Source organism: Arthrobacter rhizosphaerae (genome assembly GCF_023062595.1).
GTDB classification, from domain to species: Bacteria; Actinomycetota; Actinomycetes; order Actinomycetales; family Micrococcaceae; genus Arthrobacter; species Arthrobacter rhizosphaerae.
In genome coordinates, this window is sequence record NZ_JALLAN010000006.1 from 223,735 (window position 1) to 281,405 (window position 57,671).

The 57,671-nt window shown below is 62.3% G+C and carries 46 protein-coding genes (2 of these 46 only partly in view); 21 read left to right on the forward strand and 25 right to left on the reverse strand.

Going from position 1 to position 57,671, the window contains the following annotated elements; genetic code table 11:
• Together MU551_RS10730 and MU551_RS10735 are read right to left on the reverse strand one after the other, a co-directional pair.
• Nucleotides 1-805, reverse strand: the beginning of a protein-coding gene (locus MU551_RS10730; RefSeq protein WP_247043864.1) for an RICIN domain-containing protein. 1,097 nt of this gene lie to the left of the window's left edge; only the first 805 of its 1,902 coding nucleotides appear in the window; its start codon is at nucleotides 803-805; its stop codon lies off the left edge, out of view.
• 327 nt (nucleotides 806-1,132) lie between these two features.
• A complete protein-coding gene (locus tag MU551_RS10735; RefSeq protein ID WP_247043872.1) occupies nucleotides 1,133-1,990 on the reverse strand; it encodes an SDR family oxidoreductase in 858 nt (285 codons plus the stop codon).
• 125 nt (nucleotides 1,991-2,115) lie between these two features.
• Between MU551_RS10735 and MU551_RS10740 the strand changes: the two genes are divergently transcribed.
• The 3 genes from MU551_RS10740 (at nucleotide 2,116) to MU551_RS10750 (ending at nucleotide 4,590) form a co-directional block, all read left to right on the forward strand.
• Entirely contained in the window at nucleotides 2,116-2,520 is a 405-nt protein-coding gene (locus tag MU551_RS10740; protein WP_247043874.1) for a winged helix-turn-helix transcriptional regulator, read from the forward strand.
• Nucleotides 2,521-2,649: 129 nt separating this feature from the next.
• Nucleotides 2,650-3,267: a DUF6919 domain-containing protein gene (locus MU551_RS10745; RefSeq protein WP_247043876.1), complete on the forward strand. Its 618-nt coding sequence runs from the start codon at nucleotides 2,650-2,652 to the stop codon at nucleotides 3,265-3,267.
• Nucleotides 3,268-3,432: 165 nt separating this feature from the next.
• Entirely contained in the window at nucleotides 3,433-4,590 is a 1,158-nt protein-coding gene (locus MU551_RS10750) for an ABC transporter substrate-binding protein (protein ID WP_247043878.1), read from the forward strand.
• Nucleotides 4,591-4,731: 141 nt separating this feature from the next.
• Here MU551_RS10750 and MU551_RS10755 read toward each other — a convergent pair whose 3' ends face one another.
• Entirely contained in the window at nucleotides 4,732-5,169 is a 438-nt protein-coding gene (locus MU551_RS10755) for a hypothetical protein (protein WP_247043880.1), read from the reverse strand.
• Between the two features lie 222 nt (nucleotides 5,170-5,391).
• Between MU551_RS10755 and MU551_RS10760 the strand changes: the two genes are divergently transcribed.
• From MU551_RS10760 to MU551_RS10770, 3 genes are read left to right on the forward strand one after another with little or no spacing between them, the layout of a single operon-like run.
• Nucleotides 5,392-6,822: a TrkH family potassium uptake protein gene (locus MU551_RS10760; RefSeq protein ID WP_247043882.1), complete on the forward strand. Its 1,431-nt coding sequence runs from the start codon at nucleotides 5,392-5,394 to the stop codon at nucleotides 6,820-6,822.
• A complete protein-coding gene (locus MU551_RS10765) occupies nucleotides 6,815-7,507 on the forward strand; it encodes a potassium channel family protein (protein WP_247043884.1) in 693 nt (230 codons plus the stop codon). The genes MU551_RS10760 and MU551_RS10765 overlap by 8 nt, the downstream gene beginning before the upstream one ends.
• Nucleotides 7,508-7,561: 54 nt before the next feature.
• Nucleotides 7,562-7,975, forward strand: coding sequence for a response regulator transcription factor (locus MU551_RS10770; RefSeq protein ID WP_247043891.1), 414 nt, complete (start codon nucleotides 7,562-7,564; stop codon nucleotides 7,973-7,975).
• A gap of 32 nt (nucleotides 7,976-8,007) precedes the next feature.
• Here MU551_RS10770 and MU551_RS10775 read toward each other — a convergent pair whose 3' ends face one another.
• Nucleotides 8,008-8,430 carry a DUF3592 domain-containing protein gene (locus tag MU551_RS10775; protein WP_247043893.1) on the reverse strand — a complete coding sequence of 141 codons (423 nt, stop codon included), beginning with the start codon at nucleotides 8,428-8,430 and terminating at the stop codon, nucleotides 8,008-8,010.
• Nucleotides 8,431-8,441: 11 nt separating this feature from the next.
• Nucleotides 8,442-8,771 (reverse strand): DUF3592 domain-containing protein, encoded by a 330-nt coding sequence (locus tag MU551_RS10780; RefSeq protein ID WP_443629440.1) that lies wholly within the window; start codon nucleotides 8,769-8,771, stop codon nucleotides 8,442-8,444.
• 314 nt (nucleotides 8,772-9,085) lie between these two features.
• Here MU551_RS10780 and MU551_RS10785 point away from each other — a divergent pair, with 314 nt between their 5' ends.
• Nucleotides 9,086-9,289, forward strand: a complete 204-nt coding sequence (locus MU551_RS10785) for a cold-shock protein (protein WP_247043898.1) — start codon at nucleotides 9,086-9,088, stop codon at nucleotides 9,287-9,289.
• A gap of 63 nt (nucleotides 9,290-9,352) precedes the next feature.
• On the opposite strand, the gene MU551_RS10790 is transcribed toward MU551_RS10785, so the two are convergent.
• A complete protein-coding gene (locus MU551_RS10790; RefSeq protein WP_247043900.1) occupies nucleotides 9,353-10,969 on the reverse strand; it encodes a CocE/NonD family hydrolase in 1,617 nt (538 codons plus the stop codon).
• Nucleotides 10,966-11,598, reverse strand: a complete 633-nt coding sequence (locus tag MU551_RS10795) for a TetR/AcrR family transcriptional regulator (protein ID WP_247043902.1) — start codon at nucleotides 11,596-11,598, stop codon at nucleotides 10,966-10,968. Before MU551_RS10795 ends, MU551_RS10790 begins: the two co-directional genes overlap by 4 nt.
• A gap of 157 nt (nucleotides 11,599-11,755) precedes the next feature.
• On the opposite strand from MU551_RS10795, the gene MU551_RS10800 reads away from it, so the two are divergent.
• A complete protein-coding gene (locus MU551_RS10800) occupies nucleotides 11,756-12,460 on the forward strand; it encodes a GntR family transcriptional regulator (protein WP_247043905.1) in 705 nt (234 codons plus the stop codon).
• 51 nt (nucleotides 12,461-12,511) lie between these two features.
• On the forward strand, nucleotides 12,512-14,002 hold the full coding sequence (locus MU551_RS10805; RefSeq protein WP_247043912.1) for an NAD-dependent succinate-semialdehyde dehydrogenase: 1,491 nt from the start codon (nucleotides 12,512-12,514) through the stop codon (nucleotides 14,000-14,002).
• Nucleotides 14,003-14,082: 80 nt separating this feature from the next.
• Here the strand turns inward: MU551_RS10805 and MU551_RS10810 are convergent, their stop codons facing one another.
• From MU551_RS10810 to MU551_RS10825, 4 genes are all read right to left on the reverse strand, one after another.
• A complete protein-coding gene (locus tag MU551_RS10810; RefSeq protein WP_247043914.1) occupies nucleotides 14,083-14,634 on the reverse strand; it encodes a YdeI/OmpD-associated family protein in 552 nt (183 codons plus the stop codon).
• A 1-nt stretch (nucleotide 14,635) separates the two neighbouring features.
• The gene (locus tag MU551_RS10815; RefSeq protein WP_247043916.1) at nucleotides 14,636-15,058 is read right to left on the reverse strand and encodes a VOC family protein; all 423 of its coding nucleotides are present in this window, start codon (nucleotides 15,056-15,058) and stop codon (nucleotides 14,636-14,638) included.
• A gap of 112 nt (nucleotides 15,059-15,170) precedes the next feature.
• Complete coding sequence (locus MU551_RS10820; RefSeq protein ID WP_247043918.1) at nucleotides 15,171-16,097, reverse strand: AEC family transporter; 927 nt, start codon at nucleotides 16,095-16,097, stop codon at nucleotides 15,171-15,173.
• Complete coding sequence (locus tag MU551_RS10825; RefSeq protein ID WP_247043920.1) at nucleotides 16,094-16,246, reverse strand: hypothetical protein; 153 nt, start codon at nucleotides 16,244-16,246, stop codon at nucleotides 16,094-16,096. The genes MU551_RS10820 and MU551_RS10825 overlap by 4 nt, the downstream gene beginning before the upstream one ends.
• 53 nt (nucleotides 16,247-16,299) lie before the next feature.
• Between MU551_RS10825 and MU551_RS10830 the strand changes: the two genes are divergently transcribed.
• The 4 genes from MU551_RS10830 (at nucleotide 16,300) to radA (ending at nucleotide 21,500) form a co-directional block, all read left to right on the forward strand.
• The gene (locus tag MU551_RS10830; RefSeq protein WP_247043928.1) at nucleotides 16,300-16,842 is read left to right on the forward strand and encodes a CGNR zinc finger domain-containing protein; all 543 of its coding nucleotides are present in this window, start codon (nucleotides 16,300-16,302) and stop codon (nucleotides 16,840-16,842) included.
• A 226-nt stretch (nucleotides 16,843-17,068) separates the two neighbouring features.
• Nucleotides 17,069-18,718, forward strand: a complete 1,650-nt coding sequence (locus tag MU551_RS10835) for an FAD-binding dehydrogenase (RefSeq protein ID WP_247043930.1) — start codon at nucleotides 17,069-17,071, stop codon at nucleotides 18,716-18,718.
• A gap of 180 nt (nucleotides 18,719-18,898) precedes the next feature.
• On the forward strand, nucleotides 18,899-20,035 hold the full coding sequence (locus tag MU551_RS10840) for an FUSC family protein (protein WP_247043932.1): 1,137 nt from the start codon (nucleotides 18,899-18,901) through the stop codon (nucleotides 20,033-20,035).
• Between the two features lie 91 nt (nucleotides 20,036-20,126).
• Nucleotides 20,127-21,500 (forward strand): DNA repair protein RadA, encoded by a 1,374-nt coding sequence (radA, locus tag MU551_RS10845; RefSeq protein WP_247043947.1) that lies wholly within the window; start codon nucleotides 20,127-20,129, stop codon nucleotides 21,498-21,500.
• On the opposite strand, the gene MU551_RS10850 is transcribed toward radA, so the two are convergent.
• From MU551_RS10850 to MU551_RS10860, 3 genes are all read right to left on the reverse strand, one after another.
• Nucleotides 21,493-22,914 (reverse strand): GH1 family beta-glucosidase, encoded by a 1,422-nt coding sequence (locus MU551_RS10850; protein ID WP_247043955.1) that lies wholly within the window; start codon nucleotides 22,912-22,914, stop codon nucleotides 21,493-21,495. The genes radA and MU551_RS10850 overlap by 8 nt on opposite strands.
• Before the next feature lie 131 nt (nucleotides 22,915-23,045).
• Nucleotides 23,046-24,230: a fatty acid desaturase family protein gene (locus MU551_RS10855; RefSeq protein WP_247043957.1), complete on the reverse strand. Its 1,185-nt coding sequence runs from the start codon at nucleotides 24,228-24,230 to the stop codon at nucleotides 23,046-23,048.
• A 13-nt stretch (nucleotides 24,231-24,243) separates the two neighbouring features.
• Entirely contained in the window at nucleotides 24,244-25,350 is a 1,107-nt protein-coding gene (locus tag MU551_RS10860; protein WP_247043959.1) for a ferredoxin reductase, read from the reverse strand.
• 99 nt (nucleotides 25,351-25,449) lie between these two features.
• On the opposite strand from MU551_RS10860, the gene MU551_RS10865 reads away from it, so the two are divergent.
• The gene (locus MU551_RS10865; protein WP_247043961.1) at nucleotides 25,450-26,652 is read left to right on the forward strand and encodes a PucR family transcriptional regulator; all 1,203 of its coding nucleotides are present in this window, start codon (nucleotides 25,450-25,452) and stop codon (nucleotides 26,650-26,652) included.
• Nucleotides 26,653-26,686: 34 nt separating this feature from the next.
• Here MU551_RS10865 and MU551_RS10870 read toward each other — a convergent pair whose 3' ends face one another.
• Nucleotides 26,687-27,082, reverse strand: coding sequence for an Hpt domain-containing protein (locus MU551_RS10870; protein WP_247043963.1), 396 nt, complete (start codon nucleotides 27,080-27,082; stop codon nucleotides 26,687-26,689).
• A 254-nt stretch (nucleotides 27,083-27,336) separates the two neighbouring features.
• Between MU551_RS10870 and MU551_RS23490 the strand changes: the two genes are divergently transcribed.
• Nucleotides 27,337-27,666 (forward strand): LapA family protein, encoded by a 330-nt coding sequence (locus MU551_RS23490; RefSeq protein WP_247043965.1) that lies wholly within the window; start codon nucleotides 27,337-27,339, stop codon nucleotides 27,664-27,666.
• A gap of 1 nt (nucleotide 27,667) precedes the next feature.
• On the opposite strand, the gene MU551_RS10880 is transcribed toward MU551_RS23490, so the two are convergent.
• The 7 genes from MU551_RS10880 to MU551_RS10910 form a co-directional block, all read right to left on the reverse strand.
• Entirely contained in the window at nucleotides 27,668-29,287 is a 1,620-nt protein-coding gene (locus MU551_RS10880) for a glycoside hydrolase family 32 protein (protein WP_247043967.1), read from the reverse strand.
• On the reverse strand, nucleotides 29,284-30,354 hold the full coding sequence (locus tag MU551_RS10885) for an ATP-binding cassette domain-containing protein (RefSeq protein ID WP_247043969.1): 1,071 nt from the start codon (nucleotides 30,352-30,354) through the stop codon (nucleotides 29,284-29,286). Before MU551_RS10885 ends, MU551_RS10880 begins: the two co-directional genes overlap by 4 nt.
• Nucleotides 30,351-31,313: an ABC transporter ATP-binding protein gene (locus MU551_RS10890; RefSeq protein ID WP_247043971.1), complete on the reverse strand. Its 963-nt coding sequence runs from the start codon at nucleotides 31,311-31,313 to the stop codon at nucleotides 30,351-30,353. Before MU551_RS10890 ends, MU551_RS10885 begins: the two co-directional genes overlap by 4 nt.
• The gene (locus MU551_RS10895) at nucleotides 31,310-32,236 is read right to left on the reverse strand and encodes an ABC transporter permease (protein WP_247043973.1); all 927 of its coding nucleotides are present in this window, start codon (nucleotides 32,234-32,236) and stop codon (nucleotides 31,310-31,312) included. Before MU551_RS10895 ends, MU551_RS10890 begins: the two co-directional genes overlap by 4 nt.
• Before the next feature lie 10 nt (nucleotides 32,237-32,246).
• Entirely contained in the window at nucleotides 32,247-33,224 is a 978-nt protein-coding gene (locus MU551_RS10900) for an ABC transporter permease (RefSeq protein ID WP_247043975.1), read from the reverse strand.
• 105 nt (nucleotides 33,225-33,329) lie between these two features.
• Nucleotides 33,330-35,006: an ABC transporter substrate-binding protein gene (locus MU551_RS10905; RefSeq protein ID WP_247043978.1), complete on the reverse strand. Its 1,677-nt coding sequence runs from the start codon at nucleotides 35,004-35,006 to the stop codon at nucleotides 33,330-33,332.
• Nucleotides 35,007-35,084: 78 nt separating this feature from the next.
• Nucleotides 35,085-36,155: a LacI family DNA-binding transcriptional regulator gene (locus MU551_RS10910; protein ID WP_247043986.1), complete on the reverse strand. Its 1,071-nt coding sequence runs from the start codon at nucleotides 36,153-36,155 to the stop codon at nucleotides 35,085-35,087.
• Nucleotides 36,156-36,455: 300 nt separating this feature from the next.
• Between MU551_RS10910 and MU551_RS10915 the strand changes: the two genes are divergently transcribed.
• Nucleotides 36,456-39,050, forward strand: coding sequence for a GH32 C-terminal domain-containing protein (locus MU551_RS10915; protein ID WP_247043988.1), 2,595 nt, complete (start codon nucleotides 36,456-36,458; stop codon nucleotides 39,048-39,050).
• 137 nt (nucleotides 39,051-39,187) lie between these two features.
• On the opposite strand, the gene MU551_RS10920 is transcribed toward MU551_RS10915, so the two are convergent.
• Nucleotides 39,188-39,742 (reverse strand): AAA family ATPase, encoded by a 555-nt coding sequence (locus MU551_RS10920; RefSeq protein ID WP_247043990.1) that lies wholly within the window; start codon nucleotides 39,740-39,742, stop codon nucleotides 39,188-39,190.
• A 356-nt stretch (nucleotides 39,743-40,098) separates the two neighbouring features.
• Between MU551_RS10920 and MU551_RS10925 the strand changes: the two genes are divergently transcribed.
• Nucleotides 40,099-42,672: a GH32 C-terminal domain-containing protein gene (locus MU551_RS10925; protein WP_308198301.1), complete on the forward strand. Its 2,574-nt coding sequence runs from the start codon at nucleotides 40,099-40,101 to the stop codon at nucleotides 42,670-42,672.
• 108 nt (nucleotides 42,673-42,780) lie between these two features.
• Here MU551_RS10925 and MU551_RS10930 read toward each other — a convergent pair whose 3' ends face one another.
• Both MU551_RS10930 and MU551_RS10935 read right to left on the reverse strand, forming a co-directional pair.
• On the reverse strand, nucleotides 42,781-43,344 hold the full coding sequence (locus MU551_RS10930) for an RNA polymerase sigma factor (RefSeq protein ID WP_247043993.1): 564 nt from the start codon (nucleotides 43,342-43,344) through the stop codon (nucleotides 42,781-42,783).
• Nucleotides 43,345-43,637: 293 nt separating this feature from the next.
• On the reverse strand, nucleotides 43,638-45,440 hold the full coding sequence (locus tag MU551_RS10935) for a collagen-binding domain-containing protein (protein WP_247043995.1): 1,803 nt from the start codon (nucleotides 45,438-45,440) through the stop codon (nucleotides 43,638-43,640).
• 1,301 nt (nucleotides 45,441-46,741) lie between these two features.
• Here MU551_RS10935 and MU551_RS10940 point away from each other — a divergent pair.
• The 4 genes from MU551_RS10940 to MU551_RS10955 form a co-directional block, all read left to right on the forward strand.
• Nucleotides 46,742-47,071, forward strand: a complete 330-nt coding sequence (locus MU551_RS10940) for a hypothetical protein (protein ID WP_247043997.1) — start codon at nucleotides 46,742-46,744, stop codon at nucleotides 47,069-47,071.
• Nucleotides 47,072-47,455: 384 nt separating this feature from the next.
• Nucleotides 47,456-52,492, forward strand: a complete 5,037-nt coding sequence (locus tag MU551_RS10945; protein ID WP_247043999.1) for a CLIPPER-2 domain-containing protein — start codon at nucleotides 47,456-47,458, stop codon at nucleotides 52,490-52,492.
• 652 nt (nucleotides 52,493-53,144) lie between these two features.
• Nucleotides 53,145-56,303 carry a DUF6923 family protein gene (locus MU551_RS10950; RefSeq protein ID WP_247044007.1) on the forward strand — a complete coding sequence of 1,053 codons (3,159 nt, stop codon included), beginning with the start codon at nucleotides 53,145-53,147 and terminating at the stop codon, nucleotides 56,301-56,303.
• A gap of 94 nt (nucleotides 56,304-56,397) precedes the next feature.
• A protein-coding gene (locus MU551_RS10955) for a SpaH/EbpB family LPXTG-anchored major pilin (RefSeq protein ID WP_247044009.1) crosses the window boundary here: on the forward strand, nucleotides 56,398-57,671 show its 5' portion. Its footprint extends 205 nt past the window's final position; only the first 1,274 of its 1,479 coding nucleotides appear in the window; the start codon lies at nucleotides 56,398-56,400; its stop codon lies off the right edge, out of view.

Consider the following 57,671-nt stretch of genomic DNA (forward strand, 5'->3'; position numbering starts at 1 on the left):
CGGCTCCCTTGGTCCAGGAGGCTGCAAGGACGGGGTCTCCGCCGTTATAGGTGAGCATGCCGAGTTTGTAGTCGGGGGTCCAGCAGCCGCTGGCTGAGTAGACCATGAAGGTCTTTCCGTCGCGCTGCAACGGGATGGGGCCCTCGTTGACTGCGCCTCCTTCGGTCTCCCAGCTCAAGGTTGGTTGGGACAGGATTTGTGCAGGCCCGGACACTGTCCAGGGGTTGGACATGCGCGCGATGTAGTTGCTTTGGCGGCCGTCCGGAGCGGGGGCAAATTGCGACCAGACTGCGAACAGCTCGCCATTCAGCTGCAGGTACGCCCCGTCGATGTTCCATGCAGTGGTAGGGACGGGCTGACCCTTATAGGAGTAGGGTCCCAGCGGGTCATCGCCTGAGCTTTCGAGCACGTGCAGGTGCTGGTTGTCCAAATTCGCGGGCGTGCCCATGGTGTACATCAGGTACCAGCGCCAGCCGTTGGGCCCCTGCAGCCTCTGCAGCTCCGGCGCCCACATGTTCGATGACCGGCCTGTGGCCGTATCGGAATAGACGACGACGGGTACGGCCGTTTTGAGGTTGGCCAGAGTAGGCGCCTTCCGCATGGTCACGACGCCGGACCAGGTGGTGGCTGCGGCGTAGTAGTTCCCGTTGTAGTACTCAACGGTGGGATCAGCCTCGGTGAAGAGCGCGTTGGTGAAGGTGGGTTCGCCCACGCTTTGCGCTGGCGGCGTGAAGGGAAGGGCCGCAAGGCCAAGGACGAGGGCAGTGGCCGCCGAGGCAGCTGCGAGCCGGAGCATTCTCTTCATGGCCATCAGGACGTGCCGCTGACTGAGACAAACGATGATGCCGGCTGAACCAGTTGTGTTCCTGGGGGAAAGTACGTTGAATAAAGCGTTGAACCGGACATCCTCGTCCTGCTTCCTCTTAGACCGTGAAATGAAATTGTGAGCGTTAACAACGCCGCGCTCCATCATCTACGGTGCCGCAGTTCCCGTCAAGGGTTGCCTGCGTTCTCGAGGGTTGCCGGGTACCAGCTGCGCAAACGGTCTGGGGACGCGCAAACGGTCCAGGGTCACCCATATTCAGGTGTCCCCGGACCGTATGCGCGTCATGCCAGTTCGGGCGCCGAGGGATCAGGCCAGGCGGGCGAGCGCCTCAGCCAGCGGAACGGTAGGACGTCCCGTCAACCGGGACAGGTCACCCGTGGTGGATGCCAATTCGCCGTCGCGGATGTTTCCGTCCAGTGCTACGAGGAAGCCAGCCGTCTGCTCATCCAGGCCAGCACCCGTGAGGATCGCCAGGTGCTCGGCGGGATCCACAGCCTCGTAGGCCACCTCACGGCCCAGAACACTGCTGAACGCTTCAGCCAGCTCTTCGAAATCCCAGGCGACATCACCGCTCAACTCGTAAACGGCATTATGGTGCCCGTCGGACGTGAGAACAGTGGCCGCGGCGGCGGCGAAATCAGAGCGCGCCGCGCTGGCCACCTTTCCCTTGCCTGCACTCGCCACAAGCTTTCCGGTATGGCGGGCCTGCTCCAAAGCAGGCGCGTAGTTTTCGGAGTACCAGCCGTTGCGAAGAATCGTGTACGGAAGTCCGGATGCGATGAGTGCTTCTTCCGTGGCCTTGTGCTCAGGCGCCAGAACCAGGGTTGTTGTGTCAGCCTTCGGTGCACTGGTGTAGACGAGCTGGTCGACGCCGGCCTTCCGAGCCGCCCTGATGACGTTCACGTGCTGCTCCACGCGCCTTCCCAGCTCGGTACCGGAGACCAGCAGGACCCTGTCGCCGTTCTTGATGGCTGCACCCAGAGATTCCGCATCATCAAAGTCGATCCGGGCTGTTCGCACTCCCTTGGCCTCATACAGGTCCGTCAGTTTTTCCTGGTTCCGGCCCGCGGCTACAAGCTCGTCGGGAGCAATCCCCAGGTCAAGCAGGCTGTCGATAACGAGTTTTCCGAGTTGTCCGGTCGCGCCGGTAATGACGATTGACATGTGTGCGTCTTCCTTTAGATGGGGGTCCTATTCAAGCGATCCAACCGCTCGATCACTCCTGATAACCGCAGCTATTTCCGGTACATTCCAAAACACCTGTACGCACTTTTTGGTAAGCTCCTTTCATGCCCCTCAACCAGTTGCGGAATTCCTTAGCTGTCCCCGCCACGGACAGTGTTCTGGAAGGCTTTGCAGACAACGTCTTTGCAGAGCAGTGCCCCTCGAGGACTTTGCTGACCCACGTCACCAACAAATGGGGAACGCTGGTCATCCTGGCGCTGTCAGAGGGCACTCTCCGGTGGAGCGAGCTTTCGCGGATGGTAGGTGGAATCAGCGAGAAAATGCTTGCGCAGACCCTCCGGACTCTCGAAGCCGACGGCGTCATCCGCCGCGACGCCCGGCCGGTGGTCCCGCCCTTCGTGGAGTACAGCCTGACGGACAGCGGCACCGAACTCAGCCGCCTTTTGATTCCGCTGGTCCAATGGGTGGCCGTACATGCATCCGAGAATGCCCAGCAGCAAGGTTCATAACGCCAGTTGCGAAGTTCCCGCCGAGGCCTGCGTGTCGCCATATGGCCAAATGCTGCAGCAGATGGAGCAGCATAACGCGGGGCGTCAAGCCCGATGCAACTCAACGCCCATTCCCTCTAGGGTCGAAGAATGAATGATTCCCGATTCACCACCGAACTGGACAGCCACGGACGGCTCCTGAAGGACCGCGAGGTATGGCGCCAAGCCACAACTCTCGCCGCTGCCGGGGAGCTCACCGCCCGATGGCTTGAGGGGAGCAGCCGCTATCAGGCCGGAACGTTTTCACCGCAAATGGATGAAGAAACCCGGTCAATAGCTGCCGAGTTGGCAGAGCTCAACCGCAGCGGATTCTTCACCAAGGAGTCCCAACCGGGCCTCCGGCTTGAAACCGGCCAGGCCCAACGGCAGTACGTGACAGGCTTCTGCTCCCCGGAAGCCGCACGGCGCCTGCTCCAGCTTTCGACACAAACGGAACTCATCGCCGTCGTGCATTCCCCCGGCGAGATGAGCCGCTCTTCCATACCCGTCACTGTCATTGACGGTGAAGTGGTCACCGTCCTGGGTACCAGTGAAAGCCCGATCGAGGCCGGACAGATCCGGGATTGGGCCGAGGAAAGCAATGACGCCCTGGCACTTCTGCTGGCTGAATCCTGGTACGTCGAATTGCTCGACCCTGTATGGGGACGGAACCATCAACTGCTCCCCGCCGTGCTGGAAACAGTGAAAGAGACAGCTAACAATTTTTGACGGAATGAGTCGTTCGATGAACCCCGGAGACCTTCAGTGAACGTCCAAGACCCCGGGTGAACGTCCAAGACCCCGGGTGAACGTCCAAGACTTTCACCTTTGTCACCGGCCTGCGGCCCTACGTAATCTCGATCCAACACCCAGCCGCATGACCGAAGGAACAGCATGTCGACCCCTCAGAATGACCCGGGATCCACCCGAATCTCCGCTGGCGAACCAGCCACGCGCAAACGCTCGCTTCGTTTCAAAATCGGCGTCACCGTCGGACTGCTTGCCCTGGTCGGTGCAGGAGCCGCCGTCGCCACAACAACATCCGGCAAGCCCCAGCCAGCCGCAAGCTCTGTGGGCTCCGGGCCAGCTGCGGAGCTACGGCTCGGCTACTTTGGCAACATCACCCACGCTCCGGCACTTGTGGGAGTCAACCAGGGCTTCATCCAGGAGAACCTTGGCACCACCAAGCTCAGCACCCAGGTGTTCAATGCCGGCCCTGCTGCCGTGGAAGCGCTCAATGCCGGCGCCATCGACGCGACGTACATCGGCCCCAACCCGGCCATCAACTCCTATGTGAAGAGCCAGGGAGAATCGATCAGTATCATTGCCGGTGCCGCCTCCGGCGGAGCGCAGTTGGTGGTCAAGCCGGATATCAAGTCGCCGGCCGATCTGAAGGGCAAGACGCTCGCGTCGCCGCAACTGGGCGGGACGCAGGATGTGGCGCTGCGTTCGTGGCTTGCCAAGCAGGGCTTCAAAACCAATCCCGACGGCGGCGGGGACGTGGCCATCAACCCCACCGAAAATGCACAGACGCTGAAGCTCTTCCTCGACGGAAAGCTCGACGGCGCGTGGCTGCCGGAACCCTGGGCGTCACGTTTGGTGCTCGACGCCGGCGCAAAAGTTCTGGTTGATGAGAAGGACCTGTGGGACGGCTCGCTGTCCGCTAAGCCAGGCGAATTTCCCACAACGATCCTGATCGTGAACAAGAAGTTTGCCGCCGAGCATCCTGAAACTGTCGAGGCGCTCCTCAAGGGCCATGTGCAGTCAGTGAAGTGGCTCAACGACACCCCCGCCGCCCAAAAGGCTGCCACGTTGAATGCAGCGCTGGAAAAGGTGGCAGGGAAGGCGCTGCCACAGAATGTTATTGACCGGTCCCTTCAGAACATCGACTTCACTGTGGACCCTCTGGCCGGGACTTACAAGAAGCTGCTCCAGGACGGTGTGGATGCAGGCACCACAAAACAGGCCGACATCAATGGAATCTTTGATCTCACCACTCTGAACGCCGTTACAGGAGAAAAGACTTCAGCCGCAGGACTCGGCAAGGAGTGACATGGACGCGTTAGTGCCTCGAAGCACTTCCCACGACAGCAAAAAGGCAGATCCGGAGGGAACCATCCCGCCGGATCTGCCTTTTTGCTGCCTGTCTTTGGTCTCCAACCGTTGACCTTCTTCAGTGGGACTCAAAGGGCTTCAGTGGGATTCAGGGGGCATCCACGAATAGTAGGGAATCTGGTCCTCGATCAAGGAATAGTGGAACACCACACCCTCGGGTGTTTCCACGGATTCAATGAATTCGGCTGCCATCCAGGAGCCACCTGCAACGGCCCCGGCCCAGGCATGGGCTTCCTCCCAGTGGTGCTGCGCGATGCTCGCTTCGCGGTGAAAGCGCAGGGCAACGGACACGCCCAAGCCGCTCGTTGCGTCGCCGGAGCTGTGTGCAACGAATCCGACGACGTCAACGGAGACATCAGCACTGGTGAGGGACCGCCGTCGCCCCATCGCAGTTGCCGCACAGTCCAGGCCACCGGTCCCGATCTCCTGCCTGGAAAGCGCATGGACTTGGTCGAGGAAGAGATCGAGCTCTTCCCCGCACTGACTCCAGATCCTGTGGGCCAAGCCTGTCATCATGGAACCTGTCTAATCGGGATGGGTGGAATTATGCCCCCAATCAACCACTCGGCTTGGTGGTTCTCAATGCAGTGCGACACTCACAGACTCGCGGCGCAACACTGCTTAACCCACCTCAGCATGAGGTAACAATTCGCGTTGCCCCGGCGTCATCCTTTCCCTCCCGGTGCAGGGATCTGCGAAGGAGCGAGGAGTCGTTCGGCGGGTGGTAGCGTTTCGGCTATGCGCCTTATTTCCGCCACTAAGCGAAGCCTTGCGGCTCTCGGCGGAGGGGCCTCCCGCGCAACGCAGAGGATCAGAAGCAGTTTCAGGGACTTCTCACGAGTGGTTGCGCCCAGACATCCGACCCAGGTGGTGGTGCTGGGATTTGCTGCCGCGATTACAGTCGGCACAGGTCTGCTGATGCTGCCGATAGCCAAGGAGGGGCCGGGCGGGGCCACCGTTCTGGAAGCTCTATTCACCTCCACGTCCTCCGTATGCGTTACAGGCCTCATCACTGTAGACACGCCTGTTTTTTGGTCTGGCTTCGGGCAGACGGTCATTCTCGTGCTGATCCAGCTCGGCGGGTTCGGCGTGATGTCATTCGGCGCCCTGCTGGGGGTACTCATGGCCCGCAGGCTGGGATTGCGGTCCAGGCTTCTGGCTGCAACCGAAACAAAAGCCGGAGGGCCCGGTGACGTACGCCGTGTGATCCTGGGGGTCCTGATCATCAGTCTCGTCACCGAAGCTGCCCTGGCGCTCATCCTGATGCTTCGGTTGATGAACGGATACGGCTATTCGCCCGGTGAGGCACTGTGGCATGGCGTCTTTCACTCGATCTCCTCATTTAATAACGCAGGCTTCGCCCTCTATTCGGATAACCTGATCGGCTTTGCCACCGATCCCTGGATCTGCCTCCCGATTGCCGCAGCAGTCATCCTTGGGGGCCTCGGATTTCCGGTGCTTTTTGAGCTGCGGCGCCAGTATCGCAAGCCGATTCATTGGAGCATGAACACCAAGCTCGTCCTGTCCGGCACAGCCATCCTTCTGGTTGCGGGGACAGCTTTCCTGACCGCCATCGAATGGGACAACCCGGCCACGCTGGGCCCGATGCAACCCGGGGAAAGGGTCCTTGCCGGCTTCTTCCAGTCCGTCATCACACGCACGGCGGGGTTCAACAGTGTCGACATCGCCCAGATGCAGCCGGTCTCCTGGATGGGTATGGACATCCTGATGTTCATCGGCGGCGGCCCGGCAGGTACTGCCGGTGGCCTGAAAATCACCACCTTCGCCGTCCTGTTCTTCATCCTCACCACCGAGCTCCGCGGCAACACTGCTGTCAACATCTTTGGCAAGCGGCTCTCGCGGGCGGTGCACCGGCAGGCAATCTCCGTGGTTCTGCTCGCTATCGCGCTGGTGGTTTGCTCCACAATGCTTCTCATGCTCATCACTGATTTCGGTATGGACCGGATTCTGTTCGAGGTAGTTTCCGCCTTCGGTACGGTCGGGCTGTCCACCGGGATCACTGCATCGATGCCTCCCGCGGCGCAGATCGTCTTGATCCTGCTCATGTTTGTGGGACGTCTCGGACCAGTAACTCTCGGAGTTGCCCTGGCAGTTCGGGAGAGGCCGGTACTGTACGAATACCCGAAGGAAAGGCCCCTCATTGGCTAAGAACATTTTCACCCGTCCCCCGGAACGGCTGGCCCAGGCGGATTCAGTAGTCGTAATCGGGTTGGGCCGTTTCGGCGGCGCGCTGGCGCTGGAACTCGAAGCACAAGGGACAGAGGTCCTGGGCATCGATGCCAACGAGGAGATCGTCCAATCCTTCAACGGACTGCTCACCCACGTGGTGCGGGCAGACTCCACGAAGGAAGAAGTGCTCCGTCAACTCTCCGTGCACGAGTTTGACCGTGCCGTAGTGGGCATCGGCACGGACATCGAGGCCAGCATTCTGACTACGTCACGTCTGCTCACGTTCAAGGGCCCCCAGATCTGGGCCAAGGCCATCAGTGAACCCCACGCCGAAATCCTCGGCCAGTTGGGGGTGGAGCACGTCATCCGGCCAGAGCATGACATGGGCAAGCGGGTTGCCCACCTGGTGCGGGGCTCCATCCTGGACTACGTCGAATTCGAAGATGACTTCGTTATGATCCGCACGAGCCCGCCCTCCGTGGCACGTGACAGGCCCCTTGGCGTACTGGGCCTCAGGGACAAGTACGGCATCACCATCGTTGCAGTGAAACGGCCGGGAGGAATCTGGGGTCACACAACAGCCCAGACAGTCCTTTACGACGACGATCAGATCATCGTGCAGGGCAGCAAGTCGCTGGCCGAGAAGTTCAGCACGCTCGCCTAAGGGGATGACCTCCTCCTGACTGGTAAACTCGTGACACACTGCAGGGGGTGGATCATGGTTTCAAGAGGAACGTGCCTGGTCATTGAAGATGATCACGATGTACGCGGACTGATCCGGTACATCCTGGCCAAGGAAGGCTTCGACGTCCGCGAGGCTATGTTTGGCGCCGACGGCATCAAGGCAGCCGCGGAACCTGACCTGGTCCTCATCACAGTGGACGTGGGCCTGCCGGACATCAACGGGCTCGACGTCGCAGCCAAAATAAGGGACATCACCTCTGTGCCGCTGGTCTTCGTCACCGCCCGCGCCGAAATGAGCGACCAGCTGGCAGGAATGGCAACTGGCGCAGCGGGATACCTCATCAAACCGTTCCGCCCCGCCCAACTTACGTCGCTCGTGAACCAGCTCTGCCCTCAGGACAAAGTACCGACGGCGGCCGTCTCCTCCGAGGTTTCCGCACCGGAATAGCCATTGGTTCGGAGCACTCTGGCCGCTGAGGCCTAAGGAGCGAGAACGATCGCGAACGTCGCAAAGGCTCCTGCGCCGAAAATGGCCAGGATGATACCTCTCACGAGTCGGGTCTTTCCCACCAGGAAAGCCGGGCGCGTGGATTCGGCGGGGTTTGCGGGGTTGTAGAGCACAGGGATGGTGGTTCCAACAATTTCTTCATCACTGCCATAGAGGTCAGAGCGGCCAAGCCAGCGTTTGCCGTGGGCATCCACAAACTCGTAGAGCGGGGCAAAACGCTCTCCTTCGCTGCCGGGACCGTCCTTCCCATGGAGGTTCCCCGTGACGGTTGCAGCCGCCTCCAGCCAGCCGTGCAGCGAATTGCGGCGGCGGACGGATGCGGATAAGGACAGCCCCACCAGCACCAGGCCGATCGCCAGAAAAAGCGCTGGGAGCACCAAGAACACCAACTTCATAGATTCCACTATCAACCCTCCGGAAATGCGCCGATGAAGAGGAACATCCCCACAGTTATTGCCGCGAAGAAGGGAAGGACGCAGCCCAGGACGACCTTGGATCCGGAGGAGACCTGGAAGGACTGATTGGGATTGAGCGGGTTATAGGCCACTTCCACCAGTGAACCTGGCGGGGTGGCATAGGGTACGTCGGACTCCCCGGCGAACAACGTGCCGTTTGGATCCCTGAACTGATATGTGGGGTAGGAACGCCGCCTCGGACCGGCCACGAGGCCCGTTACTGTGGCCTGTACCCGTGGCCACCCGGCAATGAGCCTCTCATGGCGATTGCTTTTCCGCACCGTGTGCACGGTAGAAAAAATCGCGACAAGGACAAACACCGCCCAGAAGGCGTACATCGCTATCTTCAAAACAGTCCCCCGGTTCCATTCACCAAGAAGTATGCCAGCACGTGTCCCTGTTGCCGCAAAAGACCTGCACCCCGGCTACTACGGCCCGAGGCTCCGCGCCTGATGCCGTTCTAAAAAACAGGGCAAACCACACCTCCCTGACCTTGTGCTCCCGGCCCATCCCGGTATGTTTAGGGAAGGGCAGGTTCCCCGGCCGTTGCCCCGCTGGTGTCGGCAGAGACAGATTTGAAGTTAAGGAAACAGTCATGGCTACAGGAACAGTAAAGTGGTTCAACTCCGAGAAGGGTTTTGGCTTCATTGCCCCCGACGACGGGTCACCCGACGTATTCGCCCACTACTCAGCCATTGCCAGCAGCGGCTACCGGTCACTTGAGGAAAACCAAAAGGTCGAATTCGACGTAACGCAGGGACCGAAGGGCCCCCAGGCAGAGAACATCCGCCCGCTCTAACGAGACTCCGCGAGGCTCCGCCCTGCCCGGGCGGAGCCTTTCGCGCGTCTGCATTTTGCCGGGCTAGATTCGCACCGGCAGGATCACCGCCGAGGGATGGTTCAGTCCGTGATACACGGCCTGGTCTGCGGATCGAAGCGTGGTAGCGGTAGCGCGTGATTCGCCCGTGCCTGGATTCCGCGCAAAGCGGGGGAACGCCCCGCTGGAGACCTGAATCCGGATGCGGTGGCCCTGCTTGAAAACATAGGCAGTGGGCCAGAGCCGCACTGTCACCGCGGAAAGTTCGTCAGCCGTGGACAGGCTGGTCAAGCCGTCGCAAATGTTGTGCGAGCGGCCGTCGGGACCGACGTCGCACAGCCGGACGAACACGTCTGCGTTGGCGAGGCTCGATTCAAACCAGATCTCCGCACTGACCTCGCCGATGATCTCCAGATCCTCATCAAGTTCGTCAGTGGTGTAGGTGAGCACGTCCGGGCGCGACTCGAGCGCGGTGTTGTCGACGCGGCCGCCGTGGTTAATGCTGATGCCTCCTGCTGCGGGGGTCGGGTCGCTTGGGTCGTACCGGTACCGGTCAGGTTCTGCTTCCTCCGACGGCGCACCGGGTACAGTCCCGCCGGACAACCCGCCGTCGGCTTGCAGGTGGAACTTCTTCGGTGCATAGCCCGGCGGCGGCCAGGAGTCGAAGTCCCGCCAGGTGTCCTCGCCCATGACATGCAGCCGAACCGGAGCGCGGTCAGCAGGAACTTCACCCTTGGCATACGCCAGACCGAAGTCGACGGCCTCCAGCACGCCGATGTTGGTGAACTGCGCATGGGTCCATGGCCCCACAGTCAGCCGCGCAGTGCGACCCTCATCTTGCAGCGTCTGGAAATCCCGGAGCTGACCTGGCAGGAAAATGTCGTACCAACCCCCGATGGAGCTGACCGGAACCCTGACGTCGGCAACCCGATGGGAATGGTTGGCGTCGGCCCAGTACTCGTGGTTTGCGTCGAACGCGAGAATGTCCTGAATGTATTTTGAGCTGTGGCCGATCGCTGCGACGTCGGCCTGGTTGAGGGGCAGCATTTTCAGGGCCCGGGCCGTTTTCTTTGCCTGGCTCCGGCTGCGGAGCATCGCCCAGGGGCGCTCCTGGACAGCGGTCATGACTCCCCATTCAAAAGGAAGCTCCAGTGACATGCCGTCCTTGCGGAGGAACTCCAGGCTGAGTGCGGATTCAGTCACTTGAGGAATCATCGCCTTCACCTGCGGAGGTAGCTGGTCAGCCACAGCCCACTGGACAAATCCGAGGTAGCTTACGCCCACCAGCACCATCGAGTCCCCGAACCAAGGCTGCTCCACCACCCAGTCCAGAGTCGTTAAGCCGTCCTCGCGCTCCTGCCGCATCGGGTCCAACGTTCCGCCCGATCCGAATCCCCCACGGACACTTTGGATGAGCACTTGGAAGCCGCGCTCCGCAAGCGGCCTGGCCATGGCCGCGCCAAACATCCCTGACCGGCCGTACGGGGACCGGAGTAGCGCCGTCGGCAACCCTTCCTCCGCGTTCCGGGGAGCCCAACGGTCAGCCAGGAGCACCACACCGTCGGGCATCGGCACCGGAAGGTCCTTTTGCACAACGAGGTCCCGGGTCAGGGGCGGAGGGAGTTCCAGTCTGCGCTGGAGGATGTGGCTCATCAGATTCATGACTTTGGCCCCTCGGGAGGTGTTGTGTCCGCCGTCGTCGGTGTTGACGAAAGCAGCAGGGAAGCGAAGCTCAGACGCATAAGACGATCTGCGAATTCTTCGGGATCAAGAGGGTCGGGCCCCTCCACCACCCAGGTGTTCACGAAGGCAGCACCCCCTCCGGTGAGGAAGGTGGCCAAGTCATCTTCCCCCTGGGCGTCGAGGGACCCGCCGGACAAGTCGTGCACAAGTTGCCTGTTGATAGGAATCAGCAGGCCTGTGAGTGCTTTGTTCAGGGCAAATGCGCAGGAACTTGTCAGAACGGCCCGGTAGAAGGACCGATGTTCGGCGAAGTGCCGGGTCAGGGCCAGAGCCCCGTCCCTTCTGCTCCGCGCACCGGCAGCCTCCGCCATACGCGGCAGAAGTTCACGGGTTGCGAGGTCGACGGCGGACTCCAGCAGGAGACTGTCGAGGTTGCCGAAGCGCTGGTAGACCAGCGGACGGCTGACGTCCGCGGCCTCGGCGATGTCAGAGACGGGAACAGCAGCTGTGCCCCTCTCGGCCACCAGAGTGACCGCCGCCTGCATGAGAGCAGAACGTGAGCGCCGCACCCGCGGATCTACAGCAGCCGTGTCCTCAGTCAGATTCATGCTGCGATCTTATACACCTGTAAATAAGTTTACAAGTGTAAAATACTTGGTGCATTCCATTTTGTCGGTTGCAAATTGTTGACTGTTTACAGTTTTGTCTTTACTGTTGGGGGAAGACGTCGACGCAGACCGATTTATGAGAGGACGGGCAACGGGCGTGGCTCCTCAAATAGTGAACTTCCAGTCAAAGGTGACCGCGGATCTCATTGCGGAGTATCTGCGGGAGCGGATCCTGGACGGCACATTTGCACCGTCAGCAAGTATCAATGAAGTACAACTCGCCGCCCATCTGAACATCAGCCGCGGACCCCTTCGTGAAGCCGTCCAGCGGCTTGTGCAGGAGGGGCTCCTGGTCTGCACACGCAACTATGGCACCTCCGTTGTGGACCTTGGGCCCGAGGACATCGAGGACATATACAAGGCGCGCGTCGCGATAGAACTGGAGGCCGGCCGCCTCGTCCTCCAGGAAGATACTGCTGAGCTGGCCGCCGGGCTGAACGCAATCCTCGAACTCCTGCAGGATGCCTTGCAGGACGACAGGTGGCAGGACGTGGCCGTCCTGGACGTCAGATTCCACCAAACCATCGTGCAGGCGACCCGCAGCCCCCGGCTGGACAGGATGTTCTCAACGCTGGCGGCCGAAACCCTGCTGTGTATCCGTCAGTTACGGCACATTCACGGCCGCAAGGAAACCGTTCTCGAACAGCATCGTCGTCTGCAGGAATTCATCCGGACGCGCGATGAAGCAGGCTACCTCGCCGAAATCGAATGGCACCTGAAGACGTCGGTCCCCATGTTGGAAGCAGCGCGAACCCACTCGATTCCTGACCTCATGCCAATCCCTGCACTCAGCGCCAACTAGCATCCACCCGAGCAATCCACCCGAGCAGTCCACCACCGAAAGAGAGAACCGATGAGCCTCATCTCCGACGTCACCACGCCCCTGATTGCGGCAGACCCCGCCGGCATCCAGCGTGCTGACAGTGTCATCCAGTCCCTCAACCTTCCGGGTTCCGGGATCGCTGTCCAGGACCCCGCCACCGGCGAGACCATAGCCCATGTCCCCGACCATGACGTTGAGGCCGCACTCGAAGCCGTCGCGAAGGCCGATAAAGCCGGAGCTGCCTGGGCCAAGAGCAGCCTCCGTCAGCGCGCGGACGTCCTGCACGCCTGGTACAACAAGCTCGTAGCCCACACCGAAGACCTCGCCCACCTGATCTCCCGCGAAATGGGCAAGCCCCTCGCCGAAGCCCGCGGCGAGGTCAAATACGGTACCGACTTCGTCCGCTGGTACGCCGAAGAAGCAGTACGCCCCGCAGGGAACTTCCGCGAAACCCCCGACGGCGGAGCGAGCCTGCTGACCCGCCGCTCCCCCGTGGGCCTGGCCGTGCTGATCACCCCGTGGAACTTCCCCCTGGCCATGGCAACCCGGAAGATCGCACCCGCACTGGCAGCAGGATGCCCCGTGGTCATCAAACCCGCCACCCTCACCCCCCTGACCACCTACTTCGCCGTCCAGCTCGCCATCGAAGCAGGCGTGCCCGAAGACCTCATCCAGGTCATCACCACCTCAAAATCCGGTGCCTTCAGCGAAGCGGTCCTCCTTGACCCGCGCGTCCGGAAAGTTTCCTTCACAGGATCAACCCCGGTAGGCCGCCAACTCCTGAACCTCGCCTCCCAGAACGTCCTCCGCAGCTCCATGGAACTCGGCGGCAACGCACCCCTCATCGTCTTCAACGACGCCGACCTCCAGCGCGCCGTGGACGGAACCTTCGCAGCCAAACTGCGCAACGGCGGACAATCCTGCATCGGCGCCAACCGCATCTACGTCCAGGACGGCATAGCGGACGACTTCGTCGCCGCCCTCACCGAACGCTTCGCACGGATCAACGTCGGAAGCGGCCTCGGCACCCAAACCGAACTCGGTCCACTCATCGATGACCGGGCAGTAACCCAAATGCAGGCCTACACCGACAACGCCGTCGCCCTCGGCGCCACCCTGCTCACCGGCGGCCACGGCTACGACTCCCCCGGCAACTTCTTCGCCCCCACCGTACTGGACCACGTCACCGAAGATTCCGACGTCGCCAAATCCGAAATCTTCGGCCCCATCGCCGCGATCCAGCGCTTCAGCACAGAAACCGAAGCCATCACCCGCGCCAACGCCACCGAATTCGGCCTCGCCGGCTACGTCTTCACCGAAAACCTCGACCGCGCCCTGAACGTCGCCGACCGCCTCGAAACAGGCATCGTCGGCATCAACCAAGGCGTCCCCTCCAACGCCGGCGCCCCCTTCGGAGGCATCAAACAATCAGGCCTCGGACGCGAAGGAAGCGCCGAAGGCCTCGAAGAATACGAAAACATCCGCTTCTACAACATCGCCCGCCGCGACACCGCCCAATAAACGGCCCCATGACACGCAAACGGTCCGAGGACACTGAATACGGGTGTCCCCGGACCGTTTGCTCGTCCCCAGGCAAAACGCTATTCCCGGCCAGCCAGTCTCGCCATCTCGCGGGTCATAATCCGGGCGCGGGACTCCGGAGTGCGGGCTTTGAGCAGCGGAAGGATCACGGCGTAGCGCTCCGATCGTCCCAGCCTTTCAAAGGCTGCGTTGGCTGCGCCATCGGCGGCCAGGGCCTCCGCAAGGTCGGGAGGGACGACGGCGGTACGTTGGGACTCATAGGCAGCCTCCCAGCGCCCATCGGCAATAGCAGCCTCGATCTCCGCGAGTCCGGACTGTTGCATACGCCCGGCCGCTATCAACTCCTCGGCCTTGGCTACGTTGACTTTCGACCACGAGCTCCTCGCCCGGCGTCGGGAGTACCGCTGGAGGAATGACACCTCGTCGTGGGACTTACGCTGGCCGTCTATCCACCCATGGCAAAGGGCGACGTCGAGCGCTTCCTCGATGGTGATCAGGGACGTCCCCGCATGCCGCTTTCCAATCAGCAGCCAGGCCTCCGCTTGTTCATGCTGGTGGGCCTCCAGCCACGACTCCCATTCCGCGGCGCCGCGGAACTCGAAGGGCTCCACCTCACTTCTGCTTGAAGGAGGCAAGGACGTCCAAATAATGGGGGTTGTTCATAACGCCCAGCACATTTCCGAACGGGTCGATCACCGAAGCCGTGATGAAGCCGGCCTCCCCGTGCGCAGTGATCGGCTGATACTCAGTGGCGCCCATCGATATCAGGCGGTCCACCGTGGCCTCAAGGTCGTCCACGTGCCAATGCATCACGGCGCCGCCAGGTTCCGCTGCCGCAGGTGGCCGGAAGCGGCTGTCGATGATGCCCAGCTCGTTCTGGTAGTCCCCGATACGGAATTCGGCATAGGCCAGGTTCCCATCGGGTCCTGGGCGCTGGAAGTACGCCTCAAAGCCCAGGAATTCCTGGTACCAAGCAGCAGCGGCCGATACGTCGTCGGCCCAGAAGTTGATCGTGCTGAATCCTCGCAGGCTCATTGGTTCGTTCCCTTCCCCGGAAACCAAGATGATGTGTATTTCCGTACCCTATGCCGAGGAACCGGCGGAAGGGCACCCATTTGCGAAAAAACAAGACTCAGAACCGCCGCCGCTACACAGTGAGGGATGTAATGAGGAACAGAAGGCCGGGGAGGTAGAACACTCCGGTGATGGTCTGCAGCGTGATGGTTGACGCCATCAAAGAAGAATCACCCCCAAGTGCCTTGGCCATAACGTACGCCGAGGAAGCCGTAGGCAGTGCAAGGAACAGGACGACGATGCCCGCGGGTGGCCCGGCCAACCCCAGGAGCAGGCATCCCGCGACGGCGATTGCGGGCAGCACGAGGAATTTGATGGCGGACGCATAGGCGATGGCGTGCACATTCCGCCGGATGCTGTTCACTTGGAGTCCCGCACCGACGCAAAGGAGCCCAAGGGGCAGAGACGCGCTGCCGAGGGCCCGGACAAGTTCTGCAATCCCCGCCGGAAGTCCGACGCCGGTGAGGTTGAGTGCGATTCCGGCGGCGCACGCGAGGATCAGCGGATTCGTACCGATGCTGTGGACTGTTCCCCAGGCGGAGAGCGGTTTGCTGCCGTGGCGGGCAAACACAACGGTGCACAGTACGTTCACCAGCGGGACAAGAATCGCGTTGGTGATTGCCGCCAGGGCCACTCCCTGCTCCCCGTAGAGGATGACGGCAATGGAGAGCCCCAGATAGTTGTTGAAGCGGATGCTTCCCTGCACAACTGAGGTGAAGGCCGGCCCGTCAAAGCGGAGCCGGCTCTGCACCAGGACCAGGGTCATGGCGGTCAGGATGACAGACCCGGCGAGAATTGGTGCCATCGTGCCGATGGGCAGGTCGGCGAGTTCGGTGGTGGCCGTCCCGTTGATGAACAGGGCGGGTAGGAGTATGTAGTAGCAGAGCTTTTCGGCCTGGGGCCAAAATTCGGGCGTGAGAAAGGTCTTCGCCTTCATGGCGAAGCCCCCTCCGATGAGTCCCAGGATTGGAAGCAATGCCACCACGCTGTGGACGATCACGGGATTTTTGAGCTCACGACGGCGGCCAGGAGGGTTTCGGTCTCCGCCTTCAGCCGCATCGTGGGGGCACCGCAGTGGCAGCCGAAGTAGGTGACGGTTCCGGAAGACGTTGAGTGCTCGGATTGGATTTGCCAGTAATGTTCGTGCATAAAATCCAGCATCCTGTAATGGATTGGTGCCGTTCAACCATTACACTTGAGCGATGGGCTACAGTCACGAAAATCAGGTGGGAGCCCAGCTGGCCGCCGCCCTGGTCAATGCCTCCGAAGGGCAGAACCTGGAAGCTTTACTGCGGGAATTCAGCATCCGCGAACCCACCCTTGACGCCCAGGCGCAGCAGGGGCTGCAAACGTGGGCGGGCGAGCTCAGGCCCACATTTGCTGCCCAGACCGTGGATGAAAGATGCACCGCAATCAACGCCCTCCTCGACAGTGCCGCCGGAACGATCTCCTTGACCACCCATGACGGTTCCCGTCCCCACCTGCACCTTTTCCCCGAAGGCGATGACGTCCTGTCACGCGTCAAGGCCGTTACGGCGGGCGGCCTGGCCCTGTTCATAGCCTGGAGCGGCGGTGAACGGATCGGCAGCTGCGCACGGGAGAGCTGCTTCAAAGCATTCGTGGACAATTCCAAGGCCGGCCGGCAGCGGTACTGCAGCGCCCGGTGCGGAAACACCGATGCCGTGGCAAGGCACCGGCAGGCTGCTAGTAGGGCCCCTTCCAGCCGAATGAAAGCATCCCGTTAACCACCGGTGACACCCGCGGCAGGAACCACGGGTGCCGCTGTTGCCTGGAGGCTTAATGCCTACCGGATTGCTTTTTCCCGCGTGGAATCTCCCACGGAAACCCTTTCCTCTTGCATCGTTGCCGAGCAGCGTAATTCGATCAGCATTTATCCGATTCTAAAGAAAAACCCGACCTTGGTCCGCCGTGCGAGGGCCATTTGAGGGTGAGTGAAATACGCTCTCCCTCATGGATGCTGACGTAATTGTGGTCGGAGCAGGCCTCGCCGGCCTGGTGGCCACCGCCGAGCTTGCCGACGCCGGCCGCCGGGTGATCCTGCTGGACCAAGAGCCGGAGGCGAGTCTCGGCGGGCAGGCGTTTTGGTCCCTGGGTGGCTTGTTCCTGGTTGACTCGCCCGAGCAGCGCAGGATGGGGATCAAAGATTCCCGCGAGCTGGCGCTGCAGGACTGGATGGGAACAGCCGGCTTTGACCGGGCCGAGGATCACTGGCCGCGAAAATGGGCGGAAGCCTACGTGGACTTTGCCGCCGGAGAGAAGCGGTCCTGGCTGCATACGCAGGGCCTACGCTTCTTTCCCTTGGTCGGCTGGGCAGAACGCGGCGGATACGGCGCAATCGGGCACGGCAATTCCGTCCCCCGCTTCCACGTCACCTGGGGCACCGGCCCCGGCGTCGTGGCGCCATTCGAACGCCGGGTACGGGCGGCTGCCGCCCAGGGGCTGGTGACGTTCGCTTTCCGGCACCGGGTAGACGAGCTCGCAGTGACCGACGGCGTCGTGACCGGAGTCAAGGGGGCAGTCCTGGAATCGAGCAGCGCTACCCGGGGCGTGGCCAGCTCCCGATTGAAAGTTGGAGAGTTCGACCTCTCAGCGCAGGCAGTCCTTGTCACGTCAGGTGGCATCGGCGCCAACCATGAACTGGTGCGTAAGAACTGGCCGGACCGTCTGGGCAATGCCCCCGGGCATATGATCACCGGAGTTCCCGCTCACGTGGATGGCCGGATGCTCAAGATCGCCCAGGACGCCGGCGGAACTATCATCAACGCGGACCGGATGTGGCACTACGTCGAAGGCGTGAAGAACTGGAACCCGATCTGGGCCGGGCATGGGATTCGGATCCTGCCGGGCCCGTCCTCGCTATGGTTCGATGCAACCGGCAAGCGCCTGCCGGTACCGCTCTATCCCGGCTTCGACACGCTCGGCACCCTGGCCCACCTTCGGACCACCGGGTATGACCATAGCTGGTTCGTCCTGACCCAGAAGATCATTGAGAAGGAGTTTGCCCTCTCGGGTTCGGAGCAGAATCCGGACCTGACGAACAAATCCATTCCGCAGACCCTCAGCCGGATCCGGCCCGGAGCCCCTGGGCCGGTCGAGGCCTTCAAACAGCATGGCGAGGACTTCGTCGTCGCCGCTACCCTCGACGAACTCGTGGCCGGGATGAACGCGCTGACCGACACGGCGCTGCTCGACGTCGAGGACATCCGCCGCGAAGTGGTGGCCCGCGACCGGGAGATGGACAACTCGTTCACCAAGGACGGCCAGGTTTCCGCCATCCACAATGCCCGCAGATACCGCGGCGACAGGATCTCACGGACCGCCGCCCCTCACAAGATCCTCGATCCGAAGGCCGGACCCCTCATCGCAGTCCGTTTACACGTCATCACCCGCAAGACACTCGGTGGCCTGCAGACGGATCTGTCCGGCCAGGTGCTGAGGGCCGATGGGACTTCCTTGCCCGGTTTGTACGCTGCTGGAGAGGCCAGCGGCTTCGGCGGCGGAGGCCTCCACGGCTACCGGTCACTGGAAGGCACATTCCTGGGCGGCTGCATCTTCTCCGGCCGCCAGGCTGGACGGGCAATCGCCCAGGTCATTGCTTGAGTGCCGATCTGACGGGGAAGCCGGCAGGAATGCGTAACTTTGACGGAACGAGGCGGCCAGGAATGCTGTCATCCCCCGTAATCACCGCCTCAGCACCAACACTGGCCGGCCTAAAGTCACGCAATTCTGCCGGCCGTTCAGTTCCATTAGGCGTCACACGAAACAAATAGACTGGAGTCCATGGCCGTCACTGGAATATCCGCAAGCAGACGATTCCTCCGCGGCCGGGCCCGGACCGGTCTGGTCAGGAGCAAGAACTCGCTGGTCCCCGCCCTCCAAATGACGGTGTGTGCGGTGGGAGCCTACGCCTTTGCCCAGTACGTCCTGGGCCACTCAGGGCCTTTGTTCGCAGCCACATCCTCCTTGATTGCCCTCGGTTTCTCCCGCGAGCCCCGGCTGCGCAGGGTGGTGGAGGTCGGCCTGGGCTGCACCATCGGCATCGCCGTGGGTGACTTGCTGCTCCACTGGCTGGGCGGCGCAATCTGGGTGGCCGCCGTCGTCCTTTTCGTCTCCATCCTGCTGGCAAGATTCCTGGACGGCGGCAACATCTTCACGACCCAACTGGGGCTGCAGTCCCTGCTGGTGGTGCTGCTGCCGGCGCCGGCAGGAGGGCCATTCACCCGGAGCCTGGACGCCGTAGTGGGTGGGCTCTTTGCCTTGCTGGTGACCATCCTGGTGCCGAAGGATCCGCGCCGTGAACCGCGGAAGGACGTCCGGAAGCTGCTGCATGAACTAGCCGAGGTGCTGAGGGAGTGCGCTTCTGCCTTGACCTACAGCGACTCCACCCAGGCGTGGCATGCGTTGGTCCGGGGCCGCAATTGCCAGCCTCTGGTGGATGCGATGCGCCAGACTCTCCGGGCTTCCGGTGAAGTGGCCACCCTGGCCCCCGCCTACCGGCGGCATCGCGATGAGCTGGACCGGCTTGAACAATCGCTGGACTACATCGACCTTGCCCTCCGTAACAGTCGTGTGTTCGCCCGACGCCTCACTAGTGCCATCAACCATGCCGCCCTGTCCGACGAAGCAACGGAGAACCTCGCCGAGGTGTTGCGGGAAACGGCTGACGCCATCGACGAGCTTTCGTTGGGGCTTGGTGAAATTCACGACGGCGTCCGCCGCGCCCATCTGCGCGCAGCCCGTAAAGATCTCAGCTACGTCGCAGGCAGGCTGCATCCCAGGATCCTCGACGTCGACCGTTTGGAAGGCGAAACAGTGGTGATGCTCTTCCGGCCCCTCATGGTTGACCTGCTTGAGGCTACGGGAATCGATTCGAAGGAAGCCCGGGACCTGCTGCCACCGCTTCAGGACCGGAGCTAGCGCCGGGCAGCGGCTCATCTTCCTCCACCCGAGCGCGGAGTGCTGCGTAGCCGGCGCCAATCTTGTCCGTCCCCGCGGCTACTGTGTACCCATGGCAACCAAGACTTCCCGGGCCTCCAAAGCCCCGGCCTATAAATGCGCCGAATGCGGCTGGACCACCGTCAAGTGGGTGGGGCGTTGCGGCGAATGCCAGGCGTGGGGAACGGTTGAGGAGACCGGTGCAGCTGTTGCGCGTACGACGGCGGCCGCCACAGTTGTGGAGCCGGCCCGCCGGATCGCTGAGGTAGATGCCACCACGGCTGCTTTCCTGCCGACGGGCGTTGACGAGCTGGACCGGGTGCTGGGTGGGGGGCTGGTTCCCGGAGCGGTGATCCTGCTGGCCGGAGAACCCGGCGTTGGAAAGTCCACCCTCCTGCTGGACGTTGCCGCCAAGTTTGCGCGGAGCGGCCAGGACGTCCTCTACGTCACTGGCGAGGAATCCGCCGCCCAGGTAAAACTCCGGGCGGAGCGGATCGATGCTGTGGCGGATTCGCTTTATCTCTCTGCAGAGACCGACCTCGGCCAGGCCCTGGGCCAGGTGGAGAAGGTGGAACCCCGCCTGCTGGTGGTCGACTCCGTCCAGACGCTCAGCAGCGCCGACGTCGAGGGAAGCTCAGGCGGGGTTTCCCAGGTCCGCGAGGTGGCGGCGTCCATCATTGCCGCTGCCAAGCGGCGCAATATGACCACCCTCCTGGTAGGCCATGTCACCAAGGACGGCTCCATCGCGGGTCCCCGGCTCCTGGAGCATCTGGTGGACGTTGTCTGCCAGTTCGAAGGTGAGCGCCATTCGCGGCTGAGGCTGTTGAGGGCTGTCAAGAACCGGTACGGACCAACGGACGACGTCGGCTGCTTCGACCTGAACGAGGACGGCATCGTGGGCCTTGCCGATCCGAGCGGGCTCTTTGTCACGCGCACCAAGGACCCCGTGTCAGGTACATGCATCACCGTGACTATGGAGGGCCGTCGCCCGCTGCTGGCCGAGGTCCAGTCGCTCCTCGCCGAGAGCGCCAACTCCCAGCCACGTCGGGCCACCAGCGGGCTGGACAGCTCCCGGGTGGCAATGCTCCTGGCGGTGCTCCAGCAGCGGGCAGGCTGTCTGCTGCACAAGGACGACTCCTACGTGGCCACCGTCGGCGGGGTGAAGCTCAGCGAACCCGCCACTGACCTGGCGGTAGCCCTGGCAGTAGCGTCGGCCAAGGCCAAGAAGCCACTCCCCCAGCGGCTCATCGCGTTCGGTGAAGTGGGCCTGGCAGGCGAGGTCCGCCCCGTCCCCGGCATCAACCAGCGTATCCACGAGGCCCACCGATTGGGCTTCACCCACGCGGTGGTCCCGCTGAGTCCCAATGGACCGGGCGCGGTGCCGGCCGGTTTCTCGGTACGTGAAGTGGGGCACCTGACCGAGGCACTGGGATTGCTGATCAGCTGACTGGCTGGTCCTTGGCCGCGGCTATGTGGCGGGCGTAGGCCAGCCCGCTGTCCTTGACGGTGCGCTCCAAGGTGTCGTAGTCCACGCGCACGATGCCAAAGCGCTTTCCGTACCCGTAGGACCATTCAAAATTGTCCAGGAGCGACCAAACAAAGTACCCCCGCACGTCGGCCCCCTGTTCCATGGCCTGCCTCATCGCTTCAATATGGTCGAGAATGAAGTTGGTCCGCTCCACATCGTGGATTTTCCCGTCAGGGCCGACAGTGTCCTCGTAGGCTGCACCGTTCTCGGTAACGTACAGCGGCGGCAGGGCGGGGTATTCCTTGCCCAGCCTGACGAGCAAGTGGCGGAGGCCGTCGGGGTTTACTTCCCAATTCATCGCTGTCCGGGGCAGCCCCCTGCTGGGGAACGTGATGTCTTCCGAACCCACCCAGGGTGAGGCGGCCTTCCGCTCCGCACCTCCGGAATGGCCGTCAATGTTCGGCTGGTCCGGATGCCCGCTGACGAGGTCGTCGTGATAGTGGTTCACGCCCAGGAAATCGAGCGGGGCCCCGATCAGCTCCATGTCTCCGGGATGGATCAGATCCGGGAGACCGAAGGGTGTCAGGTCCCGCAAAGTGTCCTCCGGATACGCGCCGCGCAGCAGTGGATCCAGGAAAATGCGGTTCTGCAGTGAATCGAAGCGCCGGGCAGCATCCAGGTCCACCGGATCATTGGGATCCCGGGGAATGGCGTTGCTGAGATTGAGGGTGATGCCCAAGTGCTGGGCGCCCTGCCGACGCAGCTCATCGAGGGCAAGCCCGTGGGCCAGGTGCTGATAATGGACAGCTGCTACGACTGCTCGAGGCTCCTGTCGCCCTGGCGCATGTACTCCGGAGCCATAGCCCAGCAGGGCCGAGCAGAACGGCTCATTGAAAGTTGTCCAGTGCTGCACCCGGTCACCCAGGACGGCATAGACGTCATTGGCATACTCCACGAAGCGGTAGGCGGTGTCCCTGCTGGCCCAGCCGCCCTGGTCCTCCAGCGCCTGCGGCAGGTCCCAGTGGTACAGGGTCAGCCACGGCAGGATTCCCGCCTCCAGCAACTCATCCACCAGCCTGGAATAGAAATCCAAGGCCTTGGCGTTGGCGAACCGATCGCCAGGGCGCACCCGGGCCCAGCTGATGGAGAACCGGTAGGAATCAAGCCCCAGTTCCTTCATCAGCTGCACGTCCTGCGGCATCCGGTGGTAGTGGTCGACTGCCCGTTCCAGATTGTGGCCGTGGGCGATTGCACCTGGAAGGCGGGCGAAGGTGTCCCAGATGGAGTCTTCTTTTCCGTCCTCATGCCCGGCACCCTCGATTTGGGCTGCCGCAGTGGCCGATCCCCATATGAAGTCTTTTGGCCATGACTGAGCGTTTGTACTGGTTGCCATTTGCCCAGTGTTCCACGATCCCCCCGGGGCGGCCAGAGCCTCCGGTGCATGATCTGAAGCCGCCCTGAACCGGGCAGAAAAAGGCCCCGGTTGCGCGTTTTTCACGAGCAACCGGGGCCTCAAAGAGTGATTTACGCGGTCTTGGCCTTGCCTGGAACAGCCAGCTTGAAGACCTTCGCCCACGAGGACCCGACCTGCTTGAGCAACGGGCCGGTGGTGTACGGCAGGTTGTAGCGCCTGCAGATCTCCTGGACCTTGGGCGCCACCTCCGCGTACCTGTTGGACGGAAGGTCAGGGAAGAGGTGGTGCTCGATCTGGTGGGACAGGTTGCCTGTCATGAGGTGCATGAACTTGGAACCTGAGATGTTCGCGGAACCGATCATCTGGCGGACATACCAGTCGCCGCGGGTCTCACCTTCCACCATTTCCTCGGTGAAGGTGTCGGCGCCGTCGGGGAAGTGGCCGCAGAATATGACTGCGTGGGCCCAGACGTTGCGGACGGCGTTGGCTGTAAGGGTGCCGTAGAGCGCCTGCTTTCCGGAACCGGTGAGCATGGCTGCGGCAGGCGTGGCGGCGTAGTCCTTGGTGAACTGCTTGAGGGCCTTTTTCCCAAGAGCCTTGAGGTCCCGCATCAGGGCTTCCTTGGTCTTCTTCCCCTCCTGGTAGTCAGCGAGTTCGAGGTCGTAGATGGCGATGCCCCACTCGAAGACCGGAGCCAGGATGGCGTTGTAGAGCGGGTTGCCCAGATTGAAGGGCTTCCAGGGCTGGGTCTCGTCCATGCGAAGGAGGTTGTATCCGACGTCGTTGTCCTTGCCCACCACGTTGGTCCAGCGGTGGTGGAGGTCGTTGTGGGTGTGCTGCCAGGAGCGTGCCGGGGTGACGAAATCCCATTCCCAGGTGGTGGAGTGGATGTCCGGGTCACGCATCCAGTCCCACTGGCCGTGGAGGATGTTGTGGCCGAGTTCCATGTTTTCCAGGATCTTGGCAAAGCTGAGCAGCGTGGTACCGGCCACCCAGGCCTTCTTGTTCTTGCTGAAGAGGAGCGCAGCCCTGCCCGAGATCTCCAGGGCGCGCTGGATCTTGATCATCCGGCGGATGTACTCGGCATCCGAGCTTCCGCGCTTGCCGAGGATGTCATCACGGATGGCATCAAGTTCACGGCCCAGCTCCGCTACCTGTTCGTCGGTGAGGTGGGCTGCAGCGGGCGGGCGCACCAGCGGGCTGCCGCTTGTTGCCAGCGCGCCGGGGCGCGTTTTGGCCCCTGCCGGAGCTCCGGCTGCCGTGTCCTCGTGGGTGCGATTTGAAACAGTTGTCATTCGATGTTGCTCCTCAGATGTCGAGGTTAACGGGTCCGGCGGCTGCCGAAACACACGTCTGGATCAGTTGGCCCGGTTCGCCATGGACTTCACCGGTGCGGAGGTCACGGACGTGACCTGCGCGCAATGGAATGAGACAGCTGTGGCAGATACCCATACGGCATCCGCTGGGCATCAGCAGGCCTGCGTCTTCGCCGACGTCGAGAAGCGGCGTGGCGCCGTCGGCTTCGACCTCGCGGTCCGAGGCCTCAAAGGTAACCAGACCGCCGTCGTGCGCGTCACCGCCGGCGAGGCTGGTGGTGAAGCGTTCAATGATGAGGTTCACCGGATCGGCGGCAAAGGGCCCCTCGGGAGACTTGCCGCCATTCCTGGCGGCAGCAGCAGCCTCGGCGGACCACAGCGATTCGGCGTCGTCAAGGAAGCCCTCGGGTCCGCATGCGTAGGCGGCACGGCTACGCCAGTCGGGGCAGAGCGCGTCCAGCTCTTTGGACGAGCTGAAATCGAACCTTCCGCGTTCGCTGGTGTACCAGTCCGTAACCTTCAGGTTCGGGAACTGATCCGCGAGTTCAGCCAGTTCCTCCCGGAAGATACTGTCGGCGGGGGTCCTCGCCGAATGGATCAGTTCGACGTCGGAATCAGGACGGTGCGGCACCAGCGTGCGGATCATGGACATCACGGGGGTGATCCCGGCGCCGGCGGTGAGCATCAGCAGCGGCCGGGGGTGCTCGGGGAGCACGAAATCACCCTGTGGCGGGGCCAGGAAGAGGACGTCGCCGGGCTTGGTGTTGCGGACCAGTGCGCCTGATACTGCCCCGACGTCGGAGACAGTAATGGCCGGGTCCTGACCGGCGGGAGCACTCAGCGAATACGAGCGCCAATGGAACACACCATCAAGCTCGACGCCGATGCGGGCCCATTGGCCGGCCTTGTGGGCCTGCCAGCCGCGGCCGGGACGGAAGAATATTGTGGCGGAATCGGCGGTCTCCGGAACCACCCTGGTAACTACGCCACGAAGTTGACGCGTGGAGAAGACAGGGTTGAATAGCGCCAGGAAGTCTTCTGGAGCCAGCGGGGTTGTGAACAGAGATGCGGCGCGCGCCAGCTTACGGAGCCGGATCATAGACCTAAGCTTATGTCGGAACGAGGCATATTACTTCTCCCAGGGAATACGATCGAACGTTCTAAACTGTTCCCCCGAAACAACTTATGGAAGTCTCTCATGAACCATCCCTCCAAGAAGAGTCAAGCCACCCCGGCCCATGAACCTCCCTGGCTGGAGCTTCCGGTGGAAGTCAGTGAAATACTGCGTCCTCTGATGCCCGGCATTGTTGAGGCCATTATCGAGTCCGTACCCCAGCTGGTGCCCGCTTACGCACGCCCCATTGAAGGCCGCTTTGGCCGGGGGCTGCGGCGCGGAGTGGGAGCGGCCCTCGACCGGTTCCTCCAGCTTCCCGGCACCAGATTGCCTGCCCTGTCCGAGGAAAGCAGGCAGCTGGTTGCCGGCCTGGGAAGCGGGGAGTTCCGGCAGGGCAGGAGCATGGATGCCCTCCTCAGCGCGTACCGCATGAGCGCCCGGGTGACCTTCCGTGAGATGTCGAGGATCTCCATGGACCGGAACCTGGGGCTGAACGTGGTTGTGGCACTCGGCGAATCCATCCTCGCCTACATTGATGAGCTGTCCGCCGTCAGCGCTGAGGCCTTCGCGTTTGAACAGTCTGAGCGCGCAGGAGCGGTGGAACGGCGGCGCACCGAACTGCTTGAACTCCTGTTGTCCGGCCAGGCCGATGAAGCTGCGCTCCGGCAGAAGGCGTCCATGGCCGACTGGGCCATTCCTGAGGAGCTGAGGGTGGTGACCATGCCACTTGACCGTACCGCCGGGCTCCGGCTGCAGCTTGGCGCGGGGACCTTGGTGGTGGAGCGTGAAACCGACGTCGTGGCACTCGTTCCCGCCCGCAACTCCCCAGCCACCCGCGGGCAGTTGGAAAACGCGTTGCGCGGGCGCTCCGCCTCAGTTGGACCCGCCGTGGGCTGGGAAAAGGTGCCTGATTCCCTGCGGCTGGCCGTTCTTGCTGCCTCGGTGTTGCCACCGCGGGAAGGACCGGAGGAAGGTCCCGTGTGGGCCGACGAGCACCTCTCCAAGATCATCCTGGGTTCCGAACCGTCTGCGATTGCTGAACTCGCCAACCGCCGGCTGGCCCCCTTGGAGGCCTTGCGCCCGGCCCAACGCGAGCGGTTGGCGGAGACGCTCCTGTCCTGGCTGCGGCATTGGGGCCAGCGAGGCCCGGTTGCCGCCGAGCTGGGTATCCACCCGCAGACGGTAGGCTACCGGGCCGCCCAACTCCGCGAACTCTTCGGCGAGGCCCTTGAGGATCCCAAGGCACGCTTCGAGCTGGAACTGGCCCTGCATGCGGGGCGCCGGTGAGGTGCGCCAGGCGCATCCCGGATCTGTGACTGAGCTAGAAACGGTTTCCTGTGGGCTCCGCCGCGGCGTTAGGGCCCCGGAGGAGAACGGACATCGTATCCTCGCCGCAGGACTTCAATCCCGGCAAGAGCATTCCGGCGGCGTGAAGTTGCCTGCTCCGGATGGCCTGTTCCACGGCCAGGGCCAGTCTGGCAAGGTTAACGGCGCCAAGCATTTCGCTGGAGGACCTGAGGCTCAGGGCAGCGTCCATTGCCTGGTCCCAATCACGAGCCCGCACGGCGTGGGCCAACCGACCATAGCGCCCGGGCCACATCTCCGTGTAGGTGCGGATGAACGCTGTGTGTGCGTGTGGATCTGCCACATCGTCACGCAGCGTTGATTGGACCGTCCAGGATACGAGGGGTGGCTTCCCGATTTGAGGTTTTCTCACGTGACGGCTCTCCATAGTTATTGCGAGATGTGCTCGCCAGATTAAGTAGGGGCGCCAGATCCCGCTTTTTCGATCCGACACTCTTAAAACGTTGCCAGGTGGGAATCGTGACGAATACCACCCAACTTGTTAAGGACTTTCACGTCACGAATGACATGCGTGCCGCTTAACGTCACGATCTGGGCTTACTGACGTCAATCTCACATGAACGTCGCCGCAATGAACCAGCTCATGTCGCGGATCGGAGTCTTGCCGTGAGCGAGAGCACCCTACCCGTGGCCGACGAGGGCAGGGAAGGGCACCCTCGCTCCAAGGACAACGCCGCCACGAGGACCGGCATGCTCTGGGCGGCCGTCGCCACCTCACTGGCCGTGATGGTGGTGATGATCGTTTTCATCCTTCAGAACCAGGACTACATACAGGTGAGGTTTTTCGGGTTGATCGGGTCGGTGCCTGTAGGCATCGCATTGGTCATTGCAGCCGTGGGTGGAGGCATTCTCGTGGCCATCTCGGGGGCCGCCCGGATCGTCCAACTGCGTTCCGCTACCCGGAGGCAAAGGATGAAGGCAAGGCAAGGGCCCTAGTTCAGGGAAAGAGCAGGCGCTCGCTTCCGAAGATCTCCCCCATGGTCCAGGCGTCGAAGCGGACCACGCGGGTTGTGCCTTCGGTGGCATCGAGGCTGATGCCCCCTCCGCCAAGCCGTGGATACACGCGTGCCGTGAGGGGCTTGCCGTTGGCAAAAATCTCGACGGCGGAACGGTCCACGATGACACGCAGGGATACCCGCCCGCCGGGCATGGGAACCGGTCCCTCCCTGGAATCAGTGTCGACGCCGCCTTCCAGGCTGCTCCGGGTCCGGTCGAGCCGCAGTGTGCCATGACTCGAGCCAGCACCGTTGCTGTCGCTGGCATCCTCGCGGGAAAGCTCGACGGCGGTCTGCTCGATCGCGGTTCCGTCGGCATCCCTCGTCTCCAGCACACCCAGGCGGACGACGGCGCCGGGGTCCAGTTCCAGCTCCAGCTCAAGGTCCAGTTGGAGGCCAGAAACGCCGGTTACGGCACCTGGTCCGGATGCGGATGCCGCAATCACATCCGGAGCCACACTCACGTGCTCCCGGCGCAGTGCGGCGATCTCGGGCACTGGCGCGAAGAACAAGGAACCGTCAGAGTCAGGCGAGACAACCCGCGGGAGGCTCATTACCCCCGACCATCCTGCTTCCACAGAGGTGTCCGCTTCGCGCCCTTCCTGGAGCCATCCGAACATGATCCGGCGGCCCGACTCATCCTGGAACGACTGCGGTGCGTAGAAATAGCGGCCGCCGTAGTCGAGCCGGTGCAGGGCGTGCGGCTCAAACACGTCGCCTGAGTATCGCCCCGTCCAATACAGGGGATGGTGGGTCACGCCGTCGTCCCAGGCCGAAAAGACCAGCACATGCGAATCCCCATCCAAGAGGCTTGGAGCACCGCCTAAAGCGCCCGACGCGTCCGGCAGCTGACCCGGAGCGCCGCCGTCGGCACGGAACAGGTCCACGCACTCCCACATGGTGCCCGTCCAGTCCGGGTCCGTGCGGGCGCCCCGGGACGAGTCGCCGATGCAGAGCGGACCGAGGTACTCCCAAGTCCGGAGGTCCGTCGATTCGTATAGGAAGGCCGTTCCGCCGCGCCCGCGGATGCCTGACCCGACCAGCTGCCGCCAGCGGCCTCCCTCCTCCCAGACACAGTGATCGCGGTAAGCGGTGATGTCGACGTCGGCAGGTGGTGCGGCTATCACGGGGTTCTCGGGCAACTTGGTCCAGCTGAGCAGGTCCGGGCTCCCGATCGCGACACAAGGCAGCTCATGCTCCCCGTGCCGGCCGGAGTAGACGATGGTGGGCGTGCCGGCATCGTTCACCAAAACCCCGGACCAGCAACCGTCAGCGTCGGTGCTGTCCGGCCCGCCCGGAGATAGCGCCACGGGCTGGTCCTTCCACGTAACGAGGTCCGTGCTGGTGGCGTGGCCCCAGAGGATGCGGTGATGGAAGGCGCCCTCGGGGTTGTACTGGTAGAAGAGGTGATAGGTGCCCTCCCACTGTGAAACTCCGTTGGGATCGTTGAGCCAACCCGCCGGGGATACAAAGTGGAAGCGGGGCCGGAGCGGGTCTGCTGCCGCCCGGGCGACGAGTTCGTCTCGGGGCACGGTAGCCAGCGGGTGCGTAAGTTCTGTCATGCGGATGCTTCGTTATCGGTAGGTTCAGTTGCCAGGGCATGGCCGCCAGCTCCAGCTTGCGGGCGGTATAGGTGGCAGCGCACCCAGTGACTGTTTTCGGTCTCGCCCACGCGGTGGCGAACGGGTTCCTCGGCTGAGCAGGCCTGGTTTGGGTCGCCATCGAACATGCAAGTGGTCGAGGCCATCACAGCCTGCCGCAGCCCGGCACGGCGGACGGGATCGTAGGATCCCGACCGGGCCGGATCCGGGACCGCTGAGACCAGCAGTTGCGTGTAGGGGTGGGCAGGGTTGGCCAGGAGGTCCAGGGATTCCCCTTCTTCAACGAGCTCTCCCGCGAACATGACCGCCGTCCGGTCCGCGAGGTATCTGGCAGAGGCGAGATCGTGCGTTATGTAAAGCATGGAGATTCCCTGCTCATCGCGGAGCTTTCGCATCAGGTTCAGCACGCCGATCCGGACCGAAACATCCAGCATGGAGGTGGGTTCGTCGGCGAGGATGACTTGCGGCTCAACAGCCAAAGCCCGGGCGATGGCGACGCGCTGGCGCTGCCCGCCGGAGAGCTCGTGCGGGTAGGAGTTCAGCATGTCGGCCTGCAGGCCCACGGTGGTCATAAGCTCCTCGAGCCGCTGTTGCGTCTCTGTCTCGGAGCTGCCGCCCTTCCGGTGGATCGCCAGCGACCTCCGCAGGAAGTGCTCCACTCTGTGGGCAGGATTCAGCGAGCCGAAGGGATCCTGGAAGACCATCTGCAGTTGGGAGCGGAAGGCTCGGGATGCCTGGAAACGGTCGCGCTTGAGGACGTCGACGCCGTCAATCAGGATCTGCCCGGAGCTCGGCTTTTCGAGCCGCGCCACACAGCGGGCCAGAGTACTTTTGCCGGAGCCGGACTCTCCCACCAGGGCCACAATTTCGCCGCGGCCAATGGTCAGATCCACGCCGTGCAGGGCTCGGACGGAATCCCGGGAGAATAAACCACCTATAGGGAAAGACTTCCCCAGTCCGCGGACCTCGAGGGCTGGACCTTCGGTGTCGGCGGAGGGGCGCTGGGGTGACAGTACTGCGTGACTCATCGTGCGGCTCCTTCCATGATGGCGGTGTCAGCCGCTGAATTGTCGGCACTGACGGGTGCCACGAAATGGCCGGGTGCTGCTTCGGTAAGGTCCGGGATGTTCCGGAACTTCACGCCGTCGGGTAGTCCCGTCAACGGAACCCGCGGACCGGTGAGCGGCGGGAACGCACTCATCAGCGCCTGAGTGTAGGGGTGGCGGGGGTTGGTGTAGACATCCTGGGCCTTGGCGGTCTCCACGATCCGGCCGCCGTACATCACCGCCATGCGGTGCGAGAGCTCCACCATAAGGGACATGTCGTGGGTGATGAAGAGGACGGAGAAGCCCAGTTCGCGTTGGAGTTCCTTGATTTGGGCCATGATTTCCTGCTGCACCACCACGTCGAGCGCAGTGGTGGGTTCGTCCAGGATCAAAAGGGACGGCTTGAGCGCCACGGCCATGGCAATCACGGCACGCTGGCGCATGCCGCCCGAGAGCTGGTGCGGGTAGGACTTGAGGCGTGCGGAGTCGATCCTCACCAATTCGAGCAACTCACCTGCCCGCCGCAGCGATTCCTTGCGCGAGTAGCCCGCATGTGTGGTGAAAATATCCATGATCTGCTCGCCGATGGTCAGCACCGGGTTCAGCGAGTTCATGGCCGACTGGAACACCATGGCCACGTCCTGCCAGCGGAAGCGCCGCAGCTCCTCCGGGCTCATGGCCAGGACGTCCTTGCCGCCGAAGGAGATGCTGCCGCCGGCGATCTTCGCGGGATCCTTCAGGAGGCGCATGATCGAGTTGGCGATGGTGGACTTCCCGCAGCCGGACTCCCCGGCCAGCCCGAACACCTCACCGGTGCCGATGCTGAAGGAAACACGGTCGACGGCGGTGGTGGAGCGGGTGTCACCGATGTACTTGACGGTGAGGTTCTTGACCTCGAGGACGGGCTCATGGGAGCCGAAGGAAACTTGGGAGACTGTCACTTTGCGGCGCTCCTTTCGGTAATCTTTGGGGCTTTGATCTTCCGCAGCCGGGGGTTGGTGACCTCGTCCACGGCGTAGTTGATGAGCGCCAGTGCGAATGCGACCAGCGCGATGCAGACACCCGAGGGAACAAAGACCCACCAGCTGCCGGTCAGCAGGGCACCCTCGTTGCCGGCCCAGAAGAGGTTGTTGCCCCAGGAGACAGTGCTGACGTCACCCAAGCCAAGGAACTCCAGGCCTGCCTGTGCGCCGATGCCGTAGATCACGCAGGCCAGCAGGGTACCCATGACGATTGAGGCCATGTTCGGCAGGATCTCGCGGAACATGATCCGGCCCGCCCGTTCGCCAGACACCACGGCGGCGGCCACAAAGTCCTTTGAGCGGATGGACAGCGCCTGCGAGCGCAATACACGTGCCGACCCGGCCCAGCCGGTGACAATGAGGACCAGGATCACGGTTCCCAGACCCGGCGGGAGGAACGCGGCCAGGATGACAAGAAGCGGCAGTCCGGGCAGGAGCAGGAAGACGTTGGTCACCAGGGATAGTGCTTCATCAATGAACTTGCCAAAGTACGCCGAGGCCAGGCCCACCAAAATTCCGATGAAGGTGGACGCGAAGCCCACAGTCAACCCAACGAACAGGGAACTGCGGGAGCCGTGGACAGTCAGGGCAAGCACGTCCTGCCCTTTGGCAGTGGTGCCCAGCCAGTGCTCGGGAGACGGTTCAAGCGAGGCCATCGCGGTGATCCGCGACGGGTCTCCGGGGAACAGGATGGGGGCCAGCAAAGCAAGCACGATGAACACGAGCATCACGATCATGCCCACCAGGGCCTTCTTGTTGGTGATAAGCCCGTGGACGAAACTGCGGTTGGGCTTGCGGACAGCTGTGGGCTGAGTGGGCTGCTTCAGAATTGCGGTTGTCATGATGGGTCCCTCAGTTGCTGCGCACGCGCGGGTCGAGGCGGACGTAGAGGATGTCCACCAGGAAGTTCGCCAACAGCACGGCGGCGGTGATGGTCAGGAACAGGCCCTGCATGAGCGGGTAGTCGAGGCCTTGGACTGCATTGAGCAGCTGGTAGCCAACACCGGGGTATGCGAAGACCACCTCGGTGAGCAGCGCACCACCCACCACAAAGCCCAGCCCCATGCCGAAGCTCGTGACCGACGGCAACATGGCGTTCCGTGCTGCATAGCGGAGCATGATCCGGCCCGGCCGGAGACCCTTGGCCTCGGCCATGGTGATGTAATCCTCCGAATTCGTGGCGATCATGGTGTTCCGCATGCCCAACATCCAGCCGCCTATGGATACCAGCACAATCGTTAACGCCGGAAGTACAAGGTGAGCACCGACGTCGCCGATGAACTCCCAGGTAAACGCGGGCTCCAATCCGTCCGTGAACGCGTGGCGGATCGGGAACCAGCCCAGCACCACGCCGAACAAATACAGGGCACCCATCGCGAGCCAGAAGTACGGGAACGAGCCGATGAACACCAGCACCGGCGGCAGCGCCGAATCGATCACCCCGCCGCGTCGCCAGGCCGCAAGGATGCCCAGCAGGTTGCCCACGACGGCAGCAATCACCAGCGCGGTACCGCCCAGCAGGAGGGTCCAGCCGATCTGGGACGAGATAACCTCGGTGACCGGAGTGGGGAAACGGGAAATCGAAATGCCCATGTTGCCCGTGACAATGTTGTGCAGATAGTCGATGTACTGCTCCCAGATGGGACGGTCGTCCACACCGAGCAGCTTACGCAGTGCGTCGATCTGTTCAGGCTGCATCTTGCCCTGGGTGCGGGCAAACATGCGCGAGACGGGGTCACCGGGCATGAAGCGCGGGAGCAGGAAGTTCAAGGTGATGGACGCCCAGAAGGCGATCAGGTAGAAACCCAGTCGGCGCAGGATAAAACGCACGGTTTCCTCCATTCAGGTATTGCGGCATTGGGAGGGGGCGGCATGTCCGGCGCGGTGATCCGGCGCCGGACATGCCGGGCTGCTGGGCCCTGCGGGGCCCAGCTGTTACTTGCGCGGTTCCAAAGTGGTGAGAATCAGCACCGTGGTAGGAGAACGATCAGAAAGTGTGGCATAAGGGTTGTCCTGCGACGGCCATCCCATGAAGTGGACGTCCGTGTAGTTGCCCCATTCAGGTCCTGAGAACAGCGGCACCAGCGGGGCGGCGTCGTTGTATTCTTCCTGGAGCTTGAACGCGACGTCCCTCTGTTTGGCTTCATCGCCGGCGGCCACGAAATCCTGCAGGAGCGCATCGGCTTTGGGGTCACCAAAGCGGTGGTAGTTGTCGAACGTCTTGGTGCCGACCGGCTTCACGGTGGCGCTGCCCATGGCATTCTTGAAGTACTTGAACGGGCTGGGATCGTTGGCGCTCCAGACAATGCCGGAGTCAAACGTGCCCTGTTCGTATCCGGCCACCACGGAGGCCCAGTCCGGAGAGTCCACCTTGGCCGTTACTCCCACAGCTTGGAGGTTCTGTGAGATCACGTTGGCTACGGACAGCCAGTCGGAGGAGCTGGCGCCCACGGAGATCTTGAACTCGAAAGGCGTTCCATCCTTCAAGGTGCGCTTGCCGTCGGCCCCCTTGGGGTAGCCGGCTTCGTCCAAGACTTTGTTGGCTTCGTCCACGTTGAGCTTGGTCCAGCTGCAGTTGTCCTTGACGGCCGGGTTCTTCCACTTCTCGTAGTTGCCGGAAAGGCCGGTGCAGTCGGCGGGCTGGGCGTAGCCGCTCATCCCGATCTTGGTCACTTGGTCGCGGTCCACGGCCATGCTGAGCGCCTTGCGCACCTTTGGGTCGTTAAACGGAGCCTTGGTGGTGTTGAGCTGCCAATTGATCATGGCACCCGTGGGCGGGAACCAGTAGTGGCGGTGCTCCTTATCTTTGGAGATGAAGGTCTTCTCGATGTTTGGCATGAACTGGGTGGACCAGTCGACATCCCCGTTGACGCTGGCCAGATTGGCTGCGTCGTTGCCGGACATTGCAAGCATCTTAATGCCAGCAATCTTCTGTTTTTCCGGCTGCCAGTAGTTGGGGTTTTTCTTGAGTGCGTAGGACTGAGCCTGGAAGGAATCGACCTCCGTGTAAGGTCCTGTTCCCACGGGCGTGGCGTTGGCGTCCTTCGCCGGGTCAGCGATCGCAGACCAGATGTGCTTGGGCAGAATGGGTAGCTGGCCCACTTCGTAGAGCGCCGGAGACCAAGGCTTGTTGAAGGTGAAGGTCACCTTGTTGGTTCCTTCAGCGGTTACCTTGTCCAGGTACTCGAAGCCGCCCTTGATCTTCTTCTGAAGTTCGAAGGTGTAGGCGACGTCGTCGGCCACCAGCGGCTGACCATCGGACCACTTCACGCCGTCGCGCAAGGTGAAGGTGATGGATTTGCCGTCAGCAGCAGTCTTCCATTCGGTGGCGAGCCACGGCGTCGTGTCCCCCTTGGCCGGGTTGAAGATCAGCAGGGATTCGTAGATCGCCTGGTTGACCATGGGATTCACCGCGGGCGCAAAGGGATTGAAGTTACGGTCGAAGGTGCTCATGTCCTCCCGCGGGATGGTCAGGAAGGCGTTCGCGTTCGCTTCGGCGTCGGAGCCGACGGACTTATTGACGGTGGCAGCGCAGCCGGTGAGCAGCATAGCGCCTACCGCCAGTCCGGCCACTGCCAGCCGGGCAGACCTCAGGTATCGGGCTTGTGTCATGATTGGTATCTCTTTCCTATCTTCATCAGCAAGGTGAAGGGGTGGGTAAGGGTTAGCTCTTCGACATTGATTTCACGGTCAGACCGAAGAGCGTTCTAGCAGCGGACAGTCGACCAGTTGCTGGTCGGCAGTGATCGGCTGTCCTGCTGTCAGAGCGGCGAGCGTCTGGACTCCCAGAGCGCCCATTTTTTCGAATGGCAACGCAACCGTGGTCAGCTTTGGCCTGAGGTAGGCCGCAATCAGTTCCTGGTTGTCGAAGCCGATCACAGCGATGTCCCCGGGGATGGTCAGGCCCCGTTCTTTGATGGCGTCGTAGGCGCCCATCGCCATGCGGTCATTGAGGCAGAACAGGGCGGTTGGCCGTTGTCCTTCTGGATATCGGTCCAGGATTTCGCAGGCCGCCTCGTAGCCCCCATCCGCCGTCGCAAATCCGGACACCACCAGCTCCGGATCCAGTTCCAGCCCGGCACCCGCGAGTGCGTCGCGTGCACCGTCCAAACGCCCGACGGCTGCCGGGATGTTCGGGTCCAGGTTGATGACTCCGATCCTGCGGTGGCCAGCCAGGAGCAAACGTTCGACGGCAACCCTGCCGCCGGCGCGTTCGTTTGGGACGATCGAGGGCAGCTTCCCGTCCGCGTCGAAACAATTGATCAGGACAGTGGGAACCTCATGGGCGCTTTGCGGAACATGCACGCCGCGGTGGAACGTTGCCGCGTACAAAAGCCCTTCCACTCGTTGTTCCAGCAGCTTTTCAATGGCCGCATCTTCCATGCCCTGGTTGGGTCCTACGGCATCGGCCTGGTCCGAAGGCGCAATGAGGAGGAACCGGCGGTCAAGCCAGGCTTGGTCCTGGGCGCCCTTGATCACGTTTACTGCAAACGGAGCCGTCACGATTTCCGTGACCAGCCCGTACCAGTCGCTTCGCTGGGAGGCCAATGCACGTGCGCCGGCGTTTGGGCGGTAGCCCAGTTCCTGCACAGCTTCAATAATCCGCTTGCGGGTTTCTTCCGAGATATTGGCGGTGGAGCGGTTGTTCAGAACGAAAGACACCGTGGTACGGCTGACGCCCGCATAGTTCGCGACGTCGTTCATGGTGACGCCCCGATCCCGCACTGCAGCCGCCTTAGTGATGGGGCCGTTATTCGCCATTGAAATTCTCCCGTGGTCTCCGTTGACGCCGGCGCTATGACTGGCGATGGTGCTTGGGTCTGATGTCTCTTAGGTCCGCCTCCACCTCGTGAGTAAAGCGCGTTACCAAGACATGAAATCGAGGTTACGCGCGTTACTAAAGCGTGTCAACAACTTTTTTATTCATTGACTTGTCCCCTGGACTTGGCCTAGCGTTCCCTTCACTGACAACGTTGTCTACTGGGGAAAGGCACGCGCAATGAAGGGCGATTTCTAAATATGCACACGAAACGAACGGCAAGGTTTCACTCTTTTTCGGCTATGACGCTGGCGGGGCTAACACTCGCCGGCTTGCTCGCCGGGGCAGGTCCCGTCACGGCGGGAGAGTCCGACGTCGGCACTCCCGAAGGCGGCCTCGGGCAGGAACAGTACCGCCCGGCAGTCCATTTCTCGCCGGAGAAAAACTGGATGAACGATCCCAACGGGATGGTTTTCCACAACGGGGTTTACCACCTCTACTACCAGCACAACCCCTCGGGCAACATATGGGGGAACATGTCGTGGGGGCATGCCACATCTCCGGACCTGGTGCACTGGAAGGAGCAGCCGCTGGCCATCTCCACGGACGATCAGGAGGACGTTTTCTCGGGAAGCGTTGTGGTGGACAAGGACAATTCCTCAGGCTTCGGAACTGCGGAGAATCCGCCTTTGGTGGCCATCTACACCAGCGCGTACAAGGAGGCCTCCCCGCACCGCGGATTGCAGGCGCAGTCGCTCGCGTACAGCCTCGACGACGGCCAGACCTGGACAAAATACAGCGCAAATCCCGTCCTGAACCGGAATTCGACCAACTTCCGCGATCCCAAAGTGTTCTGGTACAGCTCACCCGACGGCGGCGGCTACTGGGTCATGACAGCGGTAGAGGCTGCGGACCATAAGGTGCTGCTCTACAAGTCCACCAATCTTAAGGACTGGACAGCCCTCAGCGAGTTCGGCCCGGCCAACGCAACCGGCGGGCTGTGGGAGTGCCCGGATCTCTTCCCGCTGGCCGTGGACGGCGATCCGAACAACATCAAATGGGTCATGGTGGTCAACATCAATCCGGGCGGCGTGGCCGGGGGTTCGGCAGGACAATACTTCGTCGGCAGCTTCGACGGCACCACCTTCACTTCCGAAAGCACAAAGCCAAGTGACGCCATGCCGGCCGGAACGCCGATAGCGGGGTTCAACGACGGCACGTACAACGGCTGGACTGTGAACAACGAGCCCGGCAACTGGAAGAACGGGCCCTTCGGCGACGCACCGGCGGCCGGATCCATCCCGGGCCAGAGCCCGGTCACCGGCTTTGCCGGCCCAGGCTTGGTGAATTCCTTTAACGACGGGGACTGGCCAGTGGGCTCCATGTCCTCCCCCGACTTCACCGTTGACAGCGACTACATCAACTTCCTGATTGGCGGCGGCCAGCACCCGAGGGTGTCCGACAAACTGGACAACACTCCCCCGGTAGGCGACCTGCTGTTCAACGGTTTTGAAGTCCCCGATGGCAGCACCCTCGCCGACGCCGGCTGGACCGGAACCGGCGACCTCGCGCCGTCGTTCCAGCCCGCTACCTCCGGCGGGGACTATTTCATCGGCGCCAAGCGCATCAACACGTGGGAAACCGGCGTTACGCCCGGCGATGATCGGCAAGGAACACTCACATCGCCGGAGTTCACGCTCACGCGCAACTTCATCAGCCTGCTGGTGGGCGGCGGCCACCGCAGCCCCGAGAGCGGCCAGGTGCTTGAGGCCCAGCTGCTGGTGGACGGCAGCGTCGTGCGGACACTCTCAGGGGACGACGCCGGCCAGCTCAACTGGAAGGGCTGGGACGTTTCGGAGTTTGCCGGCAAACAGGCGCAGCTTCGGATCGTCGATCAGGCCACCGGCGGCTGGGGTCACCTTACCCTCGACCATGTCATGCTGACTGACCAGGCGGCCGTGCCCCGTTCGGACGAGACCACTGTGAACCTGGTGGTGGACGGCCAAGTTGTCCGGTCCGCGACAGGAGCCAACAGTGAGGTTCTGGACTGGGCCAACTGGAATGTGTCCGAGTTCAAGGGCCGCCAGGCGCAGATCAGGATCGTTGACAACAACCGCTTCGGCTGGGGCCACATACTGGCAGACGAATTCATCGCGTCGTCCGAACCGGCAAAGCCCAGGATCAACTCCTACGACTGGCTGGACTACGGCCGGGACTACTACGCCTCGGTGTCCTTCGGCAACATGCCCGAAGACAAGCGCGTCATGCTGGGCTGGATGAACAACTGGGACTACGCCAACACCACCCCCACCTCTCCGTGGCGCAGCGCCATGTCCCTGCCGCGCGAAGTCTCGCTGACGCAAACCCCGGCAGGCCCCCGGTTGAGCCAGCAGGCTGTGAAGCAGGTGGACAAACTGGGCACCAAGGCGAGCTACAGCGACAAGAAGGGTGGGACTATTGCCCCTGGCACGCATCCTCTGCCGGCATCGGCCTCCGGTGACGTCCAGCGGATCGACCTGACGTTCACGCCCGGAACAGCAGCAAAGTCGGGGATCACCGTCCTGGGCGACGGGACGCACTCAACGGTGATCGGCTACGACGCGTCAACCGGTGAGGTCTACGTGGACCGGGGGAACTCCGGCGACACAGGATTCCATCCCCTGTTCACTTCGGTGGACTCGGCTCCCGTCACACCCAACGCGGACGGCACCGTGACACTGCGGATCTACGTGGACCGCTCCTCAGTGGAGGTCTTCGCCCAGGGCGGCCAACGCACCATCACTGACCAGGTGTTCCCCGTGGCGGGTGCAGGCGAGGTAGCACTGTTCGCCGAGGGCGGCACTGCCGGCCTGAAGTCCCTGACCGTTACACCACTGCAGCAGTCAATGTTCAAGTAGCTCCGAAAAACCCAAGGCCGGAAGAGGTCGAGGGTGGATAGTGCAGGCGCTCGGCTGGGTTTCCCCGGCCGAGCGCCTGCGTTCCCGATCTTGATTTCCTCGTCAAGTGGCCCGAGTGATCCGGGTTTTCGCATGACTTATCGCAGCTTGGGAAGTCCTTCAATGATCTCCTTCGCGATGTCATTCGAGGTCAATTCCTCGGTGTCGAACTCGAGGTCGGGTGCGATGTCCGTTCGTGTCTCCTCGAACCGCTGGTACATCCGCCGGAGAAAGTCTGGGTCCTTTGACAGCCCGCGGCTCGGGTCGGAGAGGGCGCGGGCCAACGCTGTTTCATACCTTGCTCTAATCAGGACCTTCTGGACGTGGACCTCCGAACCAACATGACGCAGGATCTGCTCTATTTCCTCAGGTGTTTCAGGCCCCTCGGCGATCACCGTCGGAATCGGCTTTTCCAGCCAGGCCCCAACCAGTTGCCCGTGAACCTCATGTGCCCAGGTCCAGTCGGCCAGAGTTGGCAGGGCCATCTCTGCCACAGTGTCCAGCCCGACAACCACCACTGCCTCGCCGCTGCTACGCAACATGGCTGCAAGGGTTTCAGCCAATGTGCTTTTTCCCGAGGCGATCGGCCCGATGATGAGCACCAGCCTTCGCATGGGCAGCCCGTTGTCTTGCGGGCGACGGTGGGCGTTCATTCAGCAAGTCAACCCGGGGCCGCCCTTGCCTGCAAGTCCGCCACACCCGTCAGCGAAGTGCTTCAATAACCAGCCGGATGTGTGACTCCGCGTCCACAGGATCGTCTGGGACCAGCCTCACCTGGAGTTGGCGGACCATTGACGGCTAAATGTGATGCAGGATACAGTTTGCGACAGTTATACGCATAACCGTTTGCAGCTTTCGCCTGGCCAACCTCCCGGCCTGACATGAAGTCCGCGTGGCACGCTTGCCGCGTCGAAAAGTCTTCCCTCCACTTCATTTGGAGGGGAAGCCGCGTCAGTTATACGTATTACTCGTAGAAGCAGTTTCCCATCCATCACAAGGAAGTGGTTTCGTGAATTACCCAATCCCAAGCTCGGGCAGACGCCTCCGAACATGGCGGCCGGCCACCGCTGCGGCCACCGTTGCCTTGGCCCTCGCGGCCACTATGGCCACCGGCGCGCCCGCCTCCTCCGTCGAACCCGAACCAGCCCCCTACACCGAGCAGTACCGGCCCCAGTTCCACTACACGCCGGAGAAGAACTGGATGAACGATCCGAACGGGATGGTGTATTACCAGGGCGAGTACCACCTCTTCTACCAGCACAACCCCTCGGGCAACCAATGGGGCAACATGTCGTGGGGCCACGCCGTCAGTACTGACATGGTGCACTGGAGTGAGCTGCCCGTCGCAATCCCACACGACGACGCTGAGATGGTTTTCTCAGGCAGCGCGGTCATCGACACCAGCAACACCAGCGGGTTCGGCACCAAGGACAACCCTGCGATGGTGGCGGTATACACACGCCTGGACAAGGCCACGGGCGTCCAGTCCCAGGCCCTTGCCTACAGCACAGACCGTGGCCGCACGTTCACCAAGTACACGGACAACCCTGTCATCGACATCGGATCACGTGACTTCCGTGACCCCAAGGTGTTCTGGTACGAACAAGGCCAGGAGTGGATCATGAGCGTGGCGCTGAGTGCCGAGCGCAAGGTGGCCTTTTACCGCTCGAGTGACCTGAAGACCTGGGAGCACCTCAGCAACTTCGGTCCGGCCGGCGCCACCGGCGGGGTCTGGGAGTGCCCGGACCTCTTCCCGCTTCCTGTGGACGGCGACAAGAAGAAGACCAAATGGGTACTCCTGGTCAACATCGGTTCGGGCGGCATCGCCGGTGGATCGGCCAACCAGTACTTCACCGGAACCTTCGACGGCAAGAACTTCGTCTCGGACGACAAACCGTACGTCGCCCCGACCGGCGTCGACGTCGGCAGTTTCGACGACGGCACGTACAGCGGGTGGACGCCCGACGGCACCGCCTTCGGCACAGCACCTGCCACAGGAAACCTGCCCGGTCAGGGCGGCGTCTCCGACTGGGTGGGTGCCGGGCTGGCCAACAGCTTCAACAACTTTGATGGCGGTACCGGCACGCTGACCTCTCCCGAGTTCACTCTCAATGCCGGATACCTCAACTTCAAGGTGGGCGGCGGCAACCACCCCTACGTTCCTGGGTCCACGCTCAACCCCCTGCCGCCCGCAGGAGAGGTCTTCGCGGACTTCGAGGGAAGCGCCTACGGCGCCGGATGGGTGGCCACAGGCGACTTCGCGGGCACCGCCCCGGTGAAGGGCACCATCGGAGATCAGCAGCAGGTCACCGGTTATGTCGGCGAGCAGTTGGTGAACACCTTCATCGACCACGACGCCTCACAGGGCACCATCACGTCTCCGGAATTCACCATCGCCAAGAGCCACATCAACCTGCTCGTCGGCGGAGGCAACCACCCTTTTACCGCCAGCGAGCCGACCTCAGTTGACCTGATTGTCGACGGCGAGATCGTCAGGTCCGCCAGCGGAGCCAACAACGAGGCCCTCAACTGGACGGGCTGGGACGTCTCGGAGTACGCCGGCAAGAACGCCTCGATCCAAATCGTCGACAAGAGCTCAGGCGGCTGGGGACACATCAACGTCGACCACATCATGTTCTCCGACGAGGCAGCGGCAGCACGCGCCGTCGATACATCAGTCCGTCTGATCGTCGACGGCGAGGTGGTCAGAACAGCCACCGGCTCAGACAGCGAGACGCTCGACTGGAACGGCTGGGACGTTCGCAACCTTCAAGGCAAGACCGCCCGGATCGTGGTGGCAGACAACAACACCGGCGGCTGGGGCCACATCTTGGCCGACCAGTTCAGCCTGTCGGACACGCCGGCCCTGTCCAGCGTCCAGCGGGCGCATTGGGTGGACTACGGCAAGGACAACTACGCGGGTGTAACGTTCGATGACGCCCCCTCTGACCGCCGCGTAATGATGGGCTGGATGAACAACTGGGAGTACTCCGGCTCGATCCCGACTGACCCCTGGCGCAGTGCCATGACAGTTCCGCGCGAGCTGGGTCTTCGCAGCAGCGCCGACGGTGTGCGCCTGGTACAACAACCCGTCGCCGAGCTGCAGGACCTGCGCGAGGAAGCCGTGCTGAACGCCAAGAATGTTCCAGTGGCGGCAGGCTCCACACCGCTTCCGGCCACAGGCACGGCCTACGAGCTGACGGCAACGTTCGCACCCGGTACGGCCAGCGAGTTCGGAGTGAAGGTGCGCACCGGTAACGGCCAGGAGACCCGGATCGGTTACGACCGGTCAGCGGGCGAGGTCTTTGTCGACCGGACCAAGTCGGGCGATGTCGGCTTCAGCACCGATTTCCCCGGGGTGCAGCGGGCCCCGTTGAAGGTGGGCCCCACCGGCGAGGTGACCCTGCGGGTGCTGGTGGACTGGTCCTCGGTGGAAGTCTTCGCCCAGGATGGCTCGGTGGTTATTACGGACCAGATCTTCCCCGATCCCGGCAGCGACGGCCTCGAGTCTTTCGCCACTGACGGTAATGCCGTCCTGAAGTTGGTGAAGGTGACGCCGTTGCGGTCCGTCTGGGCCGACTAGGAGGGATCCTCCACAAAGTGGGGCGCCGAACCAGTTTCGGCGCCCCACCCGTTCCTCCAGTTCAACCACCCTGAAACGTTCGCTACGCCTGCTTACGGCTGGACATGCTTAGTCAGGCCTCGGGAGCGACTGCAGCTCGTAGGCCACGCGAAGTCCGGCACGGGCCCGGATAAGCAGTGCTGAGACGGCATTGGGTTCTATACCAAGCAGCGGGGCAATCTTCCTGGGCGGTTCACCCATCACCTCGGCATGCCACAGCACTGTCCGCCATCGCTCAGGCAATGACCGCATCGCCGCGGCGATGTTCTCATGCTCGAATATCGACAAGACAGTTTCCAGGGCAGGATCCTCTACCGCGTCGGCATCCAAGTGGTCCAAAAAGGAAGGACTTTCCCGCGCACGTTTGATCCATAGGGAGTTCGCCACCGACCGAACGCAGGTGCTCAGGTAGGGTCCGAAAGTATCTGTAGGGCCAAACCCGTTCCGGATAGCGCTAACAGACTTGGTAAAGGCTTCGTGCAGTACGTCCTCTGCATCCTCAGATGAGTTGAGGAGGGTTCGGGCAAACTGCAGTCCCTGAACCCGGTGGCGCTCATAGAGCTGAGCCATTGCCGCAGGTTCCCCGCCCCTCACGCCCACGATCAGGTGGGCCTCGGAAACGCCAGCGGTCAATGGATCAGCCTGCCTCGCAACCTTCCCCCCGGGTATGGTACCCCCCGCGTGAAAACGCGAACGGTCCTGCTGTGTCGTTTCGCCAGGCGCCATGCCCCCATAATTCTGCACAGTCATTCATCCCGTCGATGGGCCCCGAACCGCTGGAGGCGATGAAATTACTTTGTTCTTATACGATCCAAATAGCCGTTCGTGACGCCAAAATGGCAACGGCTTTGTAGTCACTGTGGTTCCTCCTGCCAATCCCCCCGACAGGGCAGGGAGTGACAGGAGGAAACCGCTAGTGGTTTGGGCTAGCGTTCTGCCCTGTTGCCGGCAGCCCGCTTGCCTTGATGACGGCGGTTCAGTGCCACGGCTACAGCGCCACCAAACATCAGAACGAGAGCGACGGCGATCATCCACGCACGGTCGAAGCCAGTCTCTGCGAGCTGACCTGACGAATTACTCTGCAAAGTCCCTGTCGTCGTGGCGGAGGCTTCAGGCACCGAGGCAACCGGCGCAGTCGTCGATGACGTGGGGCCGGGTGTCGCAGCCTGGCCACTCGGAACAGTTTCAGTTTCGGTTGGCTCTGGTGTGGGCGTTGGCTCTTCGCTCCCTACAGCAGGGTTCGTAAAGGTACGTTCCGGGGTCGGGGTTACGGACGCGGACGGCGTAACGGATGCCGACGGCGTCGGGGTTACGGACGCGGACGGCGTAACGGATGCCGACGGCGTCGGGGTTACGGACGCGGACGGCGTAACGGATGCCGACGGCGTCGGGGTTACGGACGCGGACGGCGATGGGGTTACAGACGCAGACGGCGTAACAGATGCCGACGGCGTCGGGGTTACGGACGCGGACGGCGTAACGGACGCCGACGGCGACGGGGTTACAGACGCTGACGGCGACGGGGTTACGGATGCCGACGGCGTCGGGGTTACGGACGCGGACGGCGTCGGGGTTACGGACGCGGACGGCGTCGGGGTTACGGACGCGGACGGCGACGGGGTTACGGACGCGGACGGCGTAACGGATGCTGACGGCGTAACCGTCACTTCGGTGCAAGCCGGGGCTGCGTAGCTCCAGTGGTGGATTTCTCCGGCCGCGGTGATGTTCAGGCTCTCCGCAAGGATCTGGCCGCGAAGCGGGTTGTTTCGGTTGTAGTCCAGCGCAGCGTCGGGGGCCAGCAGCACCCCACTCATTTCTGTCGCGCCAACGAGGCGGAGGTTTTCCCAGCCGTTGAAGTTCCAGACCACCCAGGGGGCGAAGTATCGGTCCGAGACGGTATCGCCGTTGAAACGCACCCCTCCAACGTCGGTGGAGCCGTCGGGAATAACGTTGACTACCAGCCGCGTATCAGCACTGGGAGTTGCTCCGTCGAAATTTACCGCAGTAACAGCAGCAAGATTGATAGCGCTAACATTCCACACATTGGTTTTGCCCTCTTGAAGGGCCAGGTGGATCTCCCCGCTGCCTGTGGCGGAAACCAGCGCGGTGTCATCACCTTCAGTCAGAGCCGCGTACTGAGTAGACAGGTCGCGCAGGTGGTCGAAGTAGTCAGACGGAAACGCCTCACTGTAAGTTCCGGCTGCTGCCGTGTAGTCCGCTACGCTGCTCTGCCCGCCACCGAACTGCGACTTTATGTAGCGGTTGGCGTCATACTGCACGAGCCTCCCATCGGCTGTAACACTCAGGCCGTTGGTGTCGGTGATCTTGCCGAATCCCGCATTCAGGTCAAGCCTCTGGCCGGTACTGTAGTCGACCGCCCCTCCTACCAGGAGCTGAGTGGCAGAACTCCCGATCGTCGGCAGCGCGCTGCCGTCGGAGTTGTCCAAAAGGTTGTAGAGGCCAAAGCTGACGTCGCCGCCAGCAGCAAGGCTTCCCTCAATTTCGCCGCCCGCACCGGTTGAGCCGAGGGAAGCATTGTCTTCCACAATGACTGTGAAGTTATGCGTTCCCGCGAGCGGGTTCACGCAAGTCGGTGATCCTGATGTTGCGACGGCGGCAACCGCGGATCCAGCCGCAACGACAATAAGGGCGGCACCTCCCGCGATAGCACGGGTAAAGCTTGATGCGGCCAAGGGTCTCCGGGCGGCAAGGTTTCTAGATCTGAGCATCGTAGAGTGAACTTTCTTTTTGAGCGCGCCAATTCTCGGATGGAGGCCTGGCGGCTGTTTGTAGGGCCCGAATTCACGTTGATCGTGGTCAGGGCTGCCACCAAAAGAACACAGCGGCAATGGGAGATGCTACGGACGGGTAATTGTCGAATTGTTCGAATCGACAGTTCTTGGGCGTAAATGTCCCTTTTTTGATCGAATCTTGATCTGATGATGCGCTTGGCGTCACATGGGGAAGTTGTGGTCGCAACATGACTCAGGACGTTTCCGTCCTCCGAGATACCGTTCGACTACGAAGTGGGGCGTGGAAAACGGTTTACACGCTGGGCACTAACGCGATCTCGTCTCCTTGCGTGACTGAGATGCGACCCATGCCATGGTCGAGAAAGATCCACACGGTACTACCGTCCCGGGTGCGCACATCGACGGTTCCACTTTTACTGTGGTTCCCGTGGATGAGTTCCACCCGGTCGCCGCTGTTCAGCGTCCTCCACAGACGAGCCTCCCCTGTTTGAAGCGGTGGCTTGTCATACTCCGCAAGCCCTTTGCCCTTGGGGCCGACCTTGCGTGTGGAACGGGGTTTTTGAGCAGAACTACTGCCAATCCCAGGTGGCAGGGAAAGGAAAGACATGACACATTCTCCAAAATCGATGATGAGCGCTGTTTTCGACGCTGAACCGAATGGCTGGTAGTCCGGCCGTAGGTTCATTCGCCTACGGCGATTGACCGTTCCAAGGGAGTTTTATGACGGGGCCAGTAACTCCTCTTCGTCGCCTCGTGCGCGCTGCCAATGGCTGGCGGCCTTTAACACCGAGACAACGGCAGATGAGACTTCCCGCAGTCCTTGATCAGACCAACACCGGGGTCCGATTGTGACGATGTGGTCCCGACTGTCCGCCTTGTGTCACGACACCCTGAGTTCCGCGCTGTCCGCCATCAGGCTCCCCCAGTGAGGCGTCCCCCGATCGAAACGTCAGTCCGCGGTATCGGCGTCGCGACGGGTAAGAAAAGCCGATCCCGCTCGCGGTGACTTGAACGCGTGGTGTGGGACGGGCGGTCCAGTTATTCAGGATCACTGTTCCACCCGTCCCGATGGGTGGCAAGGAGTCTCACGTCTTGGCACCCTAAGCGGGACTCTCAAGCTTCATCCGGGGGACTTGCGTGAGAGATCCGGGCATCAACCGCCCGCTCATCTGGTTAACGCAGAAGTAAGCAATTCCTGACGCGGTTTCTTCCACCGGAGTCCGAGAAGGCAAAGATGGGCTGCGTCACGAATCCCTCCGGTAGGAGTCAACAAGGGCATGAAGCCATCCACTTCCCGCAAGGATGAGACTCCGGCCGGGAGCAAAAGAGCCTCCGCAGAAACAAGGGACCAAACGGAAGTAGACCCCATAGGGACACTTTCCATCCTTGCGGGCATCTGCGGGATCGCCGTTTTCTGGCTGCCGTGGTTGAACCTCTTGTTTCCGCTGATCTCGATAACCCTTGGAGCGGTGTCTCTGCGTGGGGCAGGGAAGGACGCAGTTGGAAATCTCTCGGCCGTCGGTGGCGTCGTCCTGGGCAGCGTGCTGCTCCTTCTAGGCCTCTTCGTTATTGATGTGGCAGGAAGCCTGTCAGAAGTTCTGAGATAGACCCGCCCGCCCTCGGGGGCTGATCCGAGCTGGCCAACTTCGTGTTCAAGACCGGCAGCAAACCTGCCTCCACAGGCGCGACGGTCATTCCCTCACCGTTTGATGCACCTGCATCTGAGGTGTTATTGCGAATGAAGCGAAACCCCTAGGCCTACTCAATACTTCTTGGCCCACCCTAAGCACACTCAAAGTGGTCGCCATCACGAAAAGCTTTCCCCGCGGTTATCCCACTGTGAAGGTGACACAGGAGACTCCTCTTGCGTCTCAACATACGGTTTCAAGGATTGCTCGGATCGTCTCTGTGACGGCGTTCCGATCCCCAGGCTGGCTATCCAGCCGAGGACTGGCATTCCCTGTGATCGGCAAAAACAGGGGAAAGAAAAAATGGGAATTCAACCGGGGCGTAAGCGCCACTTGACCGTACCGCAGGGAGGCACGCTGCTGGCTCAGTTCGGAGCGGGCCGCGCAATAGCAGGATCATTGGTCCTCACACTTCTGCTCGGACTGTTGTTCATAACCAACACAGTGCCGGCTTTCGCCGCCGCCACCTACCAAATAACGGCCGCGTGGGCGGATAACACTCCTGCCACCGTCGCCCCAGGCGCAGTGGTCACCGCTGAGTGGCGAGTGAACGTCAACGACGACGCAGCCGCCCCAGCCAACACTCCGGTGGATAACGTGACCGTCACGCTGACGGCAACGAACGGCAAGTTCGCTGGCCTCCCCGACGTCTGCCTCACCACGGGTGTTACCCCGGCGTCGTCCATCAGTGCCGATGGCAAGACAATGGTCTGCAACCTCGGCACCCAGAACATGGGCACCGCCGTCGCCATCCAGACCCCGATCACTTCCGACGGGAACACCGGTGACAACCTCAGCGTCTCCGGAACGATCGGCGGTGCCACGGCAACCCTGCCGGCCGTGCCGATCGTGGGCAAATTCGGCATGGACATGAAGTGGTCTGACTCCGGAAACTGGCAACTGGACGACGGCAGTGCCATCCATTTGGACTATGAGTGGACGCTGAACCTGCTTAAGGGCAGCCCGGCCGGGCCAAACTCGGTCTCCTACACAGTCACGATGGACCACAGCCTCGGCGGCGCGGTGATCTCTGAGGGTTGCGGGCAATTCACCGGTGACACCAAAGCAGGTCACCCCTGGTCCGGAGCCGGCCACCCTGCCGACCAGACAGCCCCCTTCGTGGGCAGCTGCACATTCACGGCAACGGCGACGCCGAACGTCTTCACCATGACCTTGACCGGTATCAACTACAGCCAGGCCCAGGTCCCGACCAAGGACGCGGCGGGCAATAACCTTCCGACAGACCGTGTCGCTGTCGCCAGCGGCCGCATCCAGGTCCGGATCGCAAAGCCTGCCCAGGGAGTGACAGTGGGCCTGAGTTCCTCGGCTCCCACCTACACCTCGGCGGCCGGGGGACTCACCTCGACTGACGATTCGGCGAACAACACAACCCGAAAAGTATGGACGACAGCGGGTGGCTGGGGTTCTGCCTGGGTTCCTCCCTATTCAGGATCCGCTGCAGCGTCATACTCGGATACGTTCCGTGCCCCCACCGGGACGGAAATCTGGGACCGCCAGGCCACCGCACTGCACTCGGGTCAGCCGGCATCGACCGTGATCCAGCTCTGCACCGCCCTGGATACGGCGGACGTGACACTCTCCTCCACACCTCTCCAGACGTACCTACTCGAGCAGCCCAATACCCTAAATGAGGAGCAGAACCGGGACCTTGCCAATAACCCGTTCGCGGTCTCACCGGACGGCCCCGTAAACGGGCTCACGTTCTATTACTACGTAGGCAGCGATCCCCGCGTCACGGCTGGCTCCGCAGGCTATAACCCTGCAGCGTTCACCACGGACTGCAGCACGGACGCGGCCAATTGGACCACCACCCGCCCTGCCGATCTGAGCACCGTCAAGGCCATCCGGACCCAATACGCTGCCGGTTCCGTGCCATCAAATTACGCCTTCTTTGTCCACACTCCGCTAATCATCAATGCCGACACCGCACCCGGCACGGACATCTGGCAGACCAGCAGCTACAAGGTCGGCGCCGGAGCGTGGACTGCCCCGCCCAACGTCCTCACCAATACACCTGGTTCCCAGTACCCCGCCACCACTCACAGCCGCGACGTCATGCGAGTCGCGTCGGTAGCGCCCTACATGGAGAAGTCCGTGGACCGGGCATCAGTGAAGCCCGGCGAACCTGCCGTCTACACCATCAACTACGCAGCCAACGGCGACGCCTCCGCGCCACCGACCGTTGACAGCTTCGTCGTGACCGACACTCTGCCCGTAGGGATGACTTACGTTGCCGGTTCCTCATCGCCCGCACCTGTGGTGACCACTAACGGTTCAGGTCGGCAGGTCCTGACCTGGACGTTCAATGGTGTAGCCATCAACGTCCTCCACCCCCTGACCTACCAGGCAGTGGCAGGATCTAACGCTGTGCCAGGTCAAACGCTCACTAACAGTGTCACCGGCGCTTTTGGCGGGCTTGCCTCCTCCCCCGCCTTCGCCTCAGTGACTGTGTCCACGAATGGTTCGACGGCGATTGGCAAGACAGCTGATTCGACGTATATCCCGAACCTTGCCGGTGATGGTTCCGGTGCCGGTTCGTGGACGGTGACGTTGCGGTCCTATGATCCGGCGCCTCAGTCGTTTACGGACACGATCGATATCCTGCCCTACAATGGCGATGGTCGAGGCACTTCCTACACAGGTTCTTATGCGCTGACCACCGTCACGCCGGCGGCCGGATCAACGGTCTACTACACCAACGTCACCCCAGGGTCGCTGACTGATGACCCCGCCGACGCCGCCAACGGCTCTGCAGGCAGCGTCACCGGAAACACCGTGGGGTGGACCACCACACGGCCCGCGAACCCAACAGCTGTCCGTGTGATCGGCCCCGCCCTTGCACCAGGTGCGACCCAGTCGTTCCAGATCGGCATCCAGACCACCGGTGCCACGGGCGGGGACGTGCTCGTGAACCGGGCGCAGGCCCGGGCAGAGCACACCGAACTTGTGATGCGCACGTCGGCGCCGATCACCGTCGCGAACTTCTACACCGCTTCCCTGAAGAAGGAAGTCAGGGACGCCAACGGCGTCTGGCATGACGCGAACGACGTCGTGGACTACCCGACCTTCCGCATAGGTGACTCCGTCACCTACCGGATCACCGCGACGAACATGGGCCAGGGAACGCTGACCAATGTTGTGGTCGCGGACGACCAGTACCCGGCCGAGGGTGGCTTCACCATCGCTTCCCTGGCACCGGGCGCTTCACAGTCCCATGAGTACACCGTTGCCCTGGGCGCCGAAGTGGCCTCGACGTTCGTCAATACGGCCTCCGCATCGGCCGACATCCCCGCCGATTCACAGGTCCCGCCGACTATCAACACCGACGCTGCCGGAATCGAGGTCACCAACTACACCACGGTGAAGACCTCCAACCCGGCGTCCGGTTCCACGGTGGTTTCGGGTCAGACGATCACCTACACCGTGACCGTCACCCAAAGGGGCTCCGCGCCGGCGAACGCGTCCTTCAGCGATGACCTCACCGCTGTACTGGATGACGCTGACTACAACAACGACGCCGTCGCCTCTGTGGGCGCCGTCAACGTTGTTGGTAGCGGATTGTCCTGGAACGGCATAGTCCCCGTGGGTGGAACGGCGACGATCACCTACTCGGTGACTGTCAAAGCGGCACCGGCTGGCGATTTCCAGCTTACGAATGTGGTCAGGTCCGAGGGCTGTGTCCCTGTGAACGGCCAGACCACCGACTGCACCACCACCCATCCCGTCTCCGCGGCACCTGCCCTGACCCTGGTCAAGAGCGCTGATAACTCAGCAGTCGGCGCCCCGACGAACGTCGGAGACCTCATCACCTACAACTTCACCTCCCAGAACACCGGGAACGTGACCCTCACCGGTGTAGTGATCGAGGACCAGCTCGCCGGCCTGTCTGCCCTGACCTACACCTGGCCCGGAACCGCAGGAACCCTCCTGCCCGGCCAGACCGTCACCGCAACAGCAACCTACGCAGTCACCCAGGCAGACATCAACGCCGGGCACGTGGCCAACACCGCGCTTGCCAAGGGCACCGACCCGAACGGCGGAACCACCACCACCCCGAACACATCCACCGACACACCCCTCTCCGCGGCACCTGCCCTGACCCTGGTCAAGAGCGCTGATAACTCAGCAGTCGGCGCCCCGACGAACGTCGGAGACCTCATCACCTACAACTTCACCTCCCAGAACACCGGGAACGTGACCCTCACCGGTGTAGTGATCGAGGACCAGCTCGCCGGCCTGTCTGCCCTGACCTACACCTGGCCCGGAACCGCAGGAACCCTCCTGCCCGGCCAGACCGTCACCGCAACAGCAACCTACGCAGTCACCCAGGCAGACATCAACGCCGGGCACGTGGCCAACACCGCACTTGCCAAGGGCACCGACCCGAACGGCGGAACCACCACCACCCCGAACACATCCACCGACACGCCCCTCTCCGCGGCACCTGGTATCAGCTTGGAGAAGTCAGCGGACAAGACGGAACTGGTTGCGGGTGAGACGATCACGTACACGTTTGTATCAACGAACACCGGGAACGTGACCCTCACCGGTGTGGAGATCTCGGACCCGCTGACGGGCTTGTCTGCCCTGACCTACACCTGGCCCGGAACCGCAGGAACCCTCCTGCCCGGCCAGACCGTCACCGCAACAGCAACCTACGCAGTCACCCAGGCAGATGTTGATGCCGCCACTGTGACCAACACGGCGACCACCACCGGCACTCCGCCAGCCGGGCCGGCAGTAACGGCAACGGACACCGTCCAGGTCCCGGCTAACCCGGAACCAGCTCAGTCCATTACCAAGACAGCTGACTACTCAGCTGTTGGAAACCCGGCCCTGGTAGGGGATGTGATCACGTACTCCTTCACGTCCCAGAACACCGGGAACGTGACGCTGACCAACGTCGCGATCGCCGATCAGCTCGCCGGCCTCTCGGCACTGGTTTACACCTGGCCTGGAACCGCAGGGACCCTCCTGCCCGGCCAGACCGTGACCGCGACCGCAACGTATCCGATCACCCAGGCAGACATCGACGCCGGACAGGTCATCAACAGCGCCCTGCCCATTGGTGAGGATGCAGGTGGCAATCGGCCCCGGCCGCCAGCCCCGGCGCTGGCTATCGTTGAACTCCCGCCCGTACCGGTGGTGACAGTACCGGCAACAACACCGCCGGCAACAGTTCCGCCGGCTCCGCTGGCGGACACCGGGAGCCTCGCTAACACCGGAGCATGGCTCCTCGGGTTGCCGATCGGTCTGCTGCTCCTGCTTGGTGGAGGAATCTTCCTCCTCGCCGGTAAGAGAAGGCGCCACAGCCACTAGATAAAAGATCCACAGCTAGCGAATAGCCAGAACAACAAACAGCAGGTGACCCGCCATCCCGGTGGGTCACCTGCTCATTTGGGAGATGATCCGGGCAAGTTTCCGTGAGGCAGGCCGCCACAACAGTAAGAAAGACCAACACAATACGGCGATTTGGGGGAACGCGTTGACTGCCACCCCCGATAAGGAAAGAACGACGGGTTCGGAACTGACCATTGATCAGGCTCCGTTGCAATTTGTGTAGGACAGGCGGTTCCGAGAGATGACCACTGTTCCACGCGCCCTAAGGCTGCAAGGTGTCTCATGTCCTGCGGGAAAGTGCAGGACCGCCGAAAAGGCCCTCTGTTGGCGTGCCGTCACGAAATCCGGTCCTAAAGGTTATTGGAGCATGAGACGGCGCGGGAAAACTCTCCGTGCGTCTCAATAGCGGTCTCAATGCTTACAAAACCTGTCGGGGCAGGCTGCGTAGTCTGGCTCCTTTCGTCGGAGCCCTGAAGTCCGGCACCGGCGAAATGGGTGGATTACAGTGATGACGAGCAAGCGAGGGCGCAGCGACGCTTACCTTTGTGGTGGAAATGTGCGGTCTTCAGCAGGGCGAGACACCGAGCACCGGGCGCAATCACGGGGCCGACGCCTGCGAGTACCCAATCCAATGCGTCGCAGACGTACAGCAGCATCGCTGATTTTTACTCTCCTGTTAGGGCTTCTGGCAGTCGCCGTTCCGACCCTGACTGCGAGGCCCGTGGAGGCAGCCGCAGGTGACCCGTTCAATCCTTCAGTTGCCACTATTTACATGACGTCGAACCCTGCGGCAACTACCCAGTTGTACACAGTCACGACCAGCAGCACCGGAACACCAGTGGTCACCAACATCGGATCACCATCGCCTGTCAGCTATGAGTCTTTGGCCTACAACACGGGTGATAACTACCTCTATGGGATCGCGCGAAGCGCCGGAACGGCCAGCAACGGCGCCGTTGTGGCCGTGGGTTCATTGCTCCGGATTGGCCAGGACGGATACACCAGACGGGTTGGCACGAATACCTTTTTAAATACCAATGTGGGAGCCTTTGGCGCGGACGGCCTCTACTACATCACCGATGGAAGCACCCTTATTGGGCAGGTCATCAACGTCACAACCGGCACGCTGGTCAGAACAATAGCGCTGAACCAGACTCTCGTTGCCGGCGGAGGCTCATTCGACTGGGCATTCAAGGACGGATACTTCTGGTCACTGGGTAAAACAGGCAGCGGGTCTATCGCTCGCATGAACCCGGTAACAGGGACAATCACGAGGTTCGCCTTGAGTGTAAATCCCTGTGCGCTAACGATAGGTCAGACCGACGCCTGGGTGTATGGGAATGGGAACCTGGGATTCGGCTGCACCCAAAACGGAAGAATCGTTCAGATCTCCGTCACCAATCCCGCAGCAGCAACTCCAACGTTCCAACTGATCGCAGTGACGTCAGGTGGGCCATCGAACTTCAGCGACGCGACAGCCTCGCCCGGGGCACAGACGGACCTCGCCGTCGTGAAGACCGGGAGTCAAGGGTTCACCCCTGGCGGCACTTTGACCTACACGCTGACAGTGACTAACAACGGTCCGGGTGCCTCCTCTGGCTACGTCCTGAACGACACTGTTCCTGCACCATTGACGAGTGTCACTGCGAGTGGTTCAGGTGCCTGCACGGTCACTGGCAATACGGCCAGCTGTGTCGGCGGAACCTTAGCAGTGGGCGCGTCCCAAACGTTCACCATCACAGCACTTTCCCCGTCCTCAACTCTTGCCTGCGTGACGAACACCGCTACCCTCCTGCCAAACGAGGCTGACTCCAGTGGGGCCAATAACTCCTCGTCAGTGACCGGTTGCCCGTCCACCTTGCCGCTTATCACCTGCTCTTCAAACCCGAATCTGTTCAACACCGGTTACAACTCTGCCACCGGCGGTTTCCAGGCTAATCTGACCACGGACGCGAACTGGGATGTGGCCGGACCGTTCACTACAGCTTTAGATGCTGTTTATCTCGCTTTGCCCTACACGGGTACGTCGATGCCTCCTGCGGGAGCTACGTGGGCGGACGCGAATGTCGGCAACATTGTTCCTCAAGCCGGGGGATGGACACCCAGCCCGTACAACAACGCCCAGTGGATCTCCCAGCAATCGACCGCGAGCCCCGATCAGGGCTTATTCTCGGGTGACTGGTACTACCGCTACAACTTCAACCTGGATGCTTCGGTTGTTCCATCGACATTTGCCTTATCAATGGACTTTTACGCCGACAACAGCGTTTCCCAGGTCTTCGTAAATGGTGTGGCACAAAGTCCTCCCGGAATCCCCAGCAGCGGGACCAACAACCCGTACTTCTACCCAGGGTTCGCCGCTTCAACCGGGGCCACGACGACGTTGACGAACAACTGGCAGGCCGGTCTGAATACGATCATTATTCAGATCAAGAGCGGGCGACCAATGGAGGGCTTCCTAGCCCAGATGCGGCCCAGCAGGCTGTGCGCCTCCGTGCAGGTGACCAAGACGGTTGTCGGCAGATTCCAACCTGCTGACCAGTTCACCGTCAGCGTTGCCAACACCACACCGATGGTTCTGACCTCCGCCACGACAACCGGTGCCGCCACCTCCTCGACCAGCAGCCTTGCCTATATCCGCACGGGCACAACGTACACGCTCACTGACACCTTGGCTGCCGGCGCGGACATTAACAACTACACCAAAACCGCGAGCTGCACCGGCACGACCACTGGCACCTCCCCGCCACTAACAGGGACAGGACCTCAATGGACCTTCACCCCTAGTGTTGTTGAGAACTACACCTGCACCATCACGAATACCGCAAAGACCGCTACGTGGACATTGGCGAAGTCCGCCACTGTCGGGGGTGCAGTTCCGGCGGGTGGAATCGTGAGCGGTGGAGACATCATCACGTACAGCATTCTTGCGAGGAACACCGGCACCGCCAATCTACCCGGTGTCGTGTTGATCGATGACCTGACGGCCGTTCTGGACGACGCGGCAATCGTGCCGGGATCCGCACAACTCGTGATCGACGGCGGCGCCCCGAGCACGGTGCCCGGCCCCAACACCTTCGCGCAACAGATCACGCTGACCACCGCGGCGTTCACTCTCCCGGCAGGGAAAACCGCGACCCTGGTCTATCGCGTGACCGTCGACGCCGACGCGTGGTCCCGGACGCTGACCAATGCTGTCAGCGGTGCCAGCACGTACGCACCACCGGTTGACTGTTACATCGGTCAGTCTCCGCTCGGCTCTAACTGCATCACTACCCACACAACCCCTGCGAAGTTCCTGATCGAGAAGATCGGCGAGTCTTCAGGCTCGACCTGGGTGCCCATGTCTGGCTCGTCCTGGGCGATACATGACGACTCTAATGGCACTTCCGGGGCTGTGAACCCTTCCTATCAGGTCGTAGCGGTCCCAGCCGCGACAGGCCGGTTCGAGGTCGAGGGAATCCTGCCGGGTAAGTACTGGCTCGAAGAGACAGCAGCTCCCGCGGGTTTCAGCCTCCTGGCTGAGCCGGTGCAGTTCACCATCGCAGCCAACGGTGCCGTCACCCTGGGTGAAGGCAACGGCAACGGGGTCGTCACCACCAGCGATACGGACGCGGATGGCATCGTCCTGATCAGTGTCAGGGACGTGCCTGCACTGAAGATGCCGGACACCGGCGGCACCGGTTCCTGGCTCTTCGCCCTGGGAGGCTCTGCGCTGCTGCTGGTCTCTGTTCTCCTCACTCCAGGCAGCAGAATCCGGCGCCGGAAAAACCACCTATTTACGACCTAAAACCAAGCCCGATCCTGCGTGAAAGTACAGCACCTGGGCTCCCCTAAATGTTCACTCCGAGCATCAGCATCATCAACATGAAAGAAGATACAAAATGGGCAATCAACGCTCCGGGCAGGTTTGGAAGACCGCCGCCGCCACCATCGCCGGGGCGGTGCTGGCTGTGTCGTTCTCCGCCGCTCCGGCTTCCGCCGCTCCCCTGGTCGACGGCGACCGGCTCGGCTCCATCACTGTGCACAAGTTCGAGCGTCCGAGCACGCCGACTGGCCTGCCGAACGACGGAACCGCCGTCGACACCACAGGACTGACGCCGCTGGCTGGCATTGGATTCACCATCCAGCAGGTCAACACCCTTGACCTGGCCACCAATGCAGGATGGGACGCGGCGCACAACCTCAGCACCGTCTTCTCAGCCGCCGACCCGACAGGGTCCATCACCGGTGCAGGCTTCACTCTCGGCGCTGCACAGACGCAGGCCACTGATGCTGCCGGTACCGCAGGGTTCACCAGCCTCCCCGTTGGTCTGTACCTGGTCACTGAGACCAGCTACCCGGCTGGCGTGACGCCGTCGGCTCCGTTCCTGGTCTCCGTGCCGCTGACCGACCCGAACACCACGGACAACTGGCTCTACGACGTCCACGTTTACCCCAAGAACTCCATCACCACCGCCGACAAGACTGTCAGTGATGCTGCCGACATCAAGCTGGGCGACCAGATCGGCTTCACCATCACCGGTGACATCCCCAACGAAGGAGTCATCGACGCCTACCGTGTCGTTGACGCCTTGGATTCGAAGCTGACCCACGTTGGCGCCTCTGCAACACTGGTTGGCGGGACGCCCGTCGCCCCCGTCATCACTGCGGGCACTGACTACACCGTGGGCTTCGATGCGGCCACGAACACCGTTTCGGTGACCTTCACTCCGGCAGGCCTTGCCGTGCTCGCGGCCAACAACACGGCCGAAGTCCAGGTGCTGGTCAACACCACGGTAAACACCATTGGTGAGATCGCAAACCAGGCGCAGGTTTACCCGAACGCTGGCAGCATCACCAACAACACCCCGGTCGAGACGCCCACGGTCATCACCAAGTGGGGCGAGATCACGCTGCAGAAGATCGACCAGAACGGTACGAGCCTTGCCGGTGCTTCCTTCTCTGTCTACGCCACCGAGGCAGACGCCCAGGCCGGAACCAACCCGATCGTGCTCAACAGCCAGAGCGTCTTCACTGTTGCCGCTGATGGAACACTGACGATTTCCGGTCTGCGCTACTCCGACTGGGCCAACGGTGCAGCCGTTGCCCCAGGATCCCCGGACTTCCGCACGTACTACCTGGTTGAGACCACGGCCCCGGCAGGGTTCGAGCTGCT

Coding starts and splice junctions, on each gene's coding strand:
- MU551_RS10735 (WP_247043872.1), bottom strand. CDS start 1,990: ATGTCAATCGTCATTACCGGCGCGACCGGACAACTCGGAAAACTCGTT.
- MU551_RS10740 (WP_247043874.1), top strand. CDS start 2,116: ATGCCCCTCAACCAGTTGCGGAATTCCTTAGCTGTCCCCGCCACGGAC.
- MU551_RS10745 (WP_247043876.1), top strand. CDS start 2,650: ATGAATGATTCCCGATTCACCACCGAACTGGACAGCCACGGACGGCTC.
- MU551_RS10750 (WP_247043878.1), top strand. CDS start 3,433: ATGTCGACCCCTCAGAATGACCCGGGATCCACCCGAATCTCCGCTGGC.
- MU551_RS10755 (WP_247043880.1), bottom strand. CDS start 5,169: ATGATGACAGGCTTGGCCCACAGGATCTGGAGTCAGTGCGGGGAAGAG.
- MU551_RS10760 (WP_247043882.1), top strand. CDS start 5,392: ATGCGCCTTATTTCCGCCACTAAGCGAAGCCTTGCGGCTCTCGGCGGA.
- MU551_RS10770 (WP_247043891.1), top strand. CDS start 7,562: ATGGTTTCAAGAGGAACGTGCCTGGTCATTGAAGATGATCACGATGTA.
- MU551_RS10775 (WP_247043893.1), bottom strand. CDS start 8,430: ATGAAGTTGGTGTTCTTGGTGCTCCCAGCGCTTTTTCTGGCGATCGGC.
- MU551_RS10785 (WP_247043898.1), top strand. CDS start 9,086: ATGGCTACAGGAACAGTAAAGTGGTTCAACTCCGAGAAGGGTTTTGGC.
- MU551_RS10790 (WP_247043900.1), bottom strand. CDS start 10,969: ATGAATCTGATGAGCCACATCCTCCAGCGCAGACTGGAACTCCCTCCG.
- MU551_RS10795 (WP_247043902.1), bottom strand. CDS start 11,598: ATGAATCTGACTGAGGACACGGCTGCTGTAGATCCGCGGGTGCGGCGC.
- MU551_RS10805 (WP_247043912.1), top strand. CDS start 12,512: ATGAGCCTCATCTCCGACGTCACCACGCCCCTGATTGCGGCAGACCCC.
- MU551_RS10815 (WP_247043916.1), bottom strand. CDS start 15,058: ATGAGCCTGCGAGGATTCAGCACGATCAACTTCTGGGCCGACGACGTA.
- MU551_RS10825 (WP_247043920.1), bottom strand. CDS start 16,246: ATGCACGAACATTACTGGCAAATCCAATCCGAGCACTCAACGTCTTCC.
- MU551_RS10830 (WP_247043928.1), top strand. CDS start 16,300: ATGGGCTACAGTCACGAAAATCAGGTGGGAGCCCAGCTGGCCGCCGCC.
- MU551_RS10835 (WP_247043930.1), top strand. CDS start 17,069: ATGGATGCTGACGTAATTGTGGTCGGAGCAGGCCTCGCCGGCCTGGTG.
- MU551_RS10840 (WP_247043932.1), top strand. CDS start 18,899: ATGGCCGTCACTGGAATATCCGCAAGCAGACGATTCCTCCGCGGCCGG.
- radA (WP_247043947.1), top strand. CDS start 20,127: ATGGCAACCAAGACTTCCCGGGCCTCCAAAGCCCCGGCCTATAAATGC.
- MU551_RS10850 (WP_247043955.1), bottom strand. CDS start 22,914: ATGGCAACCAGTACAAACGCTCAGTCATGGCCAAAAGACTTCATATGG.
- MU551_RS10855 (WP_247043957.1), bottom strand. CDS start 24,230: ATGACAACTGTTTCAAATCGCACCCACGAGGACACGGCAGCCGGAGCT.
- MU551_RS10860 (WP_247043959.1), bottom strand. CDS start 25,350: ATGATCCGGCTCCGTAAGCTGGCGCGCGCCGCATCTCTGTTCACAACC.
- MU551_RS10865 (WP_247043961.1), top strand. CDS start 25,450: ATGAACCATCCCTCCAAGAAGAGTCAAGCCACCCCGGCCCATGAACCT.
- MU551_RS10880 (WP_247043967.1), bottom strand. CDS start 29,287: ATGACAGAACTTACGCACCCGCTGGCTACCGTGCCCCGAGACGAACTC.
- MU551_RS10885 (WP_247043969.1), bottom strand. CDS start 30,354: ATGAGTCACGCAGTACTGTCACCCCAGCGCCCCTCCGCCGACACCGAA.
- MU551_RS10895 (WP_247043973.1), bottom strand. CDS start 32,236: ATGACAACCGCAATTCTGAAGCAGCCCACTCAGCCCACAGCTGTCCGC.
- MU551_RS10905 (WP_247043978.1), bottom strand. CDS start 35,006: ATGACACAAGCCCGATACCTGAGGTCTGCCCGGCTGGCAGTGGCCGGA.
- MU551_RS10910 (WP_247043986.1), bottom strand. CDS start 36,155: ATGGCGAATAACGGCCCCATCACTAAGGCGGCTGCAGTGCGGGATCGG.
- MU551_RS10915 (WP_247043988.1), top strand. CDS start 36,456: ATGACGCTGGCGGGGCTAACACTCGCCGGCTTGCTCGCCGGGGCAGGT.
- MU551_RS10920 (WP_247043990.1), bottom strand. CDS start 39,742: ATGAACGCCCACCGTCGCCCGCAAGACAACGGGCTGCCCATGCGAAGG.
- MU551_RS10935 (WP_247043995.1), bottom strand. CDS start 45,440: ATGCTCAGATCTAGAAACCTTGCCGCCCGGAGACCCTTGGCCGCATCA.
- MU551_RS10940 (WP_247043997.1), top strand. CDS start 46,742: ATGAAGCCATCCACTTCCCGCAAGGATGAGACTCCGGCCGGGAGCAAA.
- MU551_RS10945 (WP_247043999.1), top strand. CDS start 47,456: ATGGGAATTCAACCGGGGCGTAAGCGCCACTTGACCGTACCGCAGGGA.
- MU551_RS10950 (WP_247044007.1), top strand. CDS start 53,145: ATGCGTCGCAGACGTACAGCAGCATCGCTGATTTTTACTCTCCTGTTA.